The 57,055-nt window shown below is 67.1% G+C and carries 50 protein-coding genes, 1 tRNA gene and 1 pseudogene (1 of these 52 cut by a window edge); 27 read left to right on the top strand and 25 right to left on the bottom strand.

The genetic code is table 11. The features are described from left to right. The 5 genes from ACTIF2_RS06755 to ACTIF2_RS06735 form a co-directional block, all read left to right on the top strand. Positions 1-2,938: the 3' portion of a helicase-related protein gene (locus ACTIF2_RS06755; RefSeq protein ID WP_439496500.1), read on the top strand. The gene continues 452 nt to the left of window position 1, outside the view; 2,938 of the gene's 3,390 nt are visible here — the last part of the coding sequence; the start codon falls outside the window, past its left edge; it ends in the stop codon at positions 2,936-2,938. 22 nt (positions 2,939-2,960) lie between these two features. Further along, positions 2,961-3,272 carry an RNA-binding S4 domain-containing protein gene (locus ACTIF2_RS06750; protein ID WP_439496276.1) on the top strand — a complete coding sequence of 104 codons (312 nt, stop codon included), beginning with the start codon at positions 2,961-2,963 and terminating at the stop codon, positions 3,270-3,272. Positions 3,273-3,447: 175 nt separating this feature from the next. Then, positions 3,448-3,786 (top strand): ferredoxin FdxA, encoded by a 339-nt coding sequence (gene fdxA / locus ACTIF2_RS06745; RefSeq protein ID WP_439496275.1) that lies wholly within the window; start codon positions 3,448-3,450, stop codon positions 3,784-3,786. A 389-nt stretch (positions 3,787-4,175) separates the two neighbouring features. Continuing rightward, complete coding sequence (locus tag ACTIF2_RS06740) at positions 4,176-4,775, top strand: CarD family transcriptional regulator (protein ID WP_439496274.1); 600 nt, start codon at positions 4,176-4,178, stop codon at positions 4,773-4,775. Between the two features lie 120 nt (positions 4,776-4,895). Then, the gene (locus tag ACTIF2_RS06735; RefSeq protein WP_439496273.1) at positions 4,896-5,120 is read left to right on the top strand and encodes a GDCCVxC domain-containing (seleno)protein; all 225 of its coding nucleotides are present in this window, start codon (positions 4,896-4,898) and stop codon (positions 5,118-5,120) included. Positions 5,121-5,136: 16 nt separating this feature from the next. Here ACTIF2_RS06735 and ACTIF2_RS06730 read toward each other — a convergent pair whose 3' ends face one another. Together ACTIF2_RS06730 and ACTIF2_RS06725 are read right to left on the bottom strand one after the other, a co-directional pair. Continuing rightward, complete coding sequence (locus tag ACTIF2_RS06730; protein ID WP_439496272.1) at positions 5,137-6,618, bottom strand: M48 family metalloprotease; 1,482 nt, start codon at positions 6,616-6,618, stop codon at positions 5,137-5,139. A gap of 4 nt (positions 6,619-6,622) precedes the next feature. Next, positions 6,623-7,402, bottom strand: coding sequence for a hypothetical protein (locus ACTIF2_RS06725; protein WP_439496271.1), 780 nt, complete (start codon positions 7,400-7,402; stop codon positions 6,623-6,625). A gap of 34 nt (positions 7,403-7,436) precedes the next feature. Here ACTIF2_RS06725 and ACTIF2_RS06720 point away from each other — a divergent pair. Next, positions 7,437-7,513 (top strand) — tRNA-Arg (locus ACTIF2_RS06720). A gap of 37 nt (positions 7,514-7,550) precedes the next feature. Here the strand turns inward: ACTIF2_RS06720 and ACTIF2_RS06715 are convergent. The 6 genes from ACTIF2_RS06715 to ACTIF2_RS06690 form a co-directional block, all read right to left on the bottom strand. Continuing rightward, a complete protein-coding gene (locus tag ACTIF2_RS06715) occupies positions 7,551-8,828 on the bottom strand; it encodes a TRAP transporter large permease (RefSeq protein ID WP_439496270.1) in 1,278 nt (425 codons plus the stop codon). A 1-nt stretch (position 8,829) separates the two neighbouring features. Beyond that, complete coding sequence (locus ACTIF2_RS06710; protein ID WP_439496269.1) at positions 8,830-9,339, bottom strand: TRAP transporter small permease; 510 nt, start codon at positions 9,337-9,339, stop codon at positions 8,830-8,832. Positions 9,340-9,441: 102 nt separating this feature from the next. Beyond that, entirely contained in the window at positions 9,442-10,443 is a 1,002-nt protein-coding gene (locus ACTIF2_RS06705) for a C4-dicarboxylate TRAP transporter substrate-binding protein (RefSeq protein WP_439496268.1), read from the bottom strand. 123 nt (positions 10,444-10,566) lie between these two features. Continuing rightward, positions 10,567-11,763, bottom strand: a complete 1,197-nt coding sequence (locus tag ACTIF2_RS06700; RefSeq protein WP_439496267.1) for an ABC transporter substrate-binding protein — start codon at positions 11,761-11,763, stop codon at positions 10,567-10,569. Further along, on the bottom strand, positions 11,760-12,512 hold the full coding sequence (locus ACTIF2_RS06695; protein WP_439496266.1) for an enoyl-CoA hydratase/isomerase family protein: 753 nt from the start codon (positions 12,510-12,512) through the stop codon (positions 11,760-11,762). Before ACTIF2_RS06695 ends, ACTIF2_RS06700 begins: the two co-directional genes overlap by 4 nt. Next, the gene (locus tag ACTIF2_RS06690) at positions 12,509-13,732 is read right to left on the bottom strand and encodes a CaiB/BaiF CoA transferase family protein (protein ID WP_439496265.1); all 1,224 of its coding nucleotides are present in this window, start codon (positions 13,730-13,732) and stop codon (positions 12,509-12,511) included. Before ACTIF2_RS06690 ends, ACTIF2_RS06695 begins: the two co-directional genes overlap by 4 nt. A 214-nt stretch (positions 13,733-13,946) precedes the next feature. Here ACTIF2_RS06690 and ACTIF2_RS06685 point away from each other — a divergent pair, with 214 nt between their 5' ends. Both ACTIF2_RS06685 and maiA read left to right on the top strand, forming a co-directional pair. Beyond that, a complete protein-coding gene (locus tag ACTIF2_RS06685) occupies positions 13,947-14,603 on the top strand; it encodes a GntR family transcriptional regulator (RefSeq protein ID WP_439496264.1) in 657 nt (218 codons plus the stop codon). 76 nt (positions 14,604-14,679) lie between these two features. Next, on the top strand, positions 14,680-15,312 hold the full coding sequence (gene maiA / locus ACTIF2_RS06680) for a maleylacetoacetate isomerase (RefSeq protein WP_439496263.1): 633 nt from the start codon (positions 14,680-14,682) through the stop codon (positions 15,310-15,312). A 16-nt stretch (positions 15,313-15,328) separates the two neighbouring features. Here maiA and ACTIF2_RS06675 read toward each other — a convergent pair whose 3' ends face one another. The 5 genes from ACTIF2_RS06675 to ACTIF2_RS06655 all read right to left on the bottom strand — a co-directional run bounded on the left by ACTIF2_RS06675 (position 15,329) and on the right by ACTIF2_RS06655 (position 21,162). Then, positions 15,329-16,222 carry a carbohydrate ABC transporter permease gene (locus ACTIF2_RS06675; RefSeq protein WP_439496262.1) on the bottom strand — a complete coding sequence of 298 codons (894 nt, stop codon included), beginning with the start codon at positions 16,220-16,222 and terminating at the stop codon, positions 15,329-15,331. Between the two features lie 10 nt (positions 16,223-16,232). Beyond that, positions 16,233-17,123: a carbohydrate ABC transporter permease gene (locus ACTIF2_RS06670; RefSeq protein WP_439496261.1), complete on the bottom strand. Its 891-nt coding sequence runs from the start codon at positions 17,121-17,123 to the stop codon at positions 16,233-16,235. A gap of 90 nt (positions 17,124-17,213) precedes the next feature. Further along, positions 17,214-18,488, bottom strand: a complete 1,275-nt coding sequence (locus tag ACTIF2_RS06665) for an ABC transporter substrate-binding protein (protein WP_439496260.1) — start codon at positions 18,486-18,488, stop codon at positions 17,214-17,216. A gap of 89 nt (positions 18,489-18,577) precedes the next feature. After that, on the bottom strand, positions 18,578-19,984 hold the full coding sequence (locus ACTIF2_RS06660; RefSeq protein ID WP_439496259.1) for a class II fructose-bisphosphate aldolase: 1,407 nt from the start codon (positions 19,982-19,984) through the stop codon (positions 18,578-18,580). A 254-nt stretch (positions 19,985-20,238) separates the two neighbouring features. Continuing rightward, positions 20,239-21,162, bottom strand: coding sequence for a PfkB family carbohydrate kinase (locus ACTIF2_RS06655; RefSeq protein ID WP_439496258.1), 924 nt, complete (start codon positions 21,160-21,162; stop codon positions 20,239-20,241). Positions 21,163-21,279: 117 nt separating this feature from the next. Here ACTIF2_RS06655 and ACTIF2_RS06650 point away from each other — a divergent pair, with 117 nt between their 5' ends. From ACTIF2_RS06650 to ACTIF2_RS06615, 8 genes are all read left to right on the top strand, one after another. Beyond that, complete coding sequence (locus ACTIF2_RS06650) at positions 21,280-22,050, top strand: DeoR/GlpR family DNA-binding transcription regulator (protein WP_439496257.1); 771 nt, start codon at positions 21,280-21,282, stop codon at positions 22,048-22,050. A gap of 452 nt (positions 22,051-22,502) precedes the next feature. After that, entirely contained in the window at positions 22,503-24,737 is a 2,235-nt protein-coding gene (locus tag ACTIF2_RS06645; protein WP_439496256.1) for a beta strand repeat-containing protein, read from the top strand. 77 nt (positions 24,738-24,814) lie between these two features. After that, on the top strand, positions 24,815-26,284 hold the full coding sequence (locus ACTIF2_RS06640; RefSeq protein WP_439496255.1) for a M81 family metallopeptidase: 1,470 nt from the start codon (positions 24,815-24,817) through the stop codon (positions 26,282-26,284). Between the two features lie 114 nt (positions 26,285-26,398). Next, positions 26,399-28,000 (top strand): ABC transporter substrate-binding protein, encoded by a 1,602-nt coding sequence (locus ACTIF2_RS06635; protein WP_439496254.1) that lies wholly within the window; start codon positions 26,399-26,401, stop codon positions 27,998-28,000. Between the two features lie 135 nt (positions 28,001-28,135). Further along, positions 28,136-29,077, top strand: a complete 942-nt coding sequence (locus ACTIF2_RS06630) for an ABC transporter permease (protein ID WP_439496253.1) — start codon at positions 28,136-28,138, stop codon at positions 29,075-29,077. Between the two features lie 13 nt (positions 29,078-29,090). Further along, positions 29,091-29,969, top strand: a complete 879-nt coding sequence (locus ACTIF2_RS06625) for an ABC transporter permease (RefSeq protein WP_439496252.1) — start codon at positions 29,091-29,093, stop codon at positions 29,967-29,969. 2 nt (positions 29,970-29,971) lie between these two features. Further along, a complete protein-coding gene (locus ACTIF2_RS06620; protein ID WP_439496251.1) occupies positions 29,972-30,961 on the top strand; it encodes an ABC transporter ATP-binding protein in 990 nt (329 codons plus the stop codon). After that, positions 30,958-31,929, top strand: coding sequence for an ABC transporter ATP-binding protein (locus ACTIF2_RS06615; protein ID WP_439496250.1), 972 nt, complete (start codon positions 30,958-30,960; stop codon positions 31,927-31,929). Before ACTIF2_RS06620 ends, ACTIF2_RS06615 begins: the two co-directional genes overlap by 4 nt. Before the next feature lie 16 nt (positions 31,930-31,945). Here the strand turns inward: ACTIF2_RS06615 and ACTIF2_RS06610 are convergent, their stop codons facing one another. Continuing rightward, positions 31,946-33,271 carry an aspartate aminotransferase family protein gene (locus tag ACTIF2_RS06610; protein ID WP_439496249.1) on the bottom strand — a complete coding sequence of 442 codons (1,326 nt, stop codon included), beginning with the start codon at positions 33,269-33,271 and terminating at the stop codon, positions 31,946-31,948. Between the two features lie 135 nt (positions 33,272-33,406). Here ACTIF2_RS06610 and ACTIF2_RS06605 point away from each other — a divergent pair, with 135 nt between their 5' ends. Beyond that, positions 33,407-34,204: an IclR family transcriptional regulator gene (locus tag ACTIF2_RS06605; RefSeq protein WP_439496248.1), complete on the top strand. Its 798-nt coding sequence runs from the start codon at positions 33,407-33,409 to the stop codon at positions 34,202-34,204. Here ACTIF2_RS06605 and ACTIF2_RS06600 read toward each other — a convergent pair. Together ACTIF2_RS06600 and ACTIF2_RS06595 are read right to left on the bottom strand one after the other, a co-directional pair. Then, a complete protein-coding gene (locus ACTIF2_RS06600; protein ID WP_439496247.1) occupies positions 34,194-34,571 on the bottom strand; it encodes a RidA family protein in 378 nt (125 codons plus the stop codon). The genes ACTIF2_RS06605 and ACTIF2_RS06600 overlap by 11 nt on opposite strands. Beyond that, positions 34,568-36,076, bottom strand: coding sequence for a M81 family metallopeptidase (locus ACTIF2_RS06595; RefSeq protein ID WP_439496246.1), 1,509 nt, complete (start codon positions 36,074-36,076; stop codon positions 34,568-34,570). Before ACTIF2_RS06595 ends, ACTIF2_RS06600 begins: the two co-directional genes overlap by 4 nt. 252 nt (positions 36,077-36,328) lie before the next feature. Here ACTIF2_RS06595 and ACTIF2_RS06590 point away from each other — a divergent pair, with 252 nt between their 5' ends. The 6 genes from ACTIF2_RS06590 (at position 36,329) to ACTIF2_RS06565 (ending at position 44,304) form a co-directional block, all read left to right on the top strand. Then, positions 36,329-37,792, top strand: coding sequence for a M81 family metallopeptidase (locus ACTIF2_RS06590; RefSeq protein WP_439496245.1), 1,464 nt, complete (start codon positions 36,329-36,331; stop codon positions 37,790-37,792). Beyond that, complete coding sequence (locus ACTIF2_RS06585; protein ID WP_439496244.1) at positions 37,783-39,105, top strand: alanine racemase; 1,323 nt, start codon at positions 37,783-37,785, stop codon at positions 39,103-39,105. The genes ACTIF2_RS06590 and ACTIF2_RS06585 overlap by 10 nt, the downstream gene beginning before the upstream one ends. Positions 39,106-39,372: 267 nt before the next feature. Next, positions 39,373-40,851 (top strand): M81 family metallopeptidase, encoded by a 1,479-nt coding sequence (locus ACTIF2_RS06580; RefSeq protein WP_439496243.1) that lies wholly within the window; start codon positions 39,373-39,375, stop codon positions 40,849-40,851. Positions 40,852-40,917: 66 nt separating this feature from the next. Next, positions 40,918-42,459: an ABC transporter substrate-binding protein gene (locus ACTIF2_RS06575; RefSeq protein ID WP_439496242.1), complete on the top strand. Its 1,542-nt coding sequence runs from the start codon at positions 40,918-40,920 to the stop codon at positions 42,457-42,459. Between the two features lie 19 nt (positions 42,460-42,478). Beyond that, positions 42,479-43,360: an ABC transporter permease gene (locus ACTIF2_RS06570; RefSeq protein ID WP_439496241.1), complete on the top strand. Its 882-nt coding sequence runs from the start codon at positions 42,479-42,481 to the stop codon at positions 43,358-43,360. After that, a complete protein-coding gene (locus ACTIF2_RS06565; RefSeq protein ID WP_439496240.1) occupies positions 43,357-44,304 on the top strand; it encodes an ABC transporter permease in 948 nt (315 codons plus the stop codon). The genes ACTIF2_RS06570 and ACTIF2_RS06565 overlap by 4 nt, the downstream gene beginning before the upstream one ends. 188 nt (positions 44,305-44,492) lie before the next feature. On the opposite strand, the gene ACTIF2_RS06560 is transcribed toward ACTIF2_RS06565, so the two are convergent. From ACTIF2_RS06560 to ACTIF2_RS06550, 3 genes are read right to left on the bottom strand one after another with little or no spacing between them, the layout of a single operon-like run. Then, entirely contained in the window at positions 44,493-45,629 is a 1,137-nt protein-coding gene (locus ACTIF2_RS06560) for a M20/M25/M40 family metallo-hydrolase (protein WP_439496239.1), read from the bottom strand. A 14-nt stretch (positions 45,630-45,643) separates the two neighbouring features. Further along, positions 45,644-46,804, bottom strand: a complete 1,161-nt coding sequence (locus tag ACTIF2_RS06555) for a M20 aminoacylase family protein (RefSeq protein WP_439496238.1) — start codon at positions 46,802-46,804, stop codon at positions 45,644-45,646. A 29-nt stretch (positions 46,805-46,833) separates the two neighbouring features. Next, positions 46,834-48,333 (bottom strand): M81 family metallopeptidase, encoded by a 1,500-nt coding sequence (locus ACTIF2_RS06550; protein WP_439496237.1) that lies wholly within the window; start codon positions 48,331-48,333, stop codon positions 46,834-46,836. Positions 48,334-48,540: 207 nt separating this feature from the next. Here ACTIF2_RS06550 and ACTIF2_RS06545 point away from each other — a divergent pair, with 207 nt between their 5' ends. From ACTIF2_RS06545 to ACTIF2_RS06535, 3 genes are all read left to right on the top strand, one after another. Further along, positions 48,541-48,900: a RidA family protein gene (locus ACTIF2_RS06545; protein ID WP_439496236.1), complete on the top strand. Its 360-nt coding sequence runs from the start codon at positions 48,541-48,543 to the stop codon at positions 48,898-48,900. A gap of 187 nt (positions 48,901-49,087) precedes the next feature. After that, positions 49,088-50,107: a UbiA family prenyltransferase gene (locus ACTIF2_RS06540; RefSeq protein WP_439496235.1), complete on the top strand. Its 1,020-nt coding sequence runs from the start codon at positions 49,088-49,090 to the stop codon at positions 50,105-50,107. Then, positions 50,104-51,417, top strand: coding sequence for an FAD-binding oxidoreductase (locus ACTIF2_RS06535; protein WP_439496234.1), 1,314 nt, complete (start codon positions 50,104-50,106; stop codon positions 51,415-51,417). Before ACTIF2_RS06540 ends, ACTIF2_RS06535 begins: the two co-directional genes overlap by 4 nt. A gap of 7 nt (positions 51,418-51,424) precedes the next feature. On the opposite strand, the gene ACTIF2_RS06530 is transcribed toward ACTIF2_RS06535, so the two are convergent. The 5 genes and pseudogenes from ACTIF2_RS06530 to ACTIF2_RS06510 all read right to left on the bottom strand — a co-directional run. Next, positions 51,425-51,808 carry a VOC family protein gene (locus ACTIF2_RS06530; protein WP_439496233.1) on the bottom strand — a complete coding sequence of 128 codons (384 nt, stop codon included), beginning with the start codon at positions 51,806-51,808 and terminating at the stop codon, positions 51,425-51,427. A gap of 128 nt (positions 51,809-51,936) precedes the next feature. Next, on the bottom strand, positions 51,937-53,391 hold the full coding sequence (locus ACTIF2_RS06525) for an aspartate aminotransferase family protein (RefSeq protein ID WP_439496232.1): 1,455 nt from the start codon (positions 53,389-53,391) through the stop codon (positions 51,937-51,939). Further along, a complete protein-coding gene (locus ACTIF2_RS06520) occupies positions 53,388-54,377 on the bottom strand; it encodes an NAD-dependent epimerase/dehydratase family protein (protein WP_439496231.1) in 990 nt (329 codons plus the stop codon). The genes ACTIF2_RS06525 and ACTIF2_RS06520 overlap by 4 nt, the downstream gene beginning before the upstream one ends. 32 nt (positions 54,378-54,409) lie before the next feature. Further along, the gene (locus tag ACTIF2_RS06515) at positions 54,410-54,541 is read right to left on the bottom strand and encodes a hypothetical protein (RefSeq protein WP_439496230.1); all 132 of its coding nucleotides are present in this window, start codon (positions 54,539-54,541) and stop codon (positions 54,410-54,412) included. An 8-nt stretch (positions 54,542-54,549) separates the two neighbouring features. Then, positions 54,550-54,915: pseudogene (locus tag ACTIF2_RS06510) on the bottom strand (DMT family transporter); the annotation flags it as partial. A gap of 195 nt (positions 54,916-55,110) precedes the next feature. On the opposite strand from ACTIF2_RS06510, the gene cynS reads away from it, so the two are divergent. After that, positions 55,111-55,599, top strand: coding sequence for a cyanase (cynS, locus tag ACTIF2_RS06505; protein ID WP_439496229.1), 489 nt, complete (start codon positions 55,111-55,113; stop codon positions 55,597-55,599). 81 nt (positions 55,600-55,680) lie between these two features. Here the strand turns inward: cynS and ACTIF2_RS06500 are convergent, their stop codons facing one another. Further along, entirely contained in the window at positions 55,681-56,988 is a 1,308-nt protein-coding gene (locus tag ACTIF2_RS06500) for a DUF3422 family protein (RefSeq protein ID WP_439496499.1), read from the bottom strand. Positions 56,989-57,055: the final 67 nt, after the last annotated feature.

Genomic DNA, 57,055 nt, shown 5'->3' with positions numbered 1-57,055 from the left:
CACCCGCCCGCGCCTGTCGCAGCTCAGCTTCGCCGGCGACAGGAAGATCACCCGGCTGCCGCGCCGCTCGGCCATCGTCGCCTTCTCGGTCGAGGAGGTCTATGCGATCGCCGAGCTGATCCGGCGGCAGAAGGGCGGGGCGGCCGTCGTGCTCGGAGCCTTGTCGCCGCGCACGCGAAACGCTCAGGTCGAGATCTACCAGTCGGGCGACGTCGATTACCTCGTCGCCACCGACGCGATCGGCATGGGGCTCAACCTCGATGTCGACCACATCGCCTTCGCCGCCGATTCGAAATACGACGGCCATCATTTCCGCAAGCTCCACCCGGCCGAGTTCGGCCAGGTCGCCGGGCGGGCCGGGCGCCACCTGCGCGACGGCACCTTCGGCACGACCGGGCGCTGCGAGCCATTCGAGCAGGAACTGGTCGAGCGGATCGAGGATCATCGCTTCGAGCCGGTTCGCCAGCTGCAATGGCGCAATTCCGATCTCGACCTGCGCTCCGTGCCGGGGCTGATCGACAGCCTGAACATGCAGCCGAGCGAGCAGGGCCTGACGCGCGCGCTGATCGCCGAGGACATGACGACGCTGGAAATCCTGGCCCGCGACCCGGACATCAAGCCGCTGGCGCAGGGCCGGGCCGGAGTCGAGCGGCTCTGGGAGGTCTGCGGGCTGCCCGATTACCGTAAGATCGCGCCGATGCAGCATGCCGATCTCGCGACCACGCTCTATCTGCGCATGATGCGGCATGGGAGGCTCGATTCCGACTGGTACAGCGCCCAGCTCGCGGCGCTGGACCGCACCGATGGCGAGATCGACACCCTCTCGGCTCGCATCGCTCAGGTCCGAACCTGGACCTTCGTGGCGAACCGTCCCGACTGGTTGCCTGATCCGGAGCATTGGCAGGGGGTGGCGCGTCTTGTAGAGGACAAGCTGTCGGACGCTTTGCACGAGAGGCTCGCCAGCCGGTTCGTGGATCGGCGCACGAGCGTGCTGATGCGTCGTTTGCGGGAGAATGCGATGTTGGAGGCTGAGGTCACCACGACGGGCGATGTGCTCGTCGAGGGACAGCATGTCGGGATGCTGCAGGGTTTTCGCTTCACCGCGGACCCGAAAGCCGGCGGGCCCGAGGCGAAGGCCTTGAACATGGCGGCGCTGAAAGCGCTCGCCAGCGAGATCGAGGCGCGTGCCGCGCGAGTCGTCCTCGCCGGCGACGATGCCTTCGTGCTGTCGCATGACGGGCTGGTGCGCTGGGTCGGAGAGCCGGTCGCCCGGCTCACCGCCGGCGAGAAGGTCCTGGAGCCGCGCCTGCGCCTGCTGGTCGAGGAGCACCTGACCGGGCCGGCGCGTGAGCAGGTCGAGGGGCGCCTCGCGCTCTGGCTCAAGAACCACATCACGCGCCTGCTCGGTGCGCTTCAGCTCCTGGAGAACGCCGAGAGCGTGACCGGGATCGCGCGCGGCATCGCCTATCAGGCGGCCGAGGCGCTCGGCGTGCTCGAGCGTGCCAAGGTCGGCGAGGAGATGAAGGCGCTCGACCAGGAGGGCCGTGCCGCCCTGCGCCAGCTCGGGATCCGCTTCGGCGCGTTCCACCTCTATGTGCCGGCTCTGCTGAAGCCCGCTCCCCGCGCGCTCGCGGCCCAGCTCTGGGCGTTGAAGCATGGCGGGCCGGATACCTCGGGTCTCGATGATATCGCCCATCTCGCGGCGTCGGGGCGCACCTCCTTCGCCGTCGACAAGACCGTGCCGAAGGGGCTCTATCGCGCCGCCGGCTACCGCGTCTGCGGCGAACGCGCCGTGCGCGTCGATATCCTGGAACGGCTCGCCGACCTGATCCGCCCGGCCATCGCCTATCGCCCCGGCCAGACGCAAGGCACGCCACCGACCGGCGCCGCCGACCAGGACGGCTTCGTCGTCACCGGCGCGATGACCTCGCTCGTTGGCTGCGCCGGAGAGGATTTTGCCTCGATCCTGCGCTCGCTCGGCTATGTCTCGGTCAAGCGCGTCGGACCGGCGATCACCGTGCCGCTCGCGGCGCTGCCTGTTGCCGCGACGGAGCCGGTCCAGGCCGTGGCGGAAGCGCCGCCGGCCACTGACACGGCGGAACTGCCGAATGCCGAAGGGAGCGAGACGGCCGAGGCTGCGCCGCCCGCGGAAGAGGCCGCGAGCGAAAGCGCCATCTCCGAGCCGGTTGACGCGCCTGTCGGCGAAGCGGCCGAGGCAGTCGTTGCCGAAACGATTCTGCCCGAGACGGCCGTGCCCGAGGCCATCCTGCCCGAGGTCCCGGCTCCGGAGACACCGGATGCGCCGATCTTGACCGAGACCGAACTGGAGCAGGCGCCGCAGGCGGTGCCGGCCGACGCGATGTCGGCCTTGCCGGTCACGGATATCGTGCCGGCGGCCGAGATCGCCGCGGAAGCGACGGCGGCGGTCACGGCCGAGTCGAGCATCGCTGCCGAAGCGGGCATCGCCGCCGAGCCGGAGCAGATCGAGGTCTGGCGGCCGCATCGTCATCAGGGCGGGCGCCGGCCGGAACAGGCGGGGCGCGGCCGCCGTGACGGTGCGCCCGGTGAGCGCCAGCCCGGGGCAGGCCGAGACGGGCGCCCCAATCGCGGCGGACGCCCGGACCAGCGCCGGCGCGACGGGGGCCCGAGCACGCCTGCCGCAGAGGCCGGTGCGACGGAGGCTGCGCGCCAGGACAGGCCGGCCCGCGAGGGCGAGCAGGGGCGCCGGAACCAGCCGCAGCGCAACGGCCGTCCCGAGCAGGGGCGGGGGCCGAGGCCCGATTTCAAGCGCGACGGCAGGCCGGGAGGGCCGCGGCGCGAGGATCGCGGCGAGCGCTTCCAGCAGCCCAAGCCGCGTCCGGTCGAGCGCGAGCCCGATCCGGATTCGCCCTTCGCCAAGCTTGCGGCGCTGAAGGCGCAGCTCGAGGGCAAGCGGTAGAGCCTAGCCGGAAGGGCGGCCATTGCGGGACGATCGCCAGCGCCTGGACAAATGGTTGTGGTTCGCGCGGTTCGCCAAGACGCGCTCCACAGCCGTGCGCCTGGTGGATGACGGCCATGTCCGTGTGGGTGGACGGCGTATCGAGAACGCGGCCCACGCCCTGAAGCTGGGCGATGTCCTGACGCTGGCCCTGCCGCATGAGACGATCGTGGTCCGCCTCGTCGCGCTGGGGAGCCGGCGCGGCCCTTATGAGGAGGCGCGCCTGCTCTATGAGCGGCTGGGACAGGACGAGCGCGGCGATGCGCCGCTTGCGGATGACGACCCGACCGGATAGAGCGCGGGGTCGGGCGGACGGCCTGCCGGATGCTGGCCACGGGCGACCGGAAGGAACTTCCATCCGGGGCGTCTGAGAGAGATTTTTTCTGCTGCCGAGGCCTGGATATCGGCCTTGAAACACCCGCCTTCCGGGTCTTTAAGAACCGAAAGGCGGACCGGAAGGGACCTGCGACATGACCTATGTGGTCACCGAGAACTGCATCAAGTGCAAGTACATGGACTGTGTCGAGGTCTGTCCGGTCGACTGTTTCTACGAGGGCGAGAACATGCTCGTCATCCATCCCGACGAGTGCATCGATTGCGGCGTCTGCGAGCCTGAATGCCCGGCCGAGGCGATCAAGCCCGACACCGAGCCCGGCCTCGAAAGCTGGCTGCAGCTCAACTCCAAATACGCGTCGAGCTGGCCCAACATCACCCAGAAGAAGGATGCACCGCCGGACGCCAAGGAGTTCGACGGGGTGCCCGGCAAGCTCGACGCGCATTTCTCGCCGGAGCCCGGCGAGGGCGACTGAACGGGCCGTCCGCGGCGCTCAGGGAATCGGGTCTGGAACGTTAACCACTCCGGTGCTGCGGCAAGCGGCCCCGGTGCGGATTGGCGTTTACCTTTGATTCGGCGTGTTTTTTGTGCTACACAAGCTGCACAGTCGAATTCGTTCCGCCTGCCCCTGCGAGGTTTCACAAAACGGGGCGCCCCCTTCGATACGGAATGCGAGAGCCGCCGGCAGAAGCCGGAGCATGGCGTCTTCCGTGTCTGGTGGCCAAAAGACAATCGACTGAGGGAGCGTGAGGCGAAGGGTCCTGATTTAGCCCGTCGCGTCAGGCAGAGTGTCTCCGGTCATCCCGGCCGGGGGCGGATAATCGTGAGCCCGCGTCAAGCGGTCCGGTCAGGAGTCGTAACGGCATGTCCACTGTGAAGAAAGCTGTTGTGCGCCAGGGTTTCAAGACGGGCGAGTTCGTCGTCTACCCGTCTCATGGCGTCGGCCAGATCACGGCGATCGAGGAGCAGGAAGTCGCCGGCTTCAAGCTCGAACTCTTCGTGGTCAGCTTCTCCAAGGACAAGATGACCCTGCGCGTTCCCACCGCCAAGGCTGCGAGCGTCGGCCTGCGCAAGCTTGCCGATACCGAGATCGTCGGCAAGGCGCTGACCACGCTGACCGGCCGCGCCCGGATCAAGCGCACCATGTGGTCGCGTCGCGCCCAGGAATACGAGGCGAAGATCAATTCGGGCGATCTCGTCGCCATCGCCGAGGTCGTGCGCGATCTCTATCGCTCCGAGGCGCAGCCCGAGCAGTCCTATTCCGAGCGCCAGCTCTATGAGGCGGCGGTCGACCGGATGACCCGCGAGATCGCGGTGGTGGACGACATCACCGAGACCGAGGCCCTGAAGAAGATCGAGGGCCAGCTCGCCAAGTCACCGCGCCGCGCCGCCAAAGGCGAAGCCGAGGCTGCCGAGTCCGATCTGGAAAGCGACAACGACGACTTGCAGGAAGAGGCCGCCTGAGGCGCAACCCTCTTCCGGAAAACAGAAACCCGGCGTGCGACCGCCGGGTTTTTTTATGTTCAGACTCTGCCTGGTAGCCGTATAATCGAGCCAATACCAGTTCGGCTCGGGACGACGACGATGCAGCTCATCGCTACCCTGACATGCCCGAATTGCGGTCATCAATCGGACGAGGCCATGCCGACCGATGCATGCCGTTTCTTCCACCAGTGCGAGGGATGCGGAACGCTTCTGAAACCGCATCCCGGCGATTACTGCGTCTTTTGTTCATTTGGCTCCGTCCCCTGCCCGCCAGTCCAGATTGCCGGCAAGGGCTATTGCTGTTCCAGCGCTTCCTCAGGCTGAGAGCGCAGGGCTGCGCTTACTCGGAGACGATCTTGTAGCGCTGGCCGGGCGTCAGCCGGCTGTTGCGGTCGAGCCCGTTCAACAGCAGGAAGAGTTCGAGCGCCCGGTCCTGCGCCGCCATCCGCGCGGCGAGCGTGGCGGGGGTATCGCCGGCCGTTGCGCTGACGAGGCGCAACTGCAACGGCCGTGCCGCCTGAGCCTCACCCGGCGTCAGCATGCGGAAACTGTCGAGCACGGCGCGCATCGGCCGCTCCGGGTCGCCGCCGCGTGCGGCCAGGATGAAACGATAGACCCGGTTCCCGGCCTGGATCGCCGCCAGCCGGAAGGTCCAGTCGGTGCCCTTGCCGCTGGCCAGCACCGCGGGGTGGCCGGCGAGGTCCAGGTTCTCGACCGGACCGGTCTCGACGCCGTCGATCCAGCCAGAGGCGACATAGGATTCGAGGGTCTGGCCCTGCTTGAGCGTCACCGAGTCGAAGCGCAGCGCCTGCGCGCCGTTGCCGCTGACGCCGATCACCATGTCGCGCGCGGCCTCGAGATCGAAGCCCTCGGGCGCGCTGAAGCCGATGCGCAGCGAACTGTTCACATAGCGCTTGCCCCGCACCACGCCGTCGCTCGGGTCGTCGCCATAGGCGATGCCGTCGATCGCGGCGAGCCAGCGCGCCGCGTCGCGCTCGCCGATACCGGGTGCGCCGATCTGGCGGGCGGAGGCGGTGACCGCGGCCACGCGCTCCGGCGTCGAGGGATGGCTGGAGAGGATGTCGAGCCGCTTGTCGCCGCTGCTCTGCCCCTGCGCGCTGTTGCGGAAGCTGGTGTTGCGGCCGAGCGCCGCCAGGAAGCGCCCGGCGCCATAGGGGTCGTAGCCGGCACGCGAGATGTTGCGCACGCTGATCTGGTCCGCGGTCAATTCCTGCTGGCGCGAGAATCGGGCGAGCGAGAGCTTGGAGCCGGCCTGGACGGAGGCGCCTGCCGCGGGATCGTTGAGGACCTGGGTCACGACCTGGGTGACCAGCGCCGATTCGAGCTCGGCTTCCGCCCGCTCGACGGCATGGCGGGCCGTGACATGGGCGATCTCATGCGCCAGCACGGACGCGATCTCCGAAGTGTCGTTGGCAAGCGCGAGCAGGCCGCGCGTGACATAGAGCCGGCCGTTCGGCAGGGCGAAGGCGTTGACGATCGGGGAATTCAGGATGGTGATCTCGTAGGCGCCGATCTGGCCTTCGCCGGCCTTGGCCAGCCGCGCCACGACCTCGCCCAGCAGCGCACGCGCGTTCGGGGCGCGGTACTCGCCGCCGAAGGCCGCCATCAATCGCAGATGCTCGCGATCCGAGGCGCGCTGGACCGCAGTGATGCGCGGCGCGAGCTCGCTGTCGGCCGGTCGTTCCGGCGGCAGCAGCGCGCTCTGCTCGCCAAGGCAGCCGGCCAGCAGAAAGGCGGGCACAAGCAGCGTCGCCAGCCGCTTCCCGGTACCGGGAATACTCTGTCGCCGAAGGGGCAGCATGGTTCTAATCGATCAGCTCCATGGCTGCGCGCGCTGTCAACTCGAGCGCAAGCCCGTCCTGTCCCCCCAGCACGCCTCGCACACGTACGCGTTTACCCGTCAACGCCTTGGCGGTCCAGCCAGCTTCCTGCATCTCCCGCCAGAGCCTCCGCGACACGACGATCGACGCTCCGGCTCCGCGCCGGCGCGAGAAATTGAGATAGGAACGCTGTGGCCGCTCGCCAACCGATGCGACGCGCCCTTCCAGCACGACGATCCGGCCCGCCTGCGCCTTCAACGCGGCGACATCGTGGCCATCGACGGCGCCGGCCTGCGGCGCCGTTCCACCTGTCCGCGCGGAGGCGGCGATGGCGGCCTCCGTCGTGCGCAAGGCCATGTCGCAGACGTTGCTGGCAGGATCGGGCAAATGCCAGGCGGCGCCGGCGCGCACCAGCGCGATGGCGAGATCGAGCGGCTGCGCATCCGGCGTGTCGGGCGCGACCACGAGCCGTGCTGGCAGGCGGCCCCAGCGATCGGGTTCGCCGAGGAGGACGAGCCGCAGATCATGATCGCGCCAGAGCGCAAGGGCTGTGGCGAAGCGCGCCGCCTCCGCCGCACCCTGCCGCGGGGCGAGCCCGACGAGGCGGAGGCGGCGGCCATCGGCGAGGAGCGGGTCGCCATGGGCGTCGACGCCCGCGAGCGTGACCGCCGGCGTCTCGGTCGAAATATCCGCGCAGTAATCATCCGCCCGCGCGCCGCCGGCGAGGGCGACGAGGCCCGCCAGCGCGACGAGAAGAGGCTTCACCCGCATGCGCTTTATGCTACACGGTTTCGCGTGCGTCCCGGTAGCTCAGCAGGATAGAGCAACGGTTTCCTAAACCGTAGGTCAGGGGTTCGAATCCCTTCCGGGACGCCATTTCCCCACTTCGACGATGCACGATGCGAACCCGGCCTCAGCCATAGATCAGGTTCGGCAGGAAGAGACTGATCGCCGGGACATAGGTGATCAGCAGCAGCGCCAGCAGCAGCACGCCGAAGATCGTCCAGAAATACTTCATGAACTCGGAGGATGTGCAGCCGACGACCGTGCTCGCCACGAAGATCAGCGTCGCGACGGGTGGCGTCAGCGCGCCGAGCGTCAGGTTGAAGACCAGGATGACGCCGAAATGCACGAGGTCGACACCGAGGCTGTTCATCAGCGGAACCAGGATCGGCGTCAGGATGATCAGCAGCGGCGGCCCCTCGAGCGCCAGGCCGAGGACCAGCAGCAGGACGTTGATGATCATCAGGATGACGAACTTGTTGTCGCTCGCCGTCAGGAACCAGGAGGCGATCGTCTGCGGCAGCCGCTCCCAGGCGATCGCGTAGTTGAGCCCGGTGCTGGTCGCCAGGATGAACAGGATGATCGCGGTGAGCAGCGCCGATTCCTGGAAGATACCGGGCAGGTCGGCGAGCTTCAGCTCCTTGTAGACGAAGACGCTGATGACGAGGCAGTAGAGCGCGACGAAAGCGCCGAGCTCGGTCGGCGTGAACAGCCCGCCGCGCAGGCCGATCCAGACGAAAACCGGGAACATCAGGGCCCAGAAGCCGCGCCGCACGGCGGTCCAGAGGTCGCCGGCCGTCGCCTTGGGCTTCAGCGGGATTTCGATGGCGTGCTGCCTGATCACGATCAGGTTGGCGATCATCAGTGCGATCGCGATGACGATGCCGGGCAGGACGCCAGCCATGAACAGGCGGCCGATCGAGACCTCGGCCATCAGGCCGTAGAGGATCATCATGATGCTCGGCGGGATCATCGGCCCGAGCACGCCGGCGACCGCGGCGACCGAGGCGGCGAAGCCGCGCGGATAGCCTTCCTTGACCATCTCGCGCGAGACGGTCTTGGCGAGGATGACGGTGTCGGCCGTGGCCGAGCCGGAAATCGCGCTGATCAGGGCGCCGCCGAGGACGCCGACCTGGGCCAGGCCGCCGCGCATATGCCCGACCGAGACCCTGGCGACATCGATCAGCCGGCGGGCGATGCCGCCGCGCTGCATGATCTCGCCGGCAAGGACGAAGAACGGGATCGCGAGCAGCGGGAAGGAGGCGGTGCCGGCCGCGATGCGCTGCGCGAACAGGGCGTCCGGCAGGCCGGACGCGATGAAGTAGAGCGCGCAGGGGATGAGGACGGCAAAGGCGATCGGCATGCCGAAGCCGATCAGGACCATGATTCCGCAAAGCAGGGGCGTCACGTCAGACCTCCGCGTCGGTGCGGGTCTTGATCCGCACGCATTCGGCTTCGCTCCAGTTCCTCAGGATGTCGACGACCTGGACGAGCGAATGAACCGCGATCAGGGCGAAGCTGACCGGGATGACGATATAGACGTAGAAATACGGGACCCCGACCATGTCGATCTCCCGCTCCCACGAGGCCATGCTGAGGTCGTAGCTGATCCGGGCCATGTGGACCGAGACCACCAGGATCGAGCCCGACACCGCGAGCTGGAGCCAGGGCTGGGCCGATTTGGGAATGAAGGCGGTGATGCCCTCGATGCCGATATGCTGGAACTTGCGGACCGCGCCGGCGCTGCCGAGAAAGACGAGCCAGACGAACAGGGCGGTCGCGACCTCGGCTGCTCCGGCGAAGGTCATGTTCAGGACATAGCGCCCGAGAACGTCGACGATCACCAGCAGGGTCATCAGCGCGAGCAGGAGACCGGGAAGATGGGTCTCGAGCCAGTGTACCAGGCGCATGATCGGCATGAAGATACCCGCTGCATCGAAAGAGGAGGCGCCGATCCGCGACGGGGATCGGCGCCGGGCGTGGTTTCGCGAGGAGGGACGTGGCCGGTAAGGCCGCGCGCCTCACATCTGGGCGCCGATGATCTTGAGCACCTTCTCGATCATGCCGGCGCTCCCGGCCTTGTAGCTGCCATAGAGCGGCGTCACCGCCGCCTTGTAGCCTTCGAGATCGGCTTCGACGAACTTGACGCCGGCCTTCTCCATCTGCGCGCGCAGCTCGGCCTGCCGCTCAGTGCCCTGCTTGCTGTAGCGCTCGCCGCCCGCCTGCATCTCCTCGACGAGGATGGCGCGCGTCTGCGCCGGCAGGGCGTCGAAAACGCTCTTGTGCATCATCACGCCGAGCACTTGCTTGATATGGCCGGTCAGGGTCACGAAGGGCGTCGGCTCATAGAGCTTGGAGCTGTAGATCGAGCCCAACGGCCCTTCCGCCGCGTCGACGACGCCCTGCTGGAGCGCGCTGTAGACCTCGGCGAAATCGAGCGTCACCGGCGCCACGCCGAGCGCCTTGAAGGAATCGATATAGATCGGGATCGGGGCGAGCCTGAACTTCACATGCGCCAGGTCGGCGACCTTCGGATAGGGCTTGCGGCCGACGATATGGCGCTCGCCGAAATACCAGTTGAAGGCGAGCATCTTGATGTTGTTCTTCTCGGCCTGGGCGAGCCAGCCCTTGGCGAGATCGGAACTCAAGAGCTTGGTGACCTCGCCATAGTCCTTGAAGACGAAGGGCGCGGAGAGCAGGCCGACATCCTTGCTGGTGTAATTGGCGAAATAGCCTGAATCGACGATGGTCAGAATGGGCGCGCCCATCTTGACCTGCTCGTGGACGTCGCGCTCGCTGCCGAGCTGGCCGCCCGGAAAGAGCTGCAGCACGAGCTTGCCGCCGGTGCGTTCCTTCACCCGGTCCGCGACCTGCTGCAGGATGACGTTCTGGAGCTCGGCTGCGGCCTGGCCGGTGCCGATGCGCAGGACGGTTTGCGCCTGGCTCGGCGCGGCCAGGCAAAAGGCCGCGACGGCGAGGCAGATCTGGGCCAGGCAGGTTCTGGCGGGACGAGATAGTTTCATGTGTTCCTCCCCGGGAAATGTGCTGGTTGCCGGACTCTTTGAACCGGTCTCGTTGGTCTTGGGAGGCGGCTGCCTCCATTCGTGTCTGCTACGGTTTTTGGCTCGGCGACAGGCCTCCGCCGCTCAAGCCGAAACGAGCCGCTCGGCGCCGGTCTCTTCGACCAGCCGGGCGAGCGCCTCGAGCGTCGGGGTCATGCCCGCCTCCTTGCGCAGGAAGGCGGCGACATGGGCGCCGGCGCGTTTCTCGAACAGGCCGTAACCCTTGAAGCGGGGCCGGATCGCGGCTCGCGCCAATGTCTCTCCGACGGCGGAGAAATAGCCGTTGAATGCCTTGTCGATGACGGGGTCGGTCCAGGAAGAGGCCGTGGCGGGCTGGCCGTGATGGCGCGCGAAGATGCCGCGCTGGACCTCCGGGTCGAGCAGGAAGGCGGCATAAGCCTTGGCTGCCTCGACATCGGCGCAATGGGCCGTGATGCCGACGGCGGCGCCACCGACCAGCGTTCCGGCGCAATGGGGTGCCTTGAGCCCTGGCGCTGCGGCGAAGGCGAGGCGGCGTCGGCCGAAATCGGCCTCGCCATAGGTCGCGTAGCCATAGGTCAGCGGGCAATAGGCAAGGTCGTCGCGCGACGACATGGCGTCATGCAGCGCGATCGAGTTGAAATGCCCGCAATCAGGATGCGCATAGGCATTCACTTCCTCGAGCGCCTCGAGCGCCTCGCGGAAGCGGGCGAGGTCGAAGCGCAGGCCGCCTTCGGGTGTGGTCGTCCAGCCGGCGCCGAGATTGTGCATCAGCGTGCCGGCGGCGAGAAAGCCGTGATGGTCGCCATTGGCGAGGCCGAGCCAGAGGCCGCGCCGCCGGGCCGCGCGGCCGAGCGCGACGACATCCTCCCAGGTCACGGGAAGCGGGCAATCGAGCTGCTGGACGAGGTCCGCGCGCAGCACGGCGTTCATCGTGGCGGCGTCGACGGGCGCGCCCCAGACCTGACCGCGCCAGCGGTAGCTCCTGAGCGACGGCCCGGCATAGCTCGCCTCGCTGGCGCCGCCTTCGACCCGTGCGAGCACGTCGTCGAGCGGCAGGAACAGGCCCGATTCGGCGATCTCGCCAATGAATGGGTGGTCGAAGACCAGCAGGTCGCATTCGCGGATCGCCTCGGCCAGTGGCTGATGCTCGAAGGCCCGCAGGTCGCGGACGGACCAATCGGCACCGCCACCGCCATGCCTGGCGGCAAAGGCGCGGCTCGCCTCGACGAGCGGGTCGATGGCGCGGCGATGGCCCCAGGTGATGCCGCGCAGCCGCACGGGGTTTCTTGTCTCCGTCATGACGATTTCCGCCCGCGGAAGAGCTCCGCGCCGGCCTTATCGTTTCCGGCGGCGAAACAGAGCGCCATCAGCTCGTTCTCGATCTGGAGGCCATGGTCGAGATTGCCCATGCCGGCCCGGACCGCGGCCTTTGTCGCCTGCGTCGCGACGGGAGAATAGCTCGCGATCTGCCGCGCCAGCTCCCGCGCTCGGACCAGTTCCTGCCCGTCATCGACGACCTCCTCGACCAGGCCGATGCGCAAGGCCTCCTCGGCCGGAACGCGCTGCCCGCTCAGGAGCAGCCGCATGGTCTGGCCATAGCCGATCAGCCGGGGAAGGAATTGCGAGGTGCCGCCGGCGCCGACCCAGCCGAGCGCCACCTCGGGCGAACCGAGCACGGTGCTGCGGGCGGCGATGCGGATATCGGCGGCGACGGCGAGCTCATGCCCGCCGCCCAGTGCCCAGCCACGCAGGGCCGCGATGACCGGCTGGCGAATGGTGCGGATCTGGGTCACATAGTCGATCCGGTTCCGCCAGGCCCAGAAATCCTCGTATTCCTTCAAGGTGTTGACGTCGGTGCCGGCGCAGAAGGCGCGCTCGCCCTCGCCACGCAGGATGACGGCATGGATGGACGGCGTCTGGGCGATCTGCTGGCTCAGCTCGCGCAGCAGCGCGAACATGTCCGGCGTCATGGTGTTCAGCTTGGCCGGCCGGTTGAGCACGAGTTCGGCGACGTTGCCGTCCTGCTCCAGATAGATTTCCGGCTTCATCGTGCCGCTCCCGTCATATGCAATGCCTGCCGCTCGTCGCTGCCGAAGCCGAGATCCGCGAGCACCTCGTCGGTATGCTCGCCCAGCCGTGGAGCTGTCCTGAGCTTGCGCCTCTCGCCGGTGTCGATCGCCGGTGCGAGCGTGCGATAGGGCCCGCCGGCATGCTCGATCTCGGTCAGGAAGGGCGCGAATTGCGGATGTCCGGCGAGGTCCGCATAGCTGTGGACCGGGTTGACCCAGATATCGAGCGGGGTCAGGCGGTCGATCAGCTCTTCGGTTCGGTGGGCGCTGATATGGGCTGCGATCTGGCTCGCGACCTTGTCGCGCCAGACGCGCCGAGCAGCGGTCTCGGCATGCGGCGGCGCGATCTCGCCCAGATTGGCGAGGGAGGGGTCGCCAAAGGCCTCGGCGAGGGCGGGAAAGCGCGCCTGCGCGATCGCGAGGAAGCCGTCGGCCGTGCGGTAGATGCCGTAGGGCGGCTCCATATAGACGCTGGCGAAGGGCCGCTGCGAGCGTGGCGCGAGCCGGCCCGTATTGAGATAGGTCGAGATCTCCTGGATCTGGATCTCCAGTGCGGCGGCCAGAAGCGAGACCTTGAACTGCCTGCCGCGGCCGGTGCGCAGCGCCTCGATATAGCCCGCGAGCGCGGCCTCCGTCGCCAGATGGGAGGCGCAGGTATCGACCATGTAGACCGGCGAAGGATGGGGAAGGCCGTCATCGGTGCCGGCATTGAAAGCGAGGCCCGAGAAGGACTGGACGAGCAGGTCCTGCCCGGGACGGTCGACCATCGGCCCTTCGTCGCCATAGCCGCTGATCGAGACATAGACGAGCTTCGGATTGATGCGGTGGAGCGTCTCGAAGTCGATGCCGAGCTTGGCGGCGACGCGCGGGCGGAAATTCTGCACCAGGATGTCGGAGCGCTCGACCAGCCGTTGCAGCACGGCTTTCGAGGCGTCCTGCTTGAGGTCCAGGCAGATGCCGCGCTTGCCCCGGTTCAGCATCAGGAAGGCGCTGGATTCCTGGCCGTGCCGGTAGCCGTCGATCGGCCATTGCCGGGAGAAATCGCCCGTCGGCGATTCGACCTTGATGACCTCTGCGCCGAGATCGCTCATCCGCGACGTGGCCAGTGGCCCCGCCATGGCGATGGTGAGGTCAAGCACCCTGACTCCGCTCAATACGGAACTGCTCGTTTCTGTGGCCGGCACGGTCGCTTCATCCATTGCTGTTCATTTCATAGATCATAAATCATATATGATTTATGATGGCAAGCGGCGTGGCGACAAATGGTTTGCTACCTAGCCGAGGTGACGACCTGTTTCGGCTGCGGGGAGCAGGTTTCCACTTGTCGGCAACCTGCTCTAAAGGCGATGAAGAACATTCATGGTCGAGATGATGCGCGAGCCAGTTCCCTCTTCCTCCGACGGAGGCGCCCGCATGCCGGGCGACCCCTTGCGGCGGTCGAACCTGGTCGACCAGATCCATGACGAGCTGCATCGGCGGATCACGGACCGCCTGATGCCGGCCGGCGAGCGCGTGGTGATCGACAAGCTGGCGGCGGAATTCGGCGTCAGCCTGATTCCCGTGCGCGAGGCGCTCGCGCGGCTCAAGGTCGAGCGCCTCGTGACCCATGAATCGAACAAGGGTTACCGGATCGCGCCGGCGCCGGAACCGCTGGAGATGAAGAAGCTCTTCGAGGCGCGGCTGATCGTCGAGCTCGGCGCTCTCCAGGAAGGGTTCTCGAATCTGACCGACGGCATCATCGCGCAAATGGGCGCGATCAACGACCGCATCCGGGCGGGCCAGTATGGCCCCGAATTCGCGAGCTTCAGGGACTTCATCGACCTGAACGCGCATTTCCACGGCATCATCGTCGGGCTCGCCGAGAACCCTTTCATCGACGACGCCTATCGCACGCTCGGCTACCATCAACGCGTGGCGCAGACGCTCTACGGCAAGGGGCCCGACAATCTGGAGATGATCGTCCGTGAGCACGACTCGATCATCGCTGCGCTGCGCGCCGGCGAGTTGGACGGCGCGAAGGCCGCGCTGCGCGAGCACATCCAGCACGGGATGGAGCCTTATCTGCCCTAGGCGAATATCAATGCGCCTGCGGTTCGTTGCTTGAGGCGGCCTGGCCGCGGGCGCGCCGACGGGAGGAGACGCAACCATGCTGCTTCACGGCTATTTCCGCTCCTCGGCCGCCTGGCGCGTGCGCATCGCGCTGGCGCTCAAATCCGTCCGGCCCGAGACGCGCATCCACAATCTGCGCACGGGCGAGCATCTCGACGAGGCCTATCGCGCCGTCAATCCGCAGGCGCTCGTGCCCGCATTGGAGCTCGACGACGGCACGGTCCTGACCCAGTCGCTCGCCATCATCGGCTGGCTCGACCGGAGCTATCCCGAGCCGCCGCTCCTGCCGGAGAATACCGTGCTGCGGGCGCAGGTGGAGGCTTTCGCGCTGGCGATCGCCTGTGACATCCATCCGCTGCAGAACTTGAAGGTCCTCAAGCGCCTGCGGGCAGCCGGCTGGTCCGAAGACGAGGTGGCCGGATGGATTCGCACGGCGATCGCGGACGGGTTCGCCGCCTGCGAGGCGCTGCTGCCGGATAGTGCTGCGCCATTCTGCTTCGGCGCGGCTCCCGGCCTCGCCGATCTCTGCCTGGTGCCGCAGATCGGCAGCGCCCGCCGTTTCGGGCTCGACCTGACGCCGTTCCCGCGGCTCGTCGCGATCGACGCGGCCTGCGCCGGCTTGCCGGCCTTCATCTCGGCGCGGCCGGACCGGCAGCCGGACGCGATCTGATCTTCAGGCAGGCCAGTCAGGAGGTCAGGGCGCCGGCGGTCATGCCCTGCACCATGAATTTCTGCAGGAAGATGAAGGCCATCACCAGCGGCAGGCTCGCCAGCACGGAGAAGGCCATCATCGTGTTCCAGTCGGTGACGAACTCGGCCATCAGGCTGTAGATCGCCATGGTCAGCACGCGGTTCTCCCAGGATTCGATCAGCACCACCGCGAACAGGAACTCGTTCCAGGCGAGCAGGAAGGTGTAGAGGCCGGCGCCGATGAAGGCCGGATAGGACATCGGGATCAGGGTGCGGAAGATCGCGCCCAGGCGCGAGCAGCCGTCGACCATCGCCGCCTCCTCGATGTCGCGCGGGATATTGATGAAATAGCTGCGCAGCATGAGGATGCAGAAGGGCAGGGTGAAGGTCAGATAGACGACGACCAGCGAGGTGCGCGTGTCATACAGCCCCAGCGTGATGAAGATCCGGAAATAGGGGATGCAGAGCAGCACCAGCGGGAACATCTGGGTGGTGATCAGGAACATCAGCACCGTGCGCTGCCCGGCGAACTTGAAGCGCGCCAGCGCATAGGCGGCCATCGCCCCCAGAACCAGCGACAGCGCCGTCACCAGCAGCGAGACCGCCATCGTGTTGAGGAAGACGAGCAAGTAGCGCGGCGTGGTGAAGATCTTCACATAGCCCTCGAGCGTGAAGACCTGCGGCAGCCAGTCCGGTGGCATCCGCATGACCTCGAGATTCGGCCGAAGCGAGACGCTCAGCATCCAGAGCAGCGGAATGAAGACGATGCCGATCGCCACGATCAGCAGAGAATAGGCCAGGGCGTTGAGCAGGCGTTCGCGCCCGCGCGTGCCGATCTTGCCCAGATAGGGGCGCGGATGCGCCGCGGTATTCTGAAGGGCAACTGTCATTGTGCGTTGCTCATTGTGCGTTGCTCATGGCTCGGCGCACGTAGAAGGCGCTCGCGATGAAGAGGACGATGAACATGACGACGGCCTCGGCCGAGGCGTAGCCGAATTTCAGCTTCTGGAACCCGTCGAAATAGATCGCCGTCGCCAGCACTTCGGAGGAATGGGCCGGCCCGCCGCCGGTCATGACATAGACCGGGTCGAAGGCGCGGAAGGTCCAGATCGAATCGAGCAGGATGATCGTCGCGATGACCCCGCGCAGTTGCGGAATGGTGATGTGCCAGAACTGGCGGAACAGCGTGGCGCCGTCGATCTCCGCCGCCTCGTAGAGCTGCTTCGGGATGGCCTGGAGCCCCGCCAGCAGCATCACCATGAAGAAGGGAAAGGCGCGCCAGACATTCATGGCCGTGACCGAACCGAGCGCGGTCGCGGGATCGCCGAGCCATGAGATCGCGAAGTTCGGGTCGATCAGCCCGAGCGAGGCGAGGAGGCCGTTGACGATGCCCAATGGCTGCAGCATCAGCACCCAGATCATGCCGGCGACCGTCGGCGCGAGCAGCCAGGGCACGATGAGCAGGCCGCGCGCGACGCTGCGGAATGTCGGGTCGAGATGCATGTTCAGCAGGATCGCGAGCCCGAGGCCGATGACGAGATGCAGAACCACGCTGAACGCGGTGAACACCACCGTGTTCAGGAAGGCGCGCCAGAACAGCGGGTCGCTCGCCAGCGCGACGTAGTTGCCGAGGCCGACCCAGGTCTCGCGCTGGAGGTTGCTGTCATAGAAGCTGAGCCGAACCACGTCGAAGAGCGGGTAGATCAGCAGTGCGACCAGGATCAGCAGCGACGGCCACAGGAACGAATAGGCCAGGGCCTCCTCGCGGTATTTCTGTCTGAGTGAAAGCATGACTCGCCGATCGATGCGGGGCGGGCCGCGCATGCGCGACCGCGCCCCCTGAGCGATGACGGAGGGGCGGCGCCCCTCCGGGCGGAGACGCTACTTCGCCGAGGCGAGGACCTTGTTCCACTGCTCCGCGGCGTCATCCAAAGCCTGCTTCGCCGATTTCTTGCCCTGCACGACGTTCTGGATCTCGGTCGTCATGACCTTGTTCATCTGCACGGCGTTCGGCATGACCAGGAAGGGCGAGTTGGCGTTGTCGGCCGCCATCTGCGTGACGAAGGCCTGGAACAGCTTCAGCTCCTTGAACCAGCCCTGGTTGGCGACATCGGTGCGTGCCGGGAAGCCGCCTGTGCCCTTCGCCCACATCTCGATGCCCTTCGGCCCCGAGAGCCAGCGCATGAAGGTCCAGGCCGCGTCCTTGTCCTGCGCCTGCGTCGTGATCGTGTTCAGCGAGCCCCGCACCATGGTGCCGCTGGTCTTGCCTTTGGGCAGCGGCGCGATGTCGTAGTTGAGCTTCGGGTTGAGCTGCTTCTGGATGGCGACGCCCCACGGCCCCTCGAACATCATCGCGACGCTGCCGGAGGCGAAATTGGCGCGCTTCTCCTTCTCGCCATTGCTGAGCACGCCGGGAACCGAGACCTTGTCCTTGTTGATGCGCTCGACATACCACTCGATGGCGGCGACGCCCTCGGGACTGTTGAACACGGCCTTGTTGGTGCTCGCGTCGATGATCTTCGCGCCGGCCTGCAGCAGCAGCGGGTAGATGTCATAGGTCATGTTGGTCGGCGGCTCGCCCTGCAGCGTGCCGGTGACCGCGAATTGCCGCTTCTCGGGACTGGTGAGCTTGCGGGCATAGTCCGCGAACTCGTCCCAGGTCTTGGGCGGGCCCGACAGGCCGGCGGCCTTGAACAGGTCGGTATTGTAGAACAGCGCGACCGCGCCGCTCTCGATCGGAAGGTAGTACTGCTTGCCCTTCCATTGCTGGTGGAAGGTCACCGGGATATTGGCGAAGAACTCCTTCGGCTCCTTGGCGATGCGCTCGTCGAGCGGCTCGATCATGCCGAGATCGGCGAATTCCGCCACCCAGTCGACCTGCACCAGGAGGACGTCGGGCAGCTTCTTGGCCTGATGCAGGACGACGGCGCGGTCGTGGAAGCCGGTGAAGGGTGAATCGACCGTCACGAGCTTGATGTCGGGATGGTCCTTCTCGAAGGCGGCCTTCAGCTCGGCCATGAACTTCTCGCCGACCTCGGTGCCTTTCCACTGGCCCCAGCGCACCTCCTTCTGCTGGGCGAGCGCGAGCGTCGGCAGGCTGAGCGTAGCGGCGAGCGTCATCGCCGCGAGCGTCAGGGACCTTGATTGCAGATGCATGAGCGTATCCTCCCTGGTTGATTGTTTGTTCTTGGCAGCCTTCTTGTTTGCCGCGGCCGTCTCCACCGGCGCGCTTGGGCAGAGCGGGTTCAGGCAGCGCGGGGCTTGCGGAGCGCCTCGGGCAGTGGCGGCGCGACCTTGACCGCGGTGGTGTTGTCGAGCACCAGCCTGCTGGTATTGCCGACATTCATCCAGGTGAACATGTTGCGGAACATCGTCTGCAACGAGGCCATGATCTCGGCCTGGGTCTGGGCCGGCATCTCCCAGAATGGCTGCTTCATCACCTTCCACGACTTCTTGCGCGTATTGTAGAAGAACTGCGCATCGGTCTCGCCGGGCGCACGCTCGGCCGCGTGATGGGCGAAGGTGTAGTCGCGGATCTGATCCTTCAGCGCCTGCGGCAGGCTCGGATGGTCGAAGATCAGGTTGTTGAAGCCGAGCGCCAGGTGGATCTCGACGGCCTCGGCCGCCGGAAACCTGGCCAGCTGCTCGCCCGGCAGCGTCGAGGCGCCGTGCTGCACCGCGCCCGCCATGTCGAACTCCGTGCGGCAGATCGTGGAGATCGTCCTGAGCAGTTCGTAATCGACATTGACCGGCGCGAGCGTTCCGTCGGGCAGCACCTTGCCGCCGTGATAGGTGCCGGAATTGATGCTGATCTTGCTGACGATCGGGAGGTTGCGGCCGCGCCTGGCCATCTCCTCGAGATAGACCTTCATGAAGGCGCGCAGTTCCTCCGGCGTGGTGTTCTCGTGGCCGACCTCGCCGATCTCCGCGCCGAGCGAGATGGTGACGCCCTCGGGTTCGATGCCGCGCACGAACTCGGTGAAATGCGCGGTCAGCTCGGCATTGACGCGTTGCTGGTCCTCGACGGTCGGCAGCGCCAGGTCGACCACGGTCGAGGCGTCGATGTCGATGCTGTAGAGCCCGGCCGCGACCTGCTCGCGCATGATCGCCTCGAGCTTGCGGATCTCCGCCTTCGGGTCGGCCAGATAGGCTTTCGCATTGATCTGGTCGTGGTCGGCCTGCAGGAAGACCGGACCTTCATGTCCCTCGCGCAGCGCCGCGGCGAGGACGCCGGCCGCGTATTCCAGGGGCGGCTGCTGGGCATAGAGCGCCTCGCCGACGGCCTGCTCGAAGATGAAGAGCTTGGAATCGAGCTCGCTTGCGGCACGGAAGACGGCGCGGCAGGTCTGATAGGTCCAGCCGCGCAGGTTCATCGCCGGCACCGTCTTGCCGGACCATGTCCCGGCGGCGCAAGCGAGGTAGAGCTCCTGCACCGAGGCCGGCACGATGCCGGCGGCAAGGGCGGCCTCCCGGATCGCCCAGATCGCGACGGAGCGGGCCTCGGGCTCCGCCAGGGCGGCCGTCTCGGCCCAGCGATCGACCATCTCGCCCGGCGGGCGCGTGCTCCGGGAGAAGTCGGGCGAGGGGCCCGACAGGTCGACATCGAGGGTCTTCAGATCTTCGAGCAGCTCGGCGAGGGAGGAGCAAGCCATCAATCACACCTTACGATCGGGCCGGCACGGCGGACGTCGCCGGCGATGAGAGCTGAAACGATGCGACCAGCTCGAGCGGTATCGGCACCGCCGGAGCGCGAGGGATGAACCTCCGGAGCATCGTTTTCATTATCGCTCTCGATGATGCATGATCCTTTCGCTATCGCAAGTTTGATTTTCGTTTTCGGTGCATCGCAGCATGACGGCGATGTGAGTTCGCTCATGCAGCACGGCTCGGAGCGGGATGACGGGCGCTAATGCGTCTCGCCATTGGCGAGCAGCGCTTCGACGGCGGGGCGATCGGCCATGCCGTCCCAGCCGCGGGCGCGTTCCGCTTTCAGGGCGGCGACCGCTGTGGCGAAACGGGCCGCTTCGATCGGCGCCCGGCCTTCGCAGAGGCCGAGCGCATAGGCGCCGTGAAAGACATCGCCGCAACCGGTCGTGTCGGTGACCGGAACGCGGAAGGCGGGGACCGAGACGATCTCGCCATCGATCAGCCAGAGGCTGCCGGCCGCGCCGCGCGTGACGGCGAAGACCTTTCGCGAGTTCGCGGCGCAGCGCCGCAACAGATCCTCCGGCTGGCCCTCGCCGGCGAAATCCCGCAGGCCCTCGCTCGAGAACACGACATGGTCGGCCTTGCCGATCAGGCGCTCATTGTCCCCGGGCGTGCCGCCATCGGCATCGAGGACGGTGACGATGCCGGCGGCGCGGGCCCGATCCAGCACGACATCGGCGCCCGCCGGCCAGCGCGTATCGACAAGGACGGCGCCGACATTGTCGAGCGGGTCGTCCGGAAGCGCGCTCGGATCGGTCGGCAGGCTCCTGCGGTCGGAGACGATGCTGCGCTCGCCGCGGCTGTCGACCAGCACGATGGCGCGCAAGGTGCGTCCCGGAAGCCGCGCGACGCCGCTGCAATCGACGCCGTGGCTTTGCATGATGCGGATCGCCGCATCACCGGCCGGATCGGCGCCGACGCGGCCCCAATAGGACGCGGTGCCGCCCAGACGGCAAATCGCGACGGCAGCGGTCGCGGCCGGGCCGCCATAGCGCTGGTCATAATGCAGCACGCCGGTCTTGATGCCGGCGGTCGGCAGGGCGTCGATATGAAAAACCTCGTCATGGACGAGATTGCCGGCGCAGATGATCCTGCGGGTCATGATCTGGCCGTCACCGCTCATGCTGCCTCACTGCGCCGCGCCGGCGCGCATGATGCATTATGCGTTCCTTTCCGCAATGCGCATTTTCGTAATCGCGCATTGCCCTTCACGTCGCGTCAGTTGTAGTTCTGGCGCGGCATGACCGAACTCAACAAGCGCCACAGCGAGATTCTCGATATCCTCTCCCGGCGCGGCTATGCGGCGATCGAGGAGATGGTGGCGGCGTTCAACGTCACGCCCCAGACCTTGCGCCGCGACCTCCAGGAACTCTCGGACCGGGGCCTGCTGCGCCGCCATCATGGCGGGGCCAGCGCCAATCTCAGCACCGCCAATGCCGATTACGAGTTGCGCCATGTCGAGACGGCGGCGGAGAAGGCCGCGATCGCGCGCGCGGCGGCCGAGCTGGTGACGCCCGGCAGCTCGCTGTTCCTGACGCCCGGGACCACTGTCGACGCGCTGGCCAAGGCGATCGCGGAACGGCGCCCGCGCGGTCTGCGCGTCGTCACCAACAGCACGGCTGCGGCCTCGATCCTCGACCGCTGCCCGGAGATCTCGATCCTGATCACCGGCGGCTTCTGGCTCGGCCAGAACCGAGCGCTCGGCGGCATGCATGCGGCCGCCTTCATCGAGAACTACCGCTGCGACCTGCACATGACGAGCATCGGCGGCATCGATGCGGACGGCAACCTGCTGGAATATCGCGACGACGAGGCCGTGGTCGGCCGCGCCATGATGCGCAATGCGCGCCGCTCCGTGCTGCTCGCCGACCATACCAAGTTTTCCCGTGTCGCGATGTCCCGCGTGGCGCATCTGCGGGAAATGAGCACGCTCGTCACCGACCGGAAGCCTGGCCCGACGACGCTGCAGATGATCAAGGACGCGCGCTGCGAACTGATCGTCGCCGGCTAGCTTAGCGCCCGAGGCCTTGCGGCCGCGCAAGCGCGGCCGCAGTTCTTATGCTGAGTTCAGGCAAGAATGCCGCGCAGCGATCGCCCTGTACAAAGAATTACTGTCAACACACCTCCCTTTTGGGGAGTGCGTCGATTCGAGTCGGGCTGTATTACCTCCAAATAGACAATTTCACCGTCGTATTTTGAGGTAAGTTCGCGCGACCCGAGTAGCCAGCTACGTTTATCAATCTGCAAACAAAAGCAACGGAAGCGCCTAGAGGCTCACCGTAAACAGTGAATCGCAGCAATAATCTGAGGCAACCATCGGATTCCCGAGCTTGAACGTGAGGGCCGTTGCATTTTGGGGGGTCTTGAAACATGGCGAATTATATCAGATTGACCGCAGGAACGGCGTTTCAAACTGTTCTGACTTCCACAATTCTGACGGGAGACGGAAGCGGATTATCTTCCGTGACGCTTGGTCTTAGCGATGGCACGTCGCTCGTGCTGACCGGATCGGGGATCACCATCGCGGGCGGGCAGATGACCGCCGGGACGATCACCGCTCTGACCCATGCCAATGGCGGAACCAATATCGAGACCATCGCCGAGCTCAGCTACTCGGCCGTCACGTTCCAGTCGTTCCTGACCCCGAGCGTCAACGGCGCGGGGCTAATGACCTCGCTCTTCGCCGGCGAGGACGAGCTGCGCGGCTATTCCGGAGCGGATCTGCTCCTGGGTGGAGGAGGCGACGACACCCTCTACGGCTTCGGCGGCAACGATACGCTGAACGGCGGCGATGGCATCGACTTTGCCAGCTACAAGATCGAGGCGGGCAGCCTGGGCGTCATCGCCAATCTCGCCACGGGAACCGCCACCGACACCTTCGGCGCGACCGATACCTTCATTTCGATCGAGGGGCTGATCGGCAGCATGAACGCCGATACCCTGATCGGCGACGACGGCAACAACACCTTCCGGGCCTATATGGGCAACGACACCATCCATGGCGGCGGCGGCTTCGACACGCTCGACTTCATCAGCTCCAATGACGCCCTGAGGCCGGCGCAGGCGATGTATCTCGGATCGAGCGGCGTCACCGTCAATCTCGCGACGGGCATCGCCACCGACCAGTTCGGCAACACCGACACCTTCACGAGCATCGAGGCCGTCCGGGGCACGAACCGTGTCGACGTCTTCATCGGAAACGCCGACAATAATCAGTTCCGCGGGTTCGGCGGCGGCGACTTCATCAATGGCGGCGCCGGCTTCGACACGATGTCGTACCAGAGCGACGCCGCCTTTGGCGGAACGGGCGCGGTCATCGTCAATCTCAGTGCGGCAAGCGTCACGGTCAACGGCTTCACCGTGGCGGCCGGGACGGCGCGGGACGGTTTTGGCGACACCGACACGCTGACCAGTATCGAAGCGGTGCGCGGCACGGCCGGGGCCGATTATTTCTACAGCGGCGCCAACGTCACCGCAGGCGGCACGGCGAGCAACACCTTCTTCGGCCTCGGCGGCAATGACGTCTTCGTCGGCTCGGGCGGCCTGAACCCCGACACGGTCGATTACAGTCTCGACGTGTCCTTCGGCGCAACGCACGGCATCCGGGTCAACCTGAGCGCAACCAATGTCCAGGGCGGCATCGCGACGGACACGGTGGAGGGCTCGTTCGGCGACATCGACCGGGTCTTCGGCATCCGCAACATCACCGGCACGCAATTCGCCGACGAGATCTTTGGCGGCGGGAATGCGAATGTCCTCAGGGGCGGTAACGGAAGCGACTATATCTTCGGCGGCGGCGACGACGACCTCCTGGAGGGCGGCACCGGCGCCGACATCCTCGACGGCGGCAGCGGCGTCGACTACGCGAACTACACGTGGGGCGGTCCGGCGGTGGGCAGCTCGGGCGTCTATGTCGATCTCGCGAACGGCTTCGCGCAGGACAATACCGGTGCCTACGACACGTTGAGCAACATAGAGGGCGTCTACGGAACCAATGAGCTGCGCGCCGGCACGCTCTCGGACGTGATAATCGGCAATAGCGGCAACAACAACTTCTTTGGCCTGGGAGGACAGGACTATATCCTCGGCGGCGCCGGCTTCGATTATATCGACGTCGGCTCGGGCGCGAACAACATCGCCCTGGGCGGAGCCGATGACGATACGCTGGTCGGCGGCGTCGATGCCGATTTCCTCTATGGCAATGGCGGTTCCGACGCCCTGTATGGCGGCGACGGCGAGGATTGGCTCTTCGGCGGCGATTTTTCGGGACCGGCGATCACCGGCGCCGACACGGTGTACGGCGGCGCCGGCAACGACGTCCTGGCGGTCGGCTCGGTCGGCGGCAGCTTCGCGCTCGCCGATGGCGGCTCCGGCAACGACATCATCTATGGCGGCGCCAATGCCAATGATCTCATTCGCGGCGGCACCGGCAGCGATTATCTCTACGGCAATACCGGCGCGGACACCTACCGTTTCGGGGCCGGCGACCTGGTCTCGGGCGAATTCGACACGGTCTTCACCTTCAATGCCGGCGACCGGCTGTCCTTCGACACCTCCTATGCCGGCCGCATCTCCGCCTTCGGGGGGACCAATGGCGGTGTCGCCGGCGTCTATATCGTCGACTCGGGCAGCAGCTGGTTCGCCTGGCTGCCCTACCAGACCGTCGCCCAGGTCAATGCGGAGATCGTGTTCGCCTGACGAAACAGGGTGCGGGTTGACAGTCCCGCCGCCGCTGGCCGACGCTCTCCCGTAGAAAAGCGGGAGAGTGTTGGATCATGCGTCTGTTCGCCGCGTCGCTTGCCACCGAAACCAACACCTTCTCTCCGGTTCCGACATCCCGCGCCAATTTCGAGGCTTCCGCCTATTTCCCGGCCGGACAGCATCCGGACCGCGCGACCCATACGACCGCGCCGCTTTACGTTGCGCGACAGCGGGCGAAACAGGACGGCTTCACCCTGATCGAAGGCTCCTGCTTCTGGGCCGAGCCGTCGGGCACCTGCGCGAAGGCCGATTACGAGGAGATGCGCGACGAGATCCTCGGCCAGCTCAAGGCGGCGATGCCGGTCGACGGCGTGCTGCTCGGCCTGCACGGGTCGATGGTCGCGCATGGCTATGACGATTGCGAAGGCGACATCCTCGAACATGTCCGCGCCATCGTCGGCCCCAAGGTGCCGATCGGCGTCGAGCTCGATCCGCATTGCCACCTGACCGAGAAGCGCGTGCGGCTGGCGGACGCGATCATCCTCTACAAGGAATATCCGCATATCGATTTCGTCGAGCGCGCCGAGGAGCTGGTCGACATCATCACGCGCACGGTTCGCGGCGAGATCAGGCCGGTGATGTCGCTCTATGATTGCCGGATGATCGAGCTCGTGCCGACGACGCGCGAACCGGGCCGTTCCTTCGTCGACCGGATGAGCGCGCTCGAAGGCAAGGACGGCGTGCTCTCGGTTTCGCTGGCGCATGGTTTCCAGCAGGGCGACGTTCCGGAGATCGGCACGCGCGTGCTGGTGATCACCGACGACGCCAAGGCGGCGGGCGACGCGCTCGCGACCAGGCTCGGCGAGGAGTTCCGCTCGCTCAAGGGCCAGTTCGCGCCGCCGGTGGTCCCGCTCGACGAGGCGCTCGACCGGGCGCTGGCCAGCACCGGGAACGGGCCGACCGTGATCGCGGATTCGACCGACAATGCCGGTGGCGGCGCGGCCTCCGACAACACCAACATCATCCACCGCCTGCGCGAGCGCGGCATCACCGACGCCGCGATCGGGCCGGTCTGGGACCCCGTCGCCGTCGCCTTCTGCCTGACCGCCGGGGTCGGCGCGACCATTCCGCTGCGTTTCGGCGGCAAGGCCGCATCGACCTCGGGCGTGCCGGTCGATGGCGAGGTCACCGTGCTGGGGGCCGTGCGCAACGGCACGCAGAGCTTCGGCACGGCCAAGGTGCCGATCGGCAACGGTGTCGGCATCCGCATCGACGGCATCGACGTGTCGCTGATCTCGCATCGCAGCCAGGCGCTCGGGCTCGAGATCTTCACCAGCGTCGGCATTGACCCGACGCAGAAGCGGATCGTCAGCGTGAAGTCGACCAACCATTTCCACGCCGCCTACGGACCAATCGCCAGCGCGGTGATCTATACCGATGGTGGCGGCCCGTCGCATCTCGACGTGCGCAAATATCCCTACCGCAAGATCGCCCGCCCGCTCTGGCCACATGACCCGCTGCCGCCGGGCCGCCTGGTCGTCTGATCTCGAACGCGTCGAATGTGCTTGCGGAGGGCGACAAGGCCGTGAGTTAATGACCGCGGATAGCCGACGAGGCGAATGTCCGCGGCCGTCCTGCATCTCTGGGAGGAGTATGACATGACCACCACACGCCGCAGATTCGTTCAGGGCGGGCTCGCCGCCGGAGCGCTCACCGCTGCTCCAGCCCGTGTCCGGGCGCAGGCAACGCCGCCGGTGGCGCGCACGATCCGCGCCGTGCTGCATGGCGATCTTCGCGTCTTCGATCCGATCTGGACGACCGCGAACATGACCTCCTACCACGCCGGCATGGTCTACGACATGCTGTTCGGCGTGGACGACAAATACGAGCCGAAGCCGCAAATGGTCTCGAAATGGGGCCTTTCGGACGACCGCAAGACCTATACCTTCGAGCTGCGCGACGGGTTGCGCTTCACGGACGGCACGCCGGTGACGGCGAGGGATTGCGTCGCCTCGATCCGGCGCTGGGCGGCCCGCGACGGCGGCGGCCAGCACATGCTGGCGCGCCTGGCCGACACGCCGGTCAAGGACGACAAGACCTTCCAGATCGTGATGAAGGAGCCCTACAGCCTGGTGGTGGAGTGGCTCGCCAAGGCGGCGACGAATGTCTGCTACATCATGCGCGAGAAGGAAGCGCAGACCGATCCGAACCAGCAGATCCAGACGATCATCGGCTCGGGGCCGTTCACCTTCAACCAGGACGCCGTCGTCCAGGGCCAGCGCTACGTCTACGACAAGAACCCGAACTATGCGCCGCGCTCGGAGCCGGCCGTGTTCACCTCCGGCGGCAAGGTCGTGAATGTCGACCGCGTCGTCTTCGAGAACATCGCCGATGAGGCGACGGCGATCGCCGCTATCCGCGCCGGCGAGATCGACATGATCGAATATCCGAATGTCGACCTGCTCTCCTCGCTCGAAGGCGAGAAGGAGATCAAGCTCGAGGTCCTGAACAAGCAGGGCCAGCTCGGCTGGGCGCGCGTGAACTGGCTCTATCCGCCCTTCAACAACGTCAAGGCCCGGCAGGCCATGCTGCACCTCATCCACCCGACCGAGGTGATGAAGGCGACCTTCGGCGAGGAGAAATATTTCAGGGGCTGCTCGTCGCTGTTCGGCATGGGCACGCCGATGGAGAACGACGCCAATATCGGCTGGTTCAAGGAAGGCCAGAACATCGAGAAGGCGAGGCAGCTGCTCAAGGAATCCGGCTATGACGGCCGGCCCGTCGTCGTGCTGCAGGCGACCAATATCGCCTATATGAACAATGGCGCCAACCTGATCGCGCAATGGATGCGGCAGGCGGGCTTCAACGTCTCGCTGCAGGCCTCGGACTGGGGCGCGGTGATCACGCGGCGCGCCGTCAAGACGCCGCCGGACCAGGGCGGCTGGAACGTCTTCTTCACCTCGGGCTCGGTCAACGCCTTCGGCAATCCGGTGGCGCTCAGCGGCCACGCGGCCAATGGCGAGAAGGGCTGGTTCGGCTGGCCTTCCGACGAGAAGCACGAGGCCTTCCGCAACAAATGGGCGCAGGCGGCCGATGATGCCGAGCGCAAGCAGATCGCGCGCGACATGCAGCAGAACGCCTGGGATTTCGTGCCGCACATGTATTTCGGGCAATGGTTCCAGCCCGCGGCGCTGCGCAACCTGACCGGGCTGATCGGCATGCCGGAGCTGATCCCGTTCTGGAACGTCAAGAAGGGCTGAGGCCGCTTGGCCCCTTCCGCCTACGCTGCCGGATTCCGCCGCCTGCGGAGTCCGGACCAGCGCTCTTTCGCCGGCTGCCGCGTCTTCGCGGCGGCTTTCCGATCCCGCAGGCCTTGACGGAGCGCGACCGGACCGATGTTCACCTATCTCGCCCACCGCCTTGCCTCGACCATTCTGGTGATGGCGCTCGTCGGCATCTTCGTCTTCCTGCTCCTGCATCTCTCCGCCGGCGATCCGGCCGCGATCATCGCAGGCGATTACGCCACGCCTGACCAGATCGTCGCGATCCGCCAGCGGCTCGGGCTCGACGATCCGCTGCTGGTGCAGTTCGGGCGCTGGGCCTTCCGGGTGATCAAGGGCGATCTCGGCGTCTCGATCTTCTCCAACACGCCGGTGAGCGTGCTGATCCTGCAGCGCCTCGAGCCGACGCTGTCGATCGCGCTGCTGACGATGCTTTTCGCCGTCACGATCGCGGTCAGCTTCGGCGTGCTCGCCGCCTGGAAGGTGGGCAGCCTGCTCGACCGCGCGCTAATGGGCTTTTCCGTGCTCGGCTTCTCGATGCCGGCCTTCGTCGTCGGCTATGTGCTGATCTACATCTTCGCGATCGAGCTGCGCTGGCTGCCGGTGCAGGGCTACAAGCCTTTCGCCGACGGGATCGGCCCCTGGGCGCTGCATCTCATCCTGCCGACGGTGACGCTCGGACTGGCCTATATCGCGCTGATCGCGCGCATCACACGCACATCGATGCTGGAGGTGCTGGCCGAGGATTATATCCGCACGGCCAAGGCCAAGGGCGTCTCGACCAAGCCGATGCTGATGAAGCACGCCCTGAAGAATGCCGGGGTGCCGATCATCACGGTGATCGGCATTGGCGTCGCCCTGCTGATCGGCGGCGTGGTGATCACCGAGACGGTGTTCAACATTCCCGGCATCGGCCGGCTCGTCGTCGATGCCATCTCGAAGCGCGACTACCCGATCATCCAGGGCGTGATCCTGCTGTTCTCCGGCATCTATGTCCTCGTCAACCTCCTGGTCGATCTCACCTATTCCCTGATCGACCCGCGGATTCGCTACTGATGGGGGGCTGCCGATGAGTTCCGTCGCCGCCCCGGTCGCCGTCCGCCCGCAGCGCAGCCCCGCGGCGCGCCTCTGGCGCTTCGCGCGCCGCAACCCGACCATGCTGTTCGGCGCCGCGATCCTGGCCTTCTTCGTCGCGGTCGCGGTGTTCGCGCCGCTGATCTCGGGCGACCCGATGCTGAAGGCGCCGACGCGCCGGCTGCTGCCGCCCTCGGCCCAGTTCTGGTTCGGCACCGACCATCTCGGGCAGGATGTCTTCGCGCGAACGACGCATGGCGCCCGGGTCTCGCTGATCGTCGGGCTCACGGTTGCGGCGCTGTCGATTCTCGTCGGGCTGATGATCGGGTTGCTGGCCGGCTATTTCCGCCGCGTCGATGCGGTCGTGATGCGGCTGATGGACGGGCTGATGGCGATTCCGGCGATCCTGCTCGCCATCGCGCTCGTCGCCCTCAACCGCGGCAGCATCGGCATCGTCATCGCCGCCATCACCATTCCCGAGATCCCGCGCGTGGTCCGGCTGGTACGCTCGGTCGTGCTCGGGGTGCGCGAGCAGCCCTTCGTCGAGGCCGCGATCGCGGGCGGGGCGCGGGTGCCCAAGATCATCCTGCGTCATATCATGCCGAGCACGATCCCGCCCTTGATCGTGCAGGCGACCTATATCTGCGCCTCCGCCATCCTGGTCGAGGCGTCGCTGTCCTTCCTCGGCGCCGGCGTCCCGCCCGAGATCCCGAGCTGGGGCAACATGATCGCCTCGAGCCGGCTCTACCTGGCGCGCGCGCCCTGGACGATCTTCTGCCCGGCGATCGCGCTGGCGCTGGTCGTGCTGGCGGTCAACCTGCTCGGCGACGGCCTGCGCGACAAGCTCGACCCGCGCCTGTCGCGGCGGATGTGACCATGGCTGAAACCCTTCTCTCCGTTCGCGATCTCGAAACCCATTTCTTCAACGAGGACGGCGTCACGCGTGCCGTCGGTGGGCTGTCGCTGACCGTCTCGCCCGGCGAGACGCTCGGCATCGTCGGCGAGTCCGGCTGCGGCAAGAGCGTCACCGCGCTCTCGATCATGCGGCTGCTGCCGCCGACGATCGGCCGCACGGTGGCGGGCTCGGTCCGGTTCGAGGGCAAGGACCTGCTGAGTCTGTCGGAGCGCGAGATGCGCGCCATTCGCGGCAACAACATCGCGATGATCTTCCAGGAGCCGATGACCTCGCTCAACCCGGTCCTTACGGTCGGGGAGCAGATCGCCGAGGCGGTGCGCATCCATCAGGGCGCCGATCCGAAGGCGGCGCTGGCGCGGGCGGGCGAGATGCTGTCGCTGGTGAAGATCCCCGACGCCAAACGCCGGCTCAGTGATTATCCGCACCAGTTCTCAGGCGGCATGCGCCAGCGCGTGATGATCGCGATGGCGCTGGCCTGCAATCCGCGCCTGCTGATCGCCGACGAGCCGACGACGGCGCTCGACGTCACCATCCAGGCCCAGATCCTGCGCCTGATCGTCGAGCTGAAGGAGCGTACCGGCTCGGCCGTGATCCTGATCACGCATGATCTCGGCGTGGTCGCCGAGACCTGCCAGCGCGTCATCGTGATGTATGCCGGCCGCAAGATCGAGGAGGCCGGCGTCGAGGCGCTGTTCGACCAGCCGCTGCATCCTTATACGCGCGGGCTGATGGCCTCGATCCCGCGTTTCAGGGGGCTGGCGCGGGGCCGCCGCCTCAACGAGATTCCCGGCATCGTTCCGTCGCTGCGCGAGCCGATCCAGGGCTGCGCCTTCGCGCCGCGCTGCATTCTGGCGACCGAGCGCTGCCGGATCGAGGCGCCTGCCTTGCGCGAGCTCGCATCGGGCCATGTCGTGGCCTGCCACGAGGCGGAGAGGGCGTTGGCGGCATGAGCGCTCCAGTTCTCGAAGTCGAAGACCTGAAGAAGCATTTCGGGCTGAAGAAGAAGCTGTTCCTGCGCGAGACGCAGGCGATCAAGGCCGTCGATGGCGTCAGCTTCAGCATCGGGCCTGGCGAGACGCTCTGTCTCGTCGGCGAATCCGGCTGCGGCAAGAGCACGGTTGGCCGGCTGATCCTGCGCCTGATCGAGCCGACCTCCGGCACCGTCAAGCTCGATGGCGAAGACATGACCGCCGTCGCGACCTCGGACCTGCGGCCGTTCCGGCGCAAGGTCCAGATGATCTTCCAGGACCCTTACGCCTCGCTCAATCCGCGCCTGAATGCCGGCACCATCGTCGCCGAGCCGCTGGAGAACTATGGCGAGCTGTCCCGTAGCCAGCGCGAGGCCCGCGTCGAGGCGCTGTTCGGCAAGGTGGGCTTGAGGCCCGATGCGATGCGCAAGTTCCCGTTCGAGTTCTCCGGCGGACAGCGCCAGCGGCTCGGCATCGCGCGCGCGCTGGCGCTATCGCCCTCGCTCATCGTCGCCGACGAGCCGGTCTCGGCGCTCGACGTCTCGGTCCAGGCGCAGGTGCTCAACCTGCTGATGGACCTGCAGGAGGAGATGGGGCTGGCCTATCTCTTCATCTCGCATGATCTCGGCGTGGTCGAGCATATCGGCCACCGCATCGCGGTGATGTATCTCGGCCGGATCGTCGAGATCGCCGGCAAGGAGGAACTCTTCCGCGAGCCGCGCCACCCCTATACCCGCGCCCTGATCGCGGCGGCGCCCGTGCCCGATCCGCGCGCCAAGCGCGAGCGCATCGTGCTCGAAGGCGACGTGCCGTCCCCGGTCAATCCGCCTTCGGGCTGCACCTTCCACACGCGCTGCCCCTTCGCCTTCGCGCGCTGCCGGGTGGAGACGCCTGTCCTGACCCAGCGCGCCTCGGGCCACTGGGCCTCGTGCCATCTCGAAGAGGGCTGAGCGGCGGCGCGTTCGCTCAGGCGATCTCTCGCGCCGCGCCCTGGACCGCCGCCAGCGTCGCGTCGACCACGGCTTCGTCATGTTCCGAGGAGACGAACCACGCGCCGCGCTCGAGCACGCGCACGCCGCGCCGGAGCAGGGCATGTGCGAAGCGGGTATAGGTGGCCTTGTCGGACAGGGCGACGTCCCGGTAGTTGCGCGCCGGCGCGTCGAGGCCGAAGGCGACGTGGAACATCAGCGGGAAGCCGACGACCTGCGCCTTGATGCCTTCCTGCGCCAGGATCTCGCGGATGCCGTCCTGAAGCCGCTGGCCGTGAGCGGAACTGCGCGCAAAATGCTCGGGCGTCAGCGCGTTCTGGGTGGCGACGAGCGCGGCAAGCGTGATCGGCTGGGCGTTGAAGGTGCCGCCATGCAGCACGCCGCCACTGGCGAACAGGTCGATCAGCTCGGCGCGGCCGGCAATGGCCGCGACCGGGAAGCCGTTGGCGATGGCCTTGGCCATGATCGTCAGGTCGGGCGTGACGCCGAAAAGCTCCTGCGCTCCGCCGCGGCCGAGCCGGAAGCCGGTGATGACCTCGTCGAAGACCAGCAGCGTGCCATGCTTGCGGCAGGCGGCCAGAGCGCCGGCGAGATAGCCGGCGGCGGGTGCGATGGCGCCCTGGTTGCACATCGCCGGTTCCATCAGGACGGCGGCGACGTCGCCCCTGGCCAGCCGCGCCTCCAGCGCCGGCAGGTCGTTCCAGCCGAGGACGGCGATGCCGCTCGAGGCGTCCGGGTCCTGGCCGTTGCTGCCCGCGAGCGGCGTCGGGGCCTCGGCCGGCCCGCCGGTTCCCGGCGCCGGCGCCGCCGACCACAGGATGTTGTCGAACCAGCCGTGATAATGGCCTTCGAACTTGACGATGGTGCGCCGGCCGGTCGCGGCGCGGGCGAGCCGCATCGCCGCCTGCGCCACTTCCGAGCCGGACGAGCCGAAGCGCAGTCGCTCTGCCGAGGGGACGCGTTCGCAGATCAGCTTGGCGGCCTCGTATTCGACCATGGCCTGGCCGGCATAGAGGATGCCCTGGTCGGCCTGCCGCTTGACCGCGTCGAGCACGCCGGCCGGCGTGTGGCCGAGCACCATGGCGCCCATGCCGCAATAATAGTCGATGATCCGGTTGCCATCGATGTCGATCAGATAGGCGCCGTCGCCGCGCTCGAAGACCAGCGGGCCGGGCGTCATGCCGAGGCGGAAATTGCTGTTGACCCCGCCGGCGATATAGCGCGCGTTCTCGGCGATCTGGCGTGCTGATTTCTCGAAGCGCAAGCCGCCCGCTGCCGCCGGGCCATTCTCGTCAGTTCGCACGTTTCGCTCCCGTTCACAGCCCTTGCCGCCGAAAAGACCAGAGGCAAAACTCACTGTAAAGGAACGCGTGTTTCGTGTTGTGGAATTCTGGCCCGGCGCTAACAATGGCGGCCCAACCAGAGCGAGAGGCTGAGAATGGCGCCCCGGGACGACAACCCCTACATCGTGCTGCCGGTCATGAAGGCGCTGAAAGTCCTCGAGCTGGTGGCCGGGCGTGGCCATGAGGTCGCGCTGACGACGGTCTGCAAGGAGCTCGGCATCCCGAAGACGACGACGTTCCGTTATCTCCAGACCCTGGCGGAGGCCGGCTTCCTCAACCACAACCGGGCTTCCGACAAATACGATGTCGGCCCGCGGCTGCGCTCGATCGCCGGGGTCGACACCAGCCTGAGCAAGCTCAGGCAGCTGGCGCGCCCGGCCATGACTGGGCTGATGAACGAGTTCAACGAGACGGTGAATCTCGCGGTCAAGGGCAATGGCACGATCGTCTATATCGACCTGATCGAGGCCAACCGCTCATTGCGGATGCAGGCCCGGATCGGCGAGAGTCATCCGATGCATTCGACGGCGCTCGGCAAGGCGATTCTGGCCTTTCTGCCCGATGACGAGAAGCAGCGCTATTTCGAGATGCCGCTGACGGAGCGAACGGGGCGGACGCTGATCGAGCGCGAGGAGATCGAGCGCCAGCTCAGGCTCGTCTGCAAGACCGGCTACGCCACCGAGACCGGCGAGAACGAGGATGGCGCCATGTGCGTCGGGGCGCCGATCTTCGATGATCGCGGCTACCCGGTGGCGGCGATCAGCATCTCGGCGCCGCTGATGCGGATGCCGAGGCCGCTGGCCGCCAAGGCCGGCGCCCGGTTGCTCGACGTCGCGCGCGGCCTGTCGACCCATCTCGGCGCGGGGCAGGTCAGCGTGACGGCTAGCGCCTGACGATGGCGACGCATTCGATCTCGAAGCGCAGTGAGGCCGGCAGGCAGCTGGTGAGCGTCGTGCGCGCCGGATAGGGCTCGGCAAAATACTCTCGATAGAGGCGGTTGAAGGTGGCGAGATCCTCGGCGTCGCGGACATAGTTGCGCGTCTGCACGACATGGGCGAGGTCACTGCCCGCTGTTTCGAGGACCTTGCGCAGGTTCTCGATCGAGCGCCGCATCTCGCCCTCGAAACTGTCGGAGACGATCTGGCCGCTGGCATCGACCGATGCCTGACCCGAGACGAAGACCAGCTCGCCGACACGAGCACAGGGGCTGAAAGGCAGGTGCGAGCGCGGCGTGCCCGGAGCGGAGGGATGCTCGATCATTCGGGCCTCCAGTCCGGATGGATGGGATAGACCGGCTGGCGCAGGCGGCGATAGGGCAAGGTCTCGATCCTGCTGGTGCAGGGGCCGGCCGTCGCGACGGTGAAGCTGCCGGCTGCGATCGGATCATAGGCGCGCCGATGCGCGACCGCCGCCTTGACGCCGATGGCCTTGAGCGTCTCGGGATGGATGCCCTGCGAGCGGAACTGCGCGAGGTCGAAAGGCGGCGTCTTGCGGCTGGTCAGCAGGATCGTGACCCCATCACCAACCGTCACCACCGCCGACGGTCCCATGTCGAAATGCGCGCCCTGCGAGGCGGCGAGATGGCTGTTGCGGTCTTCCAGCGCGAAGCGCCCGTCGCTGCGGCTGACGAAGCGGGCCTCGATCTCGACAGGGCCGTCGGCGATGGCGCTACCCTTGCCGCCGATCGAGAGCAGGCGCGTCTCGCCGGGTTGCGCATCGGCGAGGGCCGCCACCGCAGCCGGATCGGCGATCGCTACGGCGGAGTTGCCGAGGCCGTGCCGGAGCAGGGCCCGCAGCACCGCCGTTCCGTCGCCGGGCGCGCCGCCGCCGATATTGTCGGCGGGCTCGACAATGAGATAGGGACCGCCCGCCAGACCCTTGATCCGGTCGACCGCCTCGTCGAGATCCCATTCGCGCGGCATGCCGAGATCGCGCAGCGCGACGGCGAGGGCGACCAGCTGGACAAGTGCGCCCCGCGCGCCCTCGTCGCCGCCGCTGGTCACCAACGAGAACGCCACACCGGCATCGGGCACGTCGGAAAACGAATAGCCGGCTATCACGTTGACGGCCCAGATCGCCGGGTCTTCCTGCTCGATCTGCCGGGCCAGGGCCTCGAGGTCGCGCATGGGCTGGTCGGCCGTGCCGGTGCCGGTCGGCGGCCAGACCAGGGGCGCGCCGGCCGACAGCATGTGCGGCAGCTCGCCGCCCTTCAGCGCGCGGGCCAAGAGCCGTGCCGAGCGCACCGCCGCGTCCCGCGCATCGGCATGCGGGTTCTCGCGATAGGCGACGAGGCCGTTGGCGTGGCGCGCCATCTTGGCGGTGAAGGTCGCGTGCAGGTCGAAGACGCCGAAGAGCGGCAGGGTCTCGGCTCCCGAAACCGCACGGATGCGGGCGAGCAGCTCGCCTTCCGGATCGATGCTCTCGGTGGTGACCATGGCGCCATGCAGCGCCAGCCAGATGCCGTCGAGCCCGCCCTCAGCGAGCGCGCGGCGCAGGTCCGCCTCGCATTCTTCCCAGAAGGCCTCGAAGACCGCGTGCTCAACCGTGCCGGCCGGCAGCGCGGTGTAGTCGGCGACCGGCACGACCTCCCAGCCCTCGTCCTCCGCCACCTCCAGGAAGCCATCGATGGTCGACGCGTCGCCGCGCCGCTGCAGCATCTGCTCGTGTCGCTTGAAGGTGAAATCGGCGAGCGTGATGCGCTCGTCCACGAAGCTATGCGTCTCGTGGAACAGGCCTGCCAGCAGGATGCGGGGGCGTTTCGTCATGGCATGTCCTCGTGGCCGGAACTGCGGGCGTGGCCGGCAAAGGCGGGCGGCGTTTCGCGCCTGCACGGACGGCGTTCGGCCTCGGCGGGATTCTTGGGCGGGACGCCGGCCACGGCGCAACCCGCCATTATTCCGCGTGACGGAACCGCGCGGCTTTGACAGCGCTTTCCGCTTTCCGGCTACATCCATCGGGTCGCAGCGCGCTTTGGACGGTGCCTTTGGCGACGCGGCGCGGCCGGCGGGGAGAGGCAGATGCGGGTCTTTGCGGCGTCGCTCGCAACGGAAACCAACACGTTCTCGCCGCTCTTCGTCGACCGGAGCGCCTTCGAAAGCGCCTTCTACTGCCCGCCGGGCACCCATCCGGAGACGCCGACCCTGTGCTCCTCGCCGATCGTCGCGGCGAGGCGGCGGGCGCAGGCGGAGGGCTTCACGCTGATCGAGGGCACGGCCACCTGGGCCGAGCCGGCGGGATTGGTGTCGCGCGAGGCTTATGAGGGGTTGCGCGACGAGATCCTCGGCCAGCTTCGGGCCGCCCTGCCGGTCCAGGTCGCGCTGTTCGGCCTGCACGGCGCGATGGTCGCGCGCGGCTACGACGATTGCGAGGGCGATCTGCTCGCCCATGCAAGGCAAATAGCCGGCCCGGACTGCATCATCGGCGCCGAGCTCGACATGCATTGTCACCTGAGCGCGCAGATGGTCCAGTCCGCCGACGCGCTCGTCGCCTTCAAGGAGTTCCCGCATACCGATTTCCTGGAGCGCGCCGAGGATCTCGTCGCGCTCTGCCTGCGCGCGGCGCGGCGCGAGGTGCGGCCGACCAGCGCCGTCTTCGACTGCAGGACCATTGCAGGCTTCATGACCAGCCGCGAGCCGGGGCGCAGCTTCGTCGACCGGATCAAGGCGCTGGAGAACCGGGACGGCATCCTCAGCATCTCTGTCGCGCATGGGTTCCAGGCGGCCGATGTCTACGATGTCGGCACCAAGGTGCTGGTGATCGCCGATGACGATTACCATCAGGCGGCCGCGCTCGCGGAGAAGCTTGGTCGCGAGATCATCGGCTGGGGCTTTGGCGGCGGCACGCCGCCGCATTTCAAGCCGGAGGAGGCCATCGTGGAGGCCTTGACCCTGGCCGGGGACGGACGGCCCGTCATCCTCGCCGACCGCTGGGACAATCCGGGCGGCGGGGTGGCGGGCGATTCCACGGTCATGGTGGAGGCGCTGCTGCGGCGCCCCGAGATACCGGCTGCGATCGGCGCGATGTGGGATCCGGTCGCGGTCGGCTTCTGCCGGGCGGCCGGGGTCGGGGCCGAGATTGCGTTGCGCTTCGGCGGCAAGGCTGCGCCGAGCTCCGGCCGCCCGATCGATGCCACCGTGAGGGTGCGCGGCACGACCGCGGACCTGCTCGTTCCCTTCGCGCAGAGCTGGGTCTCGCTCGGCCCGGCAGCGGCGGTGACGATCGGCAATCTCGACGTGGTGCTGGCCTCGACCCGGGCGCAGACCTTCAGCCCGCCGGTGTTCACCGATCTCGGCATCGATCTCGCCGCGAAGAGGATCGTCGTGGTCAAGTCGTCGAACCATTTCCACGCCGCCTTCGCGCCCATCGCCGCCGCCGTGCTCTATCTCGACAGCGGCGGCCCCTATCCCTCCGATACGCGCAAGATCCCCTATCGGAAGGCGCGCCGGCCGCTGTTCCCGCTGGACCCGAACCCATGGCTCTGAACCCGCCCGCCACGGCTCTGCTGCCGCGTCTCGACCTCGCGCCATTGCGCGAGCAGGTCCTCGATCCCGCGACCAAGGGCCTGCCCTTCGGTACACGCGACCTGCGATTGGGCGAGATCGGCGGCCAGGGCTGGAACGTCCTCGCCGGCGACCTGCCGCTGCCGCTCGCCGTCATCCGCAGCAGCGTCCTGGCCGCGAACAGCGCCTGGATGAGCGCCTTCACGGCGCGCAACGGCCTGGAGATCGCGCCCCATGGCAAGACCACGATGGCGCCGCAGCTCTTCGATCTGCAGATCGCCGACGGCGCCTGGGCGATCACCGTCGCGACGGTGCAGCAGCTCGATGTCTGCCGGCGCTTCGGCGTCAAGCGGGTGATCCTCGCCAACCAGCCGGTCGGCTCGCAATCGCTTCAGGCCTGTTTCCGGGCGCTCGCGGACGAGGATTTCACGCTCTATTGCCTGGCCGACAGCCTGGAAGGCGTGGCCCTGCTCGCCGAGGCGGCCGGCCGCTCCCCTCCGCCACCGGGCAATCCCTTACGCATCCTGGTCGAGATCGGCTTCGAGGGCGGTCGCACCGGCGTGCGCACGCGCGAGGAGGGGCTGGCGGTGGCCCGGGCCGTGGGCGCGACGCCGGGCCTCCTGCTCGCGGGCTTCGAATGTTTCGAGGGGCTGCATTCCGTCCCTGCCGCGGCCGACCGACTGCTCGACGAGGTGATCGCGATCGCCGGGATCGCCGAGGGCGAGGGGCTGTTTGCGCCGGGCGCCCCGATGATTCTGAGCGCCGGCGGTTCCTCGCTGTTCGATCGGGTCGGCGAACGGCTCAACGCCGCCTCATTCGCGCGGCCGCTCGTCAAGCTCCTGCGCTCAGGCTGCTATCTTACGCATGACTCGATCGGCTACGACGCTGCGTTCCGGCGGATCGTCGCGGAGACCTCGCTCGGACTGCCGCAGGGTGGGCTCGAACCGGCCCTGGAGGTCTGGGCCTATGTCCAGTCGCGCCCGGAGAGCGGCAGGACGATGCTCACGGTCGGCAAGCGCGACATCAGCTACGATGCCGGACTGCCCGTGCCGCTGCGCTGGTACCGTCCCGGCAGCGACATGGCCGCGCCCGCGCCGATGCCGCCCGGCCATGCCGTGCTGGCCCTGAACGACCAGCACTGCCATCTCGGCACACCGTTCGAAAGCCCGCTGCGGGTGGGCGACATGGTGGCGTTCGGCATCGGCCATCCCTGCACGACCTTCGACAAATGGGGGCTGCTGATGCTGGTCGATGACGAGTACCGGGTCACCGACGCGGTCAGGACCTTCTTCTGAAGCAGCATGGGCTGCCGCTCACCGGGGCGGCGGCATGAAAACGGCGACGCAGGCCTTCAATCTCGTTTCTTCATACGGAACGAGCGGTCCTTGACGCGAATTTTAGCGATTACTAGTCTGACGGAATGGCCAAGCTGCGAGAGTAAATCCTGCGGCTGGGAAGTCGATGCCGAATTTATACTTCACGACTTGCTGATTTCGTAAGCAGACGTTCCGGGGAGCCCGAGCTCCATTCGGACCGCGAACGAAGCCGGGGAAGGACCTAAGTTGCGGATCGCGCTGATACATGTCGCCCAGGAGACGAACGACTTCAATCCGAGCCCGACCACGCTTGCGGATTATGAAGCTTTCGGAATCCATGAAGGCGCAGCGGTCATCGAGAACGCAAGCGCCTCCAGCCAGGTCGCCGGCTATCTCGCGGCGGTCGCGGAATCCGGGCTGCCGGTCGAGACGATCCCGATCATTCGCGCCTGGAGCGTCGCCGGCGGCCGCATCAGCCGCGAGGCGTTCGACTTCTTCCAGGACAAGATCCGCGAGGGCCTGCGCATTGCGGGTCCGATCGACGGCCTTGCCTTGCAGCTCCATGGCGCCTGCGCGGCCGAGGGGATCGACGATGTCGAAGGCGCGCAGGCGGAGCTCTGCCGCGCGATCCTCGGTCCCGACGTGCCGATCGTGCTCGGCCTCGACCATCACGCCAACGTCACCCAAAAGATCATCGACAACTGCACCGCCATCGCCGGTCACCGCACGCAGCCGCATGACGTGTTCGACACCGGCAAGGTCGGCACGGAGCTGCTGTTGCGGATCGTCCGCGACAAGCTGAAGCCGGCCATGGCCTGGCGCAAGATTCCATTGCTGTCGCATCAGGAGCAGTTCCTGACCTCGAAGGGGCCGATGAAGATCTGGTTCGATCGGGCGCGGGCGCTGGAAGCCGACCCACGCGTCCTCCAGGCCTCGAACTATCCGATGCAGCCCTGGCTCGACGTGGCGGAGGGCGGCTGGTCGACGATCGTCGTGACCGACGGGGCGCCTGAGTTGGCCGAGACGCTGGCCGACGAGCTTGCCGATCTGGCCTGGTCGATGCGCGACGATTTCCAGGTCAGGGAGGCGGTCTCCATCGACGACGCCGTGCGGATGGCCGACGCCGCCGCGCGCGGCATGGTGGTGATCAGCGACACCGGCGACACGGTGTTCGGCGGCGCTGCCGGCGACAGCAACCTGATCCTGGAGGCGATGCTGCGCCTCGGCATCCGCGGCAAGGCGCTGATCCCGCTGATCTCGCCGGCCGCTGTCGCGCGCCTCATCGAGGCGGGCGAGGGCGCCAGCGTGACCTTGCCGCTTGGCGGGGACGTGGCGACGGCCTTCTTCGAGCCGCTCGAGGTGACGGGTACGGTGCGGAGGATCGGCGGCGGCTCGATCTCGCTCGATTATAATCACCAGAGCCATGTCGAGATGGGGCGCGTGGTCGTATTCGATGCCGGGCCGGTGACGCTGCTGATCAGCGAATTGCGCGGCGTCGCCGGCAACCTGCCCGGCGTCTACGAGGCCTTCGGCATCGACCTGTCGGCGTATAAGATGGCCGTCCTGAAGACGGCGTCGAACTTTCAGTATTTCGCGCCGATCACCTCGCAGGTGATCCGGGCGGACACGCGCGGGCCGGGCCAGTCGGATGTCTTCACGCTTCCCTGGAAGCGGATCCCGCGGCCGGTCTATCCGCTCGAGAAGATCGAAGACTGGCGGGCCTAACACAACCAGGAACGGGAACGAGCCGGCCAGATCGCAGATTCTGAAACCGAACGGGAGAGCAGCGTCATGACAAACCGGCTCATGCGTCGATTCTGGACGCTGGGACTCGCGCTTCTGGCCCTGGCCAGCCTTTCGGCCGCGGATGCTGCAAGAGCGCAGCAGCTCAAGGGTGGCACCCTGCGCGTCGCGGTCCTCAGCGAGATCGCCAATTACGACCCGCAGCAGCTCTCGACGGTCAATTTCCACATCATCAAGAACCTCTATGACAGCCTGATCGAATACACGCCCGAGGGGAAGCCGGAGCCGAGCCTGGCGACGCAATGGACGATCGCGCCCGACAACAAGTCGGTCTCGGTCACCCTGCGCAGCGGCGTCACCTTCCATAGCGGCACGCCGTTCAATGCCGATTCCGTGCTGGCGACGCTGGTGAAGGGCGCCGACCCCAAGCGCGGCAAGAACGTCTATTCGACCATGTCGGTCGTCAAGGATTGGTCGGCGCCCGACGACAGGACCGTGACGATCAACTTCAACGATCCGGTTCCCGATCGTCAGATCCTCGACCTGCTGCAGTTCCTAATCCCGATCGATCCGAAGGGGATCGATACGGTCGAGACCGTTCCCGCCGGGACCGGTCCCTTCACGCTGGTGAGCCGGGCCGTCGGCCAGGGCCTGCGCCTCAAGGCCAATCCGAAATACTGGCGCGAGAAGCAGCCGATCGCGCAGGAGGTCGTCTTCACCCTGTTCAGCGAGGATGCGGCCGCGACGGCGGCGCTGGAATCGGGGGCCGTCGACATCATCTACAATGGCTCGGCGCGCAGCGCGGCCCGCCTGAAGAATGCCGGCTATCAGGTCTTCGCCGGGCCGGGAAAACTCGTCCAGGTCTTCCGCATCAACTCGACGCGCGGGCCGTTCCGCAACAAGGCCTTCCGCCAGGCCTTCAACTACCTGATGGACCGTCAGGGCATGCTGCGGGTCGCCTATGCCGGCATGGGCGAGGCCGTGGCGCTGCCCTGGGCGCCGGCGAGCCCCGCCTTCGACGCGACCTATACCAAGGAATTCGCCTATGATCTCGGCAAGGCGAAGAAGCTGCTCGCCGAATCCGGCCTCTCCGCCGCCGAGATGAAGGACTGGAAACTGCTGGTCAACGGCAGCGACGAGCCCTCCGTCGCGATCAGCCAGATCGTCCAGGGGTCGCTCAAGCAGGCCGGCATCCCGATCGAGCTCGATATCCGCCAGGGCGCCGAATATGTCGACGCGCTGCTCGGGGGCGATTTCGCGGCGGTCTTCGGCGGCGTCGGCAATGTCCAGAAATTTCCGTCGCGGGTGACGACGAACTCGATCTACCGCACGACCAAGAACCCGGTGCTGAAGGACCCGCATCCGCATCCGGACTATGTCGCGGCCATCGCCAAGGTCGACACGACCTTCGGTGCCGGCGCCGACGTCAAGGCGGCCTATGACCAGCTCAATCGCGTCCTGGTCGAGACCGCCTTCGCCATTCCGACCAATTCCTACGAGGTCGGCCTGATCGTCGCGTCAGAGAAGGTCGGCGGCATCAGCCTCGAGATGGACAATCTGTTCGTCGCGCGGACGATCGGCTTCAAGTAATGGCGGGCGCCGGCACGGCATGAGAGACGGCCTCGCCTTCGCGCTGAGCGTGGGCAGGGGCCTGGCTGCGCGCCCCGGCTCGGCCCTCGGCCTCGCCTTCCTGGCGGCCGTGATCGTCGCGGCCGCCTGCGGCGGCCTGCTGCCCTTCGACCCGCTGGCGCAGAACCTGGCCGAGGCGTTGAAGCCGCCCTCGGCTGCGAACTGGTTCGGGACCGACGAGCTCGGCCGGGACATCATGACCCGCGTGGTCTTCGGCGCCCGCACCTCGCTGATCACCGCGGCGGGAGCGGTCGCGATCGCCGCGCTCGTCGGCGTCCCGATCGGCCTCGTCGCCGGCTTCTTCGGCGGCTGGCGCGACGCCGTGCTGATGCGGCTGATCGACGTGCTGCTGGCGCTGCCGGGTATCCTGTTCGCGATGGCGATGATCGCCGTGCTCGGGCGCAGCCAGACCGCCGCGCTGGTCGCGGTCGGCGTCGCCGGCATTCCCAGTTTCGCGCGCATCGCGCGGGCGCAGGTGCTGTCGCTGCGGGCGCTCGATTTCGTCACGGCGGTCCGCAGCTTCGGCGGCAGCTCCGGCTACATCATGTTCAAGACCGTGCTGCCCAACATCATGAGCCCGCTGATGGTGCAGGTCGTGGTGCTGTCCTCGGTCGCGATCCTGCTCGAGGCGGCGCTCGCCTTTCTCGGGGTCGGTGTGCCGCCGCCGACGCCGAGCTGGGGCGAGATGTTGCGCACGGGCAAATCCTATCTCTATGAGGCGCCCTATTACGCCGTGCTGCCCGGCCTGATCCTGACCCTGACCATCCTGTCCTTCGACACGATCGGCAAGGAGCTGACGAGACTGCTCGAACATCGCCAGGGGGCCGGCTCGCCCGGCGAGATGGAGAGGGTCAGGCCATGACCGGCTACATCCTGCGCCGGCTGCTGCAGATCATCCCGGTCCTGCTGCTCGCCTCCTTCGCGATCTGGGCGATGATCTATGCGGTTCCGGGCGGGCCGGTCGGCGTCATCGTCGGCGAGAACGCGACGCAGGAGGAGATCGCGGCCGCGACGAAGCAGCTCGGCCTCGATCAGCCGGTGCTGGTCCAATATCTTGACTGGCTCGGCAAGGCCGCGACCGGCAATCTTGGCTTCTCGCTTCACAGCAAGGACCCGGTCCTGACGCTGATCGGGGAGCGCCTGCCGGCGACGCTGCAGCTTGCCGTCGCGTCGATCCTGGTCGCGCTCGTCATCGGCATCCCGATCGCGCTCGCCGGCGCCATCCACGCGAATTCCTGGCTCGACCGGCTGCTCAGCGGCTGGAGCGCGCTGGCGCTGGGCGTGCCGACATTCTGGCTCGGGATCCTGCTCATCCTGCTCTTCGCGGTGGAGCTGCGCTGGCTGCCTTCCGCCTCGCGCTATGTGCCCTTCTGGGAATCGCCAGTCCCGGCGATGCGCAGCCTCGCCCTGCCGGCGCTGACGCTCGGCGTCTATGTCTCCGGCATCCTCGCGCGCTTCCTGCGGGCCTCGCTGGTGAGCGAGATGCGCTCCGACTATGTCCGGACGGCGCGCGCCAAGGGCGTGCCGGAGCCGCGGATCGTCAGCTTCCACATCATGCGCAACGCGCTGCTGCCCTTCGTCACCATCGTCGGGCTGATGATCGCAAATTTCATCGGCGGGGCGGTGGTGACCGAGGCGGTGTTCACCTATCCGGGCCTCGGCCGCCTGCTGATCCAGGCGATCAGCACGCGCGACTACCCGCTGATCCAGGGCTGCATCGTGGTGATCCTGGTGATCTATATGGGCATCAACCTGGCGGTCGACATCCTCTACGCCTTCATCGATCCGAGGATCGAGTACCGCTAGAGCCGGCTGCGCTTCGATGGGATCGCAACGTCATTCCGGGGCATTGCGCAGCACGGGTTGAACCCAGAAGCACAGGCGGCTCCCGTCATTGCGAGGAGCGAAGCGACGAAGCAATCCAGGGGACGTAGAGCGAGCCCTCCTGGATTGCTTCGCTACGCTCGCAATGACGAGAGGACGCGGGTGCGAGGTCAGCCGTCGAGCCGGCTCAGCAGGCCGGCCATCAGCCGGGCGCGCTGCGCCAGGCTGTCGATTTCGATATGCTCTTCCAGCGTGTGATAGCCGGCTCCGAGCAGGCCGAGCCCGTCGAGCGAGGCGATGCCGGACGCGCCGGTGAAATTGGCGTCCGAGCCGCCGCCGGCCGAGGCGTGGTCGAGATCGAAGCCGAGTTCCCGGGCGATCTCGCGCGCCACGCCATAGAGCCGCATCGTCTCGGCATCGGGCTCCCAGACCGGGCGCGTCACGCCGCGCGTGACGGTGAAGCGCGTGCCGTCGGCGTTCTCGGCGGTCAGCGCGAGCATGCGCTCGACGCCGCGATCGAGATCGGCCTGGCGCTTGGCCATGCTGAGTGCCTCGGCCCGGCAGGTCGTCGGCACGCAATTGACCCAGCGCCCGCCCTCGATGACGCCGACGCTGAAGGTGCAGTCGCTGTCGGTCATCGCCTCGATGGCGAGGAGCTGGCGCGCCATCAGGTTGATCGCCGAGCGCCCATCCTTGAGCGTCGCCCCGGCATGGCTCGGCCGACCTTCGGCAAGGAGGTTGAAGCGGGCGATGGCGTAGCGGCCGGTGACGACGCCGTTGCCGGGGCGTCCGGGTTCCGGCACCAGCACATAGCGATGGCGGCCGGCCTCTTCGAGGATCAGGTCGCGCGTGCCGGGGCTGCCGATCTCCTCGTCGCTCGTATAGAGCACGCTGACCGGCAATGGTGTCGCGATGCCGGCCTGCGCCAGAGCGACGATCGCCTGAAGCCCGGCATAGGCGCCGCCCTTCATGTCGAGGATGCCCGGCCCGTAGCAGCGCGCGCCCTCGCGCCGGAAAGGCAGCGCCTTCAAGGTGCCGACCGGGTGCACCGTGTCGAGATGCGACATCATCAGGATGCCGGGCTCGCCGCGGCGCGGATGCGGGAAATCGCCCCGGACACAGTCGCCGAGCCCTTTGGGGCCGGGGAAGCGCTTCACCGTGGCGCCGGCGGCCTCCAGGTCGGCGGCTGCGAGGTCCATCATCGCGTTGATGGCCGGCGTGTCGAAGGTCGGGCTCTCGCACTCGACCCAGCGGCGCAGGCCGCCCAGCATCGCCTCGGTGTCGAAGGTCAAATTCATCCCGGTCATGGTCGCGACTCCAGTCAGGCGGCAAGCCGCGTTTCGACGAGGCGCGCGAGCAGGCTCGCGCCCACCGGCAGGATGCCGTCATCGAGCACGAAGGATGGGTTGTGCACCGGCACCGAGCCGGCATGGCCGACCCAGCAATAGGCGCCTGGCACCGCGCGCAGCATGTCGGCGAAATCCTCGCTGCCCATCATCGGCTTCACCTCGGTCAGCACGTTCTCGGCGCCGACGATCTCGCGCGCCACCTCGGCGGCGGCGAGCGCAGGTTCGCTGTGATTGACCAGGACATCGAAGATCGAGCGGATATCGACATCGATCTCGACGGCGAAGCTGATGGCGAGGCCGGCCGCGATCTCGCGCATCCGGTCGCGAATGAGGGTCGCGAGTTCCGGCGAGAAGGTCCGGATCGTGCCGGCGAGCGTCGCCTCCTCGGGGATGACGTTATAGGCCGAGCCGGCATGGACCTGGGTGATCGAGAGCACGGCGGCTTCGAGCGGGTTGGCGTTGCGGCTGACGATGGTCTGCAGCGCGCCCGCCAGCGTCAGCGCGACGACGACCGGGTCGCGGCCGTTATGGGGCATGGCGCCATGGCTGCCGCGGCCCTTGATCCTGATATCGAAGAAATCGGCGCCGGCCATGGCCGGGCCGGGGAAGACCGAGATCTGGCCGGCTTCGAGATAGGGCGAATTATGCAGCCCGTAGATCTCGTCGCAGGGGAAGCGTTCGAACAGGCCGTCGGCCAGCATGGCGCGGGCGCCGCCGAGGCCTTCCTCGGCCGGCTGGAAGACGAAGATGGCGGTGCCCGGAAAATCCCGCGTCTCGGCGAGATAGCGCGCCGCGCCGAGCAGCATCGTGGTGTGGCCGTCATGGCCGCAGCCATGGAAGCGGCCGGGGATCGTCGAGCGATAGGGCAGGTTCGTGGTCTCGTCCATCGGCAGCGCGTCCATGTCGGCGCGCAGGCCGACGCGGCGGGCCGGGCCGCCGCGTCCCTCGAGAATGCCGACAACGCCCGTGCGGCCGATGCCGCGATGGACCTCGATGCCCCAGGAGGCGAGCTTCTCGGCGACGATGCCGGAGGTCCGGACCTCCTCGAAGCCGATTTCGGGATAGGCGTGGAAGTCACGCCGGATCGCGGTGAGCTCGTCGGCGAAGGCGTCGATGCGGGGCAGGGTCGGCACTGATAAAATCTCCCGGGAAGCGAAAAAGGTCAGCCGAAGACGGGGCCGAGCGGAGCGGTGCGGATGCCGGGGCGCAGGCGCCGCCAGGGCAGGGCGGCGGGATCGACCGGCATCGGTCCGGGCGCGGCGCAGACGAGGATCGTCTCGGCGATCGGCTCGAAATCGGCACGGAAATGCACCGAGCTCTTGTTGACCAGGATCGCCTGCTCGCGCGGCTCGATGCCGACCTGCCGATACATCGCCTGATCGGCCATCTGGGCCTTGCGCGAGCCCAGCACGATGCGCACGCCGCCGATGCGCAGACAGGCCGAAGGGCCGAGATTCATCCGGGAGCCGCCATAGAAGGGGCCGGGCGCGACGAAGCGCCCGTCCGAGAGCTGCTCGACCAGGAATTCCGCCTCGAGCGGCGCGTCGCCGGGAATGCGGGACTTCGCGCCGAGCGAGAGCGAGAGCCTCGCGCCGACGCCGGCCGCGTGGGCTGCCGCGGCTGCTTCCGCATCGACGATGACGCCGATCGCGGCGCGCTCGGCGCCGTTGCGCAGGAGCGCGTGGACCATGCCCATCGTGTCGGAATCGCCGCCGGCGCCGGGATTGTCCTGCGTGTCGGAAATGACGATCGGCCGCGATGCGCCGGCAGCCAGCGCCATCGCCTCACGCACGCCCTCGTCGGGCTGGAAGACGCGGCCCTTGAAGGCGCCCTCGCTCGCCGTCACCCGGTTGGCGATGGCATCGGCGGCGCGGTCGGCATCTTCCTGTGTCGCGCCATAGGCGACGATGCTGGGTCCGCAATCGGCGAAATCGGCGGCCGGGAAGCCCGGCAGGAAGGAGAGGGTCGGGACGGTTTCGCCTTCCAGCGCCGCGAGCTCGTCATAGATCGTCCGGCAGGGTTCCATGGCGGTGGCCTGCCAGGCGATCGGGATCAGGTAGGGGATCTGCCGGAACGCCTTGGCATGACGCGCGGGGCTGCCGAGGAGCCGGGCGAGATAGGTGGCCGAGCGCCGTCCGGTCTCCGCCATGTCGACATGGGGATAGGTGCGGTAGGCGACCAGCGCATCGGCCATCTCGACCATCAATGGCGAGACATTGCCGTGCAGGTCGAGGCTGGCGACGAGCGGCACGCCGGGGCCGATCGCCTGGCGGACGCGCGCGAGCACCTCGCCCTCGCCATCGTCGAAGCCCTCGCTGACCATGGCGCCGTGCAGGTCGAGATAGACGCCGTCGAGCGGCAAGGCGGCCTTGATCCGCGCCACGAGTTCGTCCGTGATCGCCTCGAAAGCGTCGGCCGCGACATGGGCCGAGGGGCTCGCGGCGCACCAGAGCGTCGGGAGCAGCGTCCAGCCTGCCGCCTTGCCGGCCTCGACGAAGCCGGAGGCGCCGACATTCACATTGTGCACGCTGGCGAAGATGTCGTCGCCCTTCGACAGTGCCGGCCAGCCGCCGCCGTTCTGGAAGGCGTCGAGGCCGGCCTTGCTCGGCGCGAAGGTGTTAGTCTCGTGCAGGAAGCCGCCGAAGGCGATGCGTGGCGACATGAAAGATCATCCGGCCGTTGCAGGGAGCGGGCAGGTAACCATGCACGACCCGGCGGGCCAAGGTTGATTTTCGACCATCACCTGCCCGTTCCGGTGGCTGGGCGGGCCGTGAGCGATCTGCGATGATCGATGCTCGTGGCGCCAGCTCCCGGTGGGGCTGGCGCGCGATGCTCACAGAAATCCCATAGAGATGAGGTTGTTCGAGACATGCCGATCGAGCGTATAGGAGTGACGAATCGCTGGTGCGACGCCGCCATTTTCAACGGCATCGTCTTTCTCGCGGGTCATGTCGCGGAGAAGACCGAGGGGCAGTCGCTGACCCGGCAGACCGAGGAGGTGCTGGCTCTGCTCGAGGAGACGCTCGAAAGCGCCGGCAGCGCCAAGGACCGGATCCTGAGCGTCCAGATCTTCCTGACCGACATCGCGCGGATCGGCGAGATGAACGCCGTCTGGGACAAATGGGTCGCTCCGGGCAGCGCGCCGGCCCGTGCGACGGTCGAGGCCAAGCTGGCCTCGCCGAACCACGCGATCGAGATCACCGCGGTCGCGGCGAAGAAAGGCCTCTGACCGCCACCGCGGGGCCAGGGTTCAGGCTGCGCGCGACCGCTGGCGGGACGGTCATTCGCCGGCTTCCGGCGGGCCGACCGGTCTATGGTCGGTCTCGTCCAGCCCTTCAGATCGTGACGCCTCGCCGCGATGCCGGTCTGCAATCGCGGCAGGCTGGCGTTAATCATGGCGGTCAATTCATGACGCAATGGTCACGACATCTACCCGGATTTTAGGATTACACACGCATAAGGAGGCGTATCGAGATCAACGGGTCGGCTCCCGCAGCGACAGGTCGGGGGCGGACCCTGTTTTCAAAGATGAGCAGAGCCGCCCGATGTCCGTGACCGCGATGATCCGAGCGATGCGACCGCATCACTGGTTGAAGAACGGCCTCGTCTTCGTGCCGATCCTGCTCAACCATAATGTCTTCGATCTGAACTCGATCGGCCATGGCGTCGTGGCCTTCATCTCGTTCAGCCTGATGGCGTCGTCGATCTATCTCCTCAACGACATCGTCGATGTCGAGGCCGACCGGCGCCACCCGACGAAATGCAAGCGGCCTTTGGCGGCCGGCGAGATCACCAAGGCGCAGGCCTTCGCGGCGGTGCCGGCGCTGTTGATCGCCTCCTTCGCGCTCTCGATCCTGCTGCCGAAGCCGAAGCTCTATCTGCTGGTGCTGAGCGCCTATCTGCTGCTGGCGCTGGCCTATCTGTTCTTCCTCAAGCGCAAGCTGCTGGTCGACGTGCTCGGCCTGGCGGCGCTGCACACCTTGCGCATCCTGGCCGGCAATGCGGCTGCGGCGATCCCGATATCGTCCTGGCTGCTCGCCTTCTCGATGTTCCTGTTCCTCAGCCTCGCCCTGGTGAAGCGCTATGCCGAGCTACGCATCACCCAGGACCAATCCGGCCTCAAGAAGGCAGGGCGTGGCTACCATGCCGAGGATATCGAGGCACTTTCCCAGCTCGGCATGGCCTCGGGCTGCACCTGCGCGCTGATCATGGCGCTCTATGTCGACAGCGCGGCGGTGAAGGAACTCTATCGCTATCCGCAGCTGATCTGGCTGATCTGCCCGATCGTCCTCTATCAGATGGCGCGCGTCTGGTTCCTGGCCCGGCGCGGCCAGATGCCCGACGATCCGCTGGTCTTCATGATCCGCGACTGGCGCAGCCAGCTCATGGGCGTGCTCGTAGTCGTCATCATGGTCGCGGCTTCGGTCCTGCCGTGAGCGATGCCTTACCGGAATATGGCTCCTGGGGCGGGCTCGTCGCCCACGACACGCGGATCGTTTCGCCCGATGCGTGGATATCCGGGGCGGGCCGCCCGCCGTCCACGGTGCTCGCCTATGGCAATGGCCGCTCCTATGGCGATTCCTGCCTGAATGACGGCGGTACGCTGATCGATGCGCGCGAGCTCAGCCAGATCCTGGCCTTCGACCGGGAAAGCGGGCTGATCACCTGCGAGGCCGGAGTCCTGCTCGACACGGTGCTGAAACATGTCGTGCCGCAGGGCTGGTTCCCGCCGGTCACGCCGGGTACCGCCTTCGTCACGATGGGCGGGGCGCTCGCCAACGACGTGCATGGCAAGAACCATCATGGCGCGGGGACCTTCGGGCGCCATGTCCGCGCCTTCGAGCTGGCGCGCTCGGATGGCAGCCGGCTGACTTGCGCGCCCGACATGAACAGCGAGCTCTTCGCCGCCACCATCGGAGGCTTCGGGCTAACCGGGCTGATCACGCAGATCACCCTGCAACTGATGCCGGTCGCCTCGGCCGACATGCGGCAGGAGGTCATTCGCTTCGACGGGCTCGACCGTTTCTTCGAGATCGCGGCTGAGTCCGACGCGACCCATGACTACACGGTGGCCTGGGTCGATTCATTGGCCAGCGGCGCGGGTTTCGGGCGCGGCGTCTTCTTCCGGGCCAACCATGCCTCTGCCTCCGACCTGCCGCAACGCCGCGCGCCGCGCACCCTGCCGTTCCCGCTGCGGCCGCCCTTTCCGCTGATCAACCGGCTGACGCTGCGCGCCTTCAACACGCTCTACCGGGCCGCCCAGCCACGGACGCCGGAGGCGCGGCGCATCCCCTACCGCCCGTTCTTCTATCCGCTCGACCGGGTCGCCAACTGGAACCGCGCCTATGGGCCGAAGGGGCTTCGCCAGTTCCAGTGCGCCGTGCCGATGGCGCAGGCGCGTGACGCCGTCGAGGAGATGCTGCGGCGCAGCCTGGCGGCTGGCGAAGCCTCCTTCCTGACGGTGCTCAAGCTGTTCGGCGACATGCCTTCGCCGGGCCTGATGTCGTTCCCGATCGCCGGCGCGACGCTGACGCTCGACTTCCCCAATCGCGGCGAGCGCACGGCACGGCTGCTCGATGAGCTCGACCGGATCGCCATCGCCGCCGGCGGCCGCGTCAATCCCTACAAGGACGCGCGGATGTCGCCGGCGACCTTCGAGGCGTCCTTCCCGTACTGGCGCGATTTCGCCCGGCATGTCGATCCGGGCTTCTCGTCCGGCTTCTGGCGCAGGGTGACCGCCGGCTGAGGCCGCCTCACGCCTGCGCGCGGGTTACGGCCTCGAGCCGATAGCCCTCCGGGTCGATGACGAAAGCGGCATAGTAGTCCGGTGCGTAGCGCGGTCTCAGGCCGGGCTCGCCATTGTCCCGGCCGCCGGCTGCGAGCGCCGCGCGGTGGAAATCCATGACGGCCTGCCGCGATTGCGCCTCGAAGGCGAGATGGAAGCCGGGTCCCGGCGGCGTGACGGGCCCGGCCTGCTGCTTCAGCGCCAGAAGGTCGCCACCGCCGGGCGGGCCATAGCCTGCCGCGCCATCGGCGGCGGTCCAGACGCGGACAAGGCCGAGCGGTGCCAATGCGGCATCGTAGAAGGCGATGGCGCGGGCGAGATCGGAGACGCCGAAGGAGAGATGGCTGAGCATGGCTCTTTAGATTCCAGCTTGAGACGAAGCATTTCCGCACGAGCGCCTGCGGGTCTCTGTCAGCAGACTGCCAAGCAAAAAGGGCCGGCGAAAGCCGACCCTTTGGGTTTAGCGCCTGAGCGCGAGACTCACCCCTTCGCGGTCGCGACCTTGCGCAGGTAGTCGGTCACGATGCGGGTGATGCCGCGCGAGAGCAGGTCGTCGAGCGCCTCGATGAACTGGTCGCATTGCTCGCGGGTGACGATCAGCGGCGGCTCGAGGCGGATGACGTTGCGGTTATACTCGGTGAAGGCGACGAGCACGTCGTAATCCTTCAGCAGCAGCGCCCCGATGAAGCCGCAGAGCGAGCCTTTCAGCTTGTCGTCGAGCAGGGCGACCATGTGCTTCAGGCCGAAGGGCATGGTCTCGCTGATGTCCTGGAACTCGACACCGATCATCAGCCCGCGGCCGCGGATTTCCTTGAGCAAAGTCGGGTGCTTGGCACGCAGCGTGTTCAGCCGCTCGATCAGGTAATCGCCCTGGCGCTTGGCATTGCCCATGAGGTCTTCCTCATAGAGCACGTTCAGGCCCTCGATGGCACTGATGCAGGCCTCGCCCATGCCGCCGAAGGTCGCCTGGGCATGGATCAGGGCGCTCTTGGGCTTGCCATAGGCCTTCATGTAGATCTCGCGCCGCGCGATCATTGCGCCGACAGCGGCCTTGGAGCCGCCGAGCGCCTTGGCGAGCGCGGTGACATCGGGCACGACGCCGTCGCGCTCGAAGGCGAAGAACTGGCCGGTGCGGCCGAGCCCGCATTGCACCTCGTCGGCGACCCAGAGCACACCATGCTTGTCACAAAGCGCGCGCAGCTCACGCCAGAAGCCCTCGGGCGCCTCGACGATGCCGCCGCCGCCCTGGATCGTCTCCATCACGACGATGCCGATCGCGGGATCGGATTCGAGCGCCCGGCGCACCGCCTCGATATCGCCGAAGGGCACCTTGACCCGGTTCTCGACCAGCTTGAACTGCGACTGGTAGAGGTTGGAATCCGTGACCGAGAGCACGCCCTTGGTCTTGCCGTGGAAGGAATTCGCGGCGTGCAGGATCTTCGACTTGCCCGGACCCTGCGCCTGCTCGGCGACCTTCAGCGCCGCCTCCATCGCCTCCGAGCCGGTCGAGCCGAGGAAGACCATGTCGAGGTCGCCGGGCGCGATCTGCGCGAGGTTGTGGGCGAGTGCTGAAGCATATTGCGACATGAAGGCCATGCAGATCTCATGACGGTTCTCGTCCTGGAACTGCTTGCGCGCCGCGACGATGCGCGGGTGGTTGTGGCCGAAGGCGACCGAGCAGAATCCGCCGAAGAAATCGAGGATCTTGCGGCCGTCCCTGGTGATGTAGTGCATGCCCTCGGCGCGATCGACGAGGATCTTGTCGAAGCCGAGCAGCTTGAGGAAATGCACCTGCCCCGGGTTGATATGGGCGGTGAAGAGCTCCTTCACCTGCTGGGCATCGAGCTGCTTGGCGGCCTCGACGCTGATCAGCTGCGGACGGGTGGGAGCGCCCTGGTTCGCGGCGTCCTCGGGTTTGAAAGCGGGCATGCTCATGCGGCCTTGCTCCTCTGATCCAGCGTCTTGCGATATTCGATATAGGCGGCGAGCAGCATGTCCTCGTCGCGGTGTTTCGGGATCCAGCCGAGCTCGCGCTTGGCTTTGCTCGTGTCGAGAATGCAGATCTCGTCGGCGATCATGTATTGCTCGGGATCCATGATCGGCAGGTTGACCGCATCGAGCGTATTCAACGCGAACTTGACCAGCGGCGCCGGGGTCGGCAGCAGGATCGATTTCGAGCCGGCATGCTTGATCAGGTCGCCGAGCAGCTTCTTCACCGGCGGCGGATCGTCCGAGCCGAGATTATAGGCGCTGTTCGGGAAACCGGCCTTCCAAGCGGCGGTGCAGGCGCTGGCGCAGTCGAAGACCGAGATGAACTGATAGGGGTTCTTGCCGCCGCCGATCATCGGCACCGGCAGGTTCATGTCGATCAGCCGAAAGAGCTTGACGAGGATGCCGAGCCGGCCTGGGCCGATGATCAGGCGCGGCCGGAAGATCGGGATCTGGAAGCCCTTGTCGCGATAGGTCTGGGCCAGCGTCTCGGTCGCGAGCTTGCTCTCGCCGTATTCGCCCAGCGGCTTGGCCGGATGGGTCTCGTCCTGCGGCACGGTGACGGAATGGCCGTAGATCATGTCGGTGGTGAAGTGGACGAGCTTGTTGGCGCCGCGCTTCTCCATCCAGTTCAGGATGTTGGCGGTGCCGTGATAATTCACCGGCCAGAAGAAATCGTGCCGTTCCTTGCGGGTGACGATCGGCGACAGCATCTTGGCCGAGAGGTTGTAGACGAGGTCGTCCTGCTCGAGCGGAATGCCGTTGACGCTCTCGGCCTTGGTGACGTCGATCTTCTGGAACGGCACGGTCGCGTAATGCGCGTGGCCGCTCTTCTGGATATCCGCGACAAGGACCTCCTCGCCCATGGCCGCGAGGTCGGCCGCCAGATGCGAGCCGACGAAGCCGTCGCCGCCGATGATGATGTGTTTCATGCTCAGTTTGCCGCTGTTTGCAATGGAACGGTTCAGCGCGGGGCGCCGGGGCGGGACGGGGTCTTGCGAACCGGGACCGGGATCGGCCGCAGCGCGTCTTGGGAAGCCGGTGCCTCGAACAGGGCACTGATGCGAAGGATGAAGCGTGCGATCAGGTCCATCATGGTTCTCAGCTCTGTGCGATGAAGATGGTTCCCAGGACGATGAAACCGATGCCGGCGATCCGGGCCGGGCTCAGGTCCTCCTGGAAGACGAAATAGGCGTAAACGGCGACCACGACATAGGCGAGGCTCAGGAAGGGATAGGCGTAGCTGATCTGCACCTTGGAGAGCACGATCAGGTGCGAGGCCATGCTGACCACGAAGGTGCAGAGCCCGGCGAAGACGAACGGGTTGAACACCACCCGCAGCACCGTCCAGATCAGGCCGTCGCCGGCAACATCGAAAGCGCCGACGCTGGTCATGCCCTTCTTGAGCATCAGCTGGGCGGCGGCGTTGGTCAGCACCGTGAACAGGATCAGGGGAATATAGGCGTTCATCGGGCTGCATGTGTCCGCGTGGCTGTGGGGCCCTGAATGACGCGGAAAATACTTCAAATGCCTTACGTCGGCTGTCTTACCTCATCGTAACGTTAAGACGAAGCTGCCGGATCTTCATAAACTCGACCCTATCGCGCTAGGACGGCTCGATCCTTGCCTGCGCAGGCGCGCTGAGACCTGCCAGGGAGACGAGAGATGAAGCGTGAAGAGCTGACCGAGAAGATCCTCGACATCAAGCGCGAGCGGGGCTGGAGCTGGAAATTCATCACCGACGAGATCGGCGGCATGTCCGAGGTTCTCGTCATCGGCGCGCTGCTCGGCCAGATGAAGCTGGTGAAGCCGCTGGCCGAGAAGGCGGCGACGCTTTTCGGCCTCAGCGAGAGCGAGAAGCGGATGCTCAACGAGGTGCCTTATCGTGGCACCGGCACGCCGATGCCGCCGACCGATCCGCTGCTCTACCGCTTCTACGAGATGGTGATGGTCAACGGCCCGGCCTGGAAGGCGCTGATCGAGGAGGAGTTCGGCGACGGCATCATGTCCGCCATCGACTTCAACATCAGCTTCGAGCGCGAGCCGAATCCGAAGGGCGACCGCGTCAAGATCGCCATGTCCGGCAAGTTCCTGCCCTATAAATACTATGGCAACGAGCAGGGCATTCCCGATTACGGCTTCAGGGAGGAGTGAGGCGGCGTGCCGCTTCGGTTCTCACAACGGTGGCGCGCCGGTCAGCACGGGTCTCCCCCTCGAACCGAGCGCCGCTGGCCCTCAACCGTCCTCGCTGTGCCCGCGGCGGATGCGGCGCACCGCGGCCCAGACCCCGAGCAGCGCCACGGGCACGAAAGCCGCCGTGGCGAGACCGATATCGATCGGCAGGAAGCCAGCCTCCTTCGCGCCCTTGGCGAGATAGCCGAAGAGGCTGACGACATAGTAGCCGATGGCTGCGACCGAGAGACCCTCGACCGTCTGCTGCAAGCGAAGCTGAAGCCGGGTGCGGTCGTTCATGGCGGCAAGCAGGTCGCGGTTCTGCTGTTCGAGCGCGACATCGACGCGGGTGCGCAGGAGATTGGCGGCGCGCGCCAGCTTGCGGGAGAGGTCGGCCTGGCGCTCCTGCAGCATCTGGCAGGTGCGCATCGCCGGCGCCATCCGCCGCGCCAGGAAGGCGGCGATGGTCGGCCAGCCGGCATGCGGCGTCTCGCCGATCGCGGCGAGGCGCTGCTGCACGATGTTGTCATAGGCGCGGCTGGCGCCGAACCGGTAGTTCGACGAGGCGGCCTCGGATTCCAGCCGCGCCGTCAGCGAGGTCATCTCGTCGAGCAGGGCGTTGTCGGCGGCGAGGCCCTCGGTCGCGGTCATGGTCGAGGCGATGCGCACCAGCGCCTCCTCGGTGCGGCGCACCGACGGCGCGATGCGCTGGGCTTCGGGCAGGCCGAGCAGCGCCAGCGTCCGATAGGTCTCGATCTCGAGCAGGCGCTGGGTCAGCGCACCGGAGCGCGAGGGGGTGAGCGCGCGGTCGAGGACGAGGATGCGGACGAAGCCGTCGACGCCGGCCTGGAAATCGGTGGCCGCGATGGCGGCCGCATTGTCGACCAGCGAGGCGGCGAGGCTGGCCGGATCGAAGATCGCCTCTAGGTCGAGCGTCTTGGTTTCGCGCAGCAAATGGAGGTCGATCGAAACCAGATGCGGTCCCGGTTGCGGCAGGGCGCGCATGGCGGTCGGCGGGCGCGCGGCCGGAGGCTGGAAGGGTGGCGCCCCCGTCGAAGGCAGCTCCCAGCTATAGGTTGTGAACTCACTGTGCTGCTCCCAGCGCAGGTCGGCCTCGGCGAACCGCGCGCGATGATGCTTCGCCGCCCTGCCGGGTGCCGGGACGTTCCGCTCCGCGCAGAAGCGCGCCAGGGCTTCGCGGTCGGCTGCGGCCTGCGCCGCATCGGTCATGAAGGCGAAATGCAGCACCCGGCGCGGCGTCTCGATCGGTGCGAAAGGGCGCGCATGAACCTCGGACAGGATGTCCTCGCGATCGGGATGCGGCACGAGACCGCCGCCATCGTCATCCTGGATATCGTCATCCTGGATCATGTCGCGCGCCCCGCTCTGCCCGGCCGGGAGTCTCACGGTCCCGGCCATGCCGACACTGCCGCAAAGG

Origin of the sequence: Allobosea sp. (genome assembly GCF_051860145.1) — a bacterium.
Lineage (GTDB): Bacteria > Pseudomonadota > Alphaproteobacteria > Rhizobiales > Beijerinckiaceae > Allobosea.
This window is presented reverse-complemented; position numbering and strand designations above follow the sequence as displayed.

Coding starts and splice junctions, on each gene's coding strand:
- ACTIF2_RS06605 (WP_439496248.1), top strand. CDS start 33,407: ATGGCGCCCCGGGACGACAACCCCTACATCGTGCTGCCGGTCATGAAG.
- ACTIF2_RS06585 (WP_439496244.1), top strand. CDS start 37,783: ATGGCTCTGAACCCGCCCGCCACGGCTCTGCTGCCGCGTCTCGACCTC.
- ACTIF2_RS06550 (WP_439496237.1), bottom strand. CDS start 48,333: ATGTCGCCACGCATCGCCTTCGGCGGCTTCCTGCACGAGACTAACACC.
- ACTIF2_RS06690 (WP_439496265.1), bottom strand. CDS start 13,732: ATGGATGAAGCGACCGTGCCGGCCACAGAAACGAGCAGTTCCGTATTG.
- ACTIF2_RS06700 (WP_439496267.1), bottom strand. CDS start 11,763: ATGACGGAGACAAGAAACCCCGTGCGGCTGCGCGGCATCACCTGGGGC.
- ACTIF2_RS06565 (WP_439496240.1), top strand. CDS start 43,357: ATGACCGGCTACATCCTGCGCCGGCTGCTGCAGATCATCCCGGTCCTG.
- ACTIF2_RS06615 (WP_439496250.1), top strand. CDS start 30,958: ATGAGCGCTCCAGTTCTCGAAGTCGAAGACCTGAAGAAGCATTTCGGG.
- ACTIF2_RS06545 (WP_439496236.1), top strand. CDS start 48,541: ATGCCGATCGAGCGTATAGGAGTGACGAATCGCTGGTGCGACGCCGCC.
- ACTIF2_RS06695 (WP_439496266.1), bottom strand. CDS start 12,512: ATGAAGCCGGAAATCTATCTGGAGCAGGACGGCAACGTCGCCGAACTC.
- ACTIF2_RS06630 (WP_439496253.1), top strand. CDS start 28,136: ATGTTCACCTATCTCGCCCACCGCCTTGCCTCGACCATTCTGGTGATG.
- ACTIF2_RS06635 (WP_439496254.1), top strand. CDS start 26,399: ATGACCACCACACGCCGCAGATTCGTTCAGGGCGGGCTCGCCGCCGGA.
- ACTIF2_RS06520 (WP_439496231.1), bottom strand. CDS start 54,377: ATGAAACACATCATCATCGGCGGCGACGGCTTCGTCGGCTCGCATCTG.
- ACTIF2_RS06530 (WP_439496233.1), bottom strand. CDS start 51,808: ATGCTCAGCCATCTCTCCTTCGGCGTCTCCGATCTCGCCCGCGCCATC.
- ACTIF2_RS06500 (WP_439496499.1), bottom strand. CDS start 56,988: ATGATCCAGGATGACGATATCCAGGATGACGATGGCGGCGGTCTCGTG.
- ACTIF2_RS06525 (WP_439496232.1), bottom strand. CDS start 53,391: ATGAGCATGCCCGCTTTCAAACCCGAGGACGCCGCGAACCAGGGCGCT.
- ACTIF2_RS06600 (WP_439496247.1), bottom strand. CDS start 34,571: ATGATCGAGCATCCCTCCGCTCCGGGCACGCCGCGCTCGCACCTGCCT.
- ACTIF2_RS06730 (WP_439496272.1), bottom strand. CDS start 6,618: ATGCTGCCCCTTCGGCGACAGAGTATTCCCGGTACCGGGAAGCGGCTG.
- ACTIF2_RS06710 (WP_439496269.1), bottom strand. CDS start 9,339: ATGCCGATCATGCGCCTGGTACACTGGCTCGAGACCCATCTTCCCGGT.
- ACTIF2_RS06595 (WP_439496246.1), bottom strand. CDS start 36,076: ATGACGAAACGCCCCCGCATCCTGCTGGCAGGCCTGTTCCACGAGACG.
- ACTIF2_RS06655 (WP_439496258.1), bottom strand. CDS start 21,162: ATGAGCGGTGACGGCCAGATCATGACCCGCAGGATCATCTGCGCCGGC.
- ACTIF2_RS06620 (WP_439496251.1), top strand. CDS start 29,972: ATGGCTGAAACCCTTCTCTCCGTTCGCGATCTCGAAACCCATTTCTTC.
- ACTIF2_RS06705 (WP_439496268.1), bottom strand. CDS start 10,443: ATGAAACTATCTCGTCCCGCCAGAACCTGCCTGGCCCAGATCTGCCTC.
- ACTIF2_RS06515 (WP_439496230.1), bottom strand. CDS start 54,541: ATGATGGACCTGATCGCACGCTTCATCCTTCGCATCAGTGCCCTGTTC.
- fdxA (WP_439496275.1), top strand. CDS start 3,448: ATGACCTATGTGGTCACCGAGAACTGCATCAAGTGCAAGTACATGGAC.
- ACTIF2_RS06625 (WP_439496252.1), top strand. CDS start 29,091: ATGAGTTCCGTCGCCGCCCCGGTCGCCGTCCGCCCGCAGCGCAGCCCC.
- ACTIF2_RS06575 (WP_439496242.1), top strand. CDS start 40,918: ATGACAAACCGGCTCATGCGTCGATTCTGGACGCTGGGACTCGCGCTT.
- ACTIF2_RS06740 (WP_439496274.1), top strand. CDS start 4,176: ATGTCCACTGTGAAGAAAGCTGTTGTGCGCCAGGGTTTCAAGACGGGC.
- ACTIF2_RS06735 (WP_439496273.1), top strand. CDS start 4,896: ATGCAGCTCATCGCTACCCTGACATGCCCGAATTGCGGTCATCAATCG.
- cynS (WP_439496229.1), top strand. CDS start 55,111: ATGAAGCGTGAAGAGCTGACCGAGAAGATCCTCGACATCAAGCGCGAG.
- ACTIF2_RS06670 (WP_439496261.1), bottom strand. CDS start 17,123: ATGCTTTCACTCAGACAGAAATACCGCGAGGAGGCCCTGGCCTATTCG.
- ACTIF2_RS06685 (WP_439496264.1), top strand. CDS start 13,947: ATGCCGGGCGACCCCTTGCGGCGGTCGAACCTGGTCGACCAGATCCAT.
- ACTIF2_RS06570 (WP_439496241.1), top strand. CDS start 42,479: ATGAGAGACGGCCTCGCCTTCGCGCTGAGCGTGGGCAGGGGCCTGGCT.
- ACTIF2_RS06665 (WP_439496260.1), bottom strand. CDS start 18,488: ATGCATCTGCAATCAAGGTCCCTGACGCTCGCGGCGATGACGCTCGCC.
- ACTIF2_RS06560 (WP_439496239.1), bottom strand. CDS start 45,629: ATGACCGGGATGAATTTGACCTTCGACACCGAGGCGATGCTGGGCGGC.
- ACTIF2_RS06590 (WP_439496245.1), top strand. CDS start 36,329: ATGCGGGTCTTTGCGGCGTCGCTCGCAACGGAAACCAACACGTTCTCG.
- maiA (WP_439496263.1), top strand. CDS start 14,680: ATGCTGCTTCACGGCTATTTCCGCTCCTCGGCCGCCTGGCGCGTGCGC.
- ACTIF2_RS06650 (WP_439496257.1), top strand. CDS start 21,280: ATGACCGAACTCAACAAGCGCCACAGCGAGATTCTCGATATCCTCTCC.
- ACTIF2_RS06540 (WP_439496235.1), top strand. CDS start 49,088: ATGGTCACGACATCTACCCGGATTTTAGGATTACACACGCATAAGGAG.
- ACTIF2_RS06640 (WP_439496255.1), top strand. CDS start 24,815: ATGCGTCTGTTCGCCGCGTCGCTTGCCACCGAAACCAACACCTTCTCT.
- ACTIF2_RS06675 (WP_439496262.1), bottom strand. CDS start 16,222: ATGACAGTTGCCCTTCAGAATACCGCGGCGCATCCGCGCCCCTATCTG.
- ACTIF2_RS06660 (WP_439496259.1), bottom strand. CDS start 19,984: ATGGCTTGCTCCTCCCTCGCCGAGCTGCTCGAAGATCTGAAGACCCTC.